The organism is Mesorhizobium sp. CNPSo 4688, assembly GCF_057784295.1.
Genome location: NZ_JBWLUY010000005.1, coordinates 281,948 through 337,950, shown reverse-complemented (window position 1 = coordinate 337,950; position 56,003 = coordinate 281,948). Strand labels below are relative to the sequence as shown.

The following is a 56,003-nucleotide window of genomic DNA, read 5'->3' as shown; positions in this document are numbered from 1 at the left end:
CGCTGGCGAACACGATCGCCTCGGCCATGCGCACGGCTTCCGCCATATGTAGCCGCTCGCCGGGGTTCATGGGCGCGTTCTGGGGCGAATTGTGGGTCTCGGTCGGGTCCTGGGCGATAATGCCCTCCTCCGTCTCTTCTTCGACCTTGAACGGAATGACCGAAGCGTTGGCGCGTTCGCTCATGATGCCACCTCAACTGCCTTGATTGCCGATGCCCGGTGATCGCGCAGATAGATCGGCGCAAACGCCTGGTCCTGCCGCACATCGATCTGGCGCTCGCGCACCAGTTCGAGTGTCGCGGCGAACGAACTGGCGATCGCCGTGCGCCGCTCTTCCGGGCTCGTCATATATTCTATCAGGAAACTGTCGAGCGTCGTCCAGTCACGCATCGAACCGATCAGCCGGGCCAGAATGTCGCGCGCATCCTTGAGCGACCAGACGCCGCGCCGGGCGATCGTCACATTGGTGATCGCCTGTTTCTGCCGCTGCTGGGCATAGGCGGTGAGCAGGTCGTAGAGCGAAGCCGAATAGGCGTTGCGCTTCTCGACGATGACCATTTCGGGCATGCCGCGCGCGAACACGTCGCGGCCGAGCCGGTTGCGGTTGACCAGCCGCGCCGAGGCGTCGCGCATGGCCTCCAGCCGTTTCAGCCGGAATTGCAGCACCGCCGCCAGTTCCTCGCCGCTCTCGCCTTCCTCGCCGGGCTGCTTGGGGATCAAAAGCTTCGACTTGAGGAAGGCCAGCCACGCCGCCATCACCAGATAGTCGGCGGCAAGCTCGAGCCGGAGCGCCCTCGCCGTCTCGACGAAGGTCAGATATTGCTCGACCAGCGCCAGGATCGAAATGCGCGCCAGATCGACCTTCTGGGTGCGGGCAAGGTGCAGCAGAAGGTCGAGCGGACCTTCGAAACCGGCGACATCGACGACGAGCGACGGATCGCCGGTGACGCGTGAATCGTCGTTCTCGGCCCACAGACGGTCCATCGGTGCGGCCTTCGCAGCCTTGCTGTCCAATGTTTCCGCCACTTAGCCCTGCTTCCTTTTGGTCTAGGCCACCGCGTCGAAATAGGTGGCAAACTCGGCGCGTATCTCGGTTTCGTCGGCCCGGTCACGATCCCTTATATAGGTCAGCGCCCGCTTGGCGCGTTCCAGCGACGTCCCTTCAAGTCCTGTGGTTCGCGATGCGATGCCCGCCATCTCCTCGAAAACGCCATTGCAGTGAAGGACCAGATCGCAGCCCGCCGCAAGGATCGAGGCCGCCTTTGTCGGGAAATCCCCAGAAAGTGCCTTCATCGAAGTGTCGTCGCTCATCAGAAGCCCGTCGAAGCCGATCTCGCGGCGGATGATCTCGTCAATGACCTTGCCCGACGTGGTCGCCGGGTTGTTTGGATCGATGGCGCTGTAGACAACATGCGCCGTCATCGCCATCGGCAGATGGCTAAGCTCCCGGAACGGGGCGAAATCATGCCGTTGCAAGTCGCTCAGCGAGGCGTCGACCACAGGCAGTTCGAAATGCGTGTCGGCAAAGGCGCGTCCATGGCCCGGAATATGCTTCATCACCGGCAGCACGCCGCCCGACATCAGCCCTTCCGCCGCCGCGCGGCCGAGCTCTATGACTGGGCGCGGCTCCTTGCCATAGGCACGCGCGCCGATAACGTCGCTGGCGCCCTCGATCGGCACATCCAGCACAGGAAGGCAATCGGCCGAGATGCCGTAGCGCAAGAGATCGAAGGCGTGCAGCCGTGCCATCAGCCAGGCGGCGCGGGTGCCGGCGTCATGGTCCTTGCGCCACAATGCGCCGAGCGCGCCGCCGGCCGGATAGTTCGGCGCCAAAGGCGGCCGCAGCCGCTGCACCCTTCCACCTTCCTGGTCGATGAACACCAGCGCATCGGGACGCCCGATGCAGTCGCGCATTTCGGCGACCAGATCGCGGATCTGCTCGGTCTCGCCGATGTTGCGCGCAAACAGGATGAAGCCCCACGGGCATTCATTGCGATAGAAGCGGATTTCGTCGCGAGTGAGCGATTTCCCGGCACAGCCGAGGATCATGGATTTTGATTCGGTCATCCCAAGAGTTTAGGGCTTCGCGCCGTCAAAGGGAATCACCCCGGGCCGTAAGCCTCTGAACCCCACGCCCATCCACATGAAAAAGCCGGCGCGACCCTTTGGGAACGCGCCGGCTTTGATGATTGGTCAGGTCTTAGCGCGACACGAAGCAGTTGCCGCCGGCTGCCTTGTAGCTGGTGCACAGATTGATCGCATCGTTGCGCGACTGCGCCGGGACCCGAACACGGTAGAAGGTGCCTTTGCCGGCGATCTCCGCCTTGACGATGTTGGCGGTGCGGCCGGCCAGCACATTGCCATAGCGGCGCTGCAGGTCGGCATAGTTGGCCTGGGCGCTTTCGACCGTCGGCTGAGAAGCAATCTGCATCGACCACGAACCGCCTGACGTCGAAGCCGTCGCCGGAATGGAGGCAACCTGGTCTGGCTTGACCTCGCCGACCACGTCGACCGGCTGGTCGGACGGGCGCTGCGGCGCCACGGCAACCGTCTCCGGCGTGTTCGCGGACTGGGTCTCAACCTTTGCTGTAGCCGCCGGCTTCACCGGCTTGACCGGCTTGGCGGTCTCGGCACTTGCCTGGTCGCTGTTTGCCTGATCGCTGGCAGGCGCCACGGTGCCGGTCTGCTCGGCATCGGCTGAAGGGGCGACGTGCTGCGGCGCCGGGTCAAGCGGCTCGGTCGCCGCAACCTGCGGCGCGGCGGGCGCCGGATCCTCGCGTGCCACCAGCGAGCCGTCAGGCTTGACCACCATGGTCCGCACCTTGCGCGGGGCAACGGCGACCGTATCGGGGTTCTTGTCGGCTTCCTGCAGCACCTGCGCGATGCGATCCTCGGACTTGGGTGCCGGTGCGACGGCCGCTTCCGGATTGCCGGCGGCGTCGGGGTTGCCGGCGGCACCAGTGCCAGGGGCAGCGTCGGTCTCGTCGGGCGACAGATCGACAACGCGGCTTTCCGGCTCCTGTGCCTTCACATCGACCGGCTCTTCGGTTGATGTGACCAGCTTCTCCTGCACCGGCTCGGCCGGTTTGGTGCCCTTGGCGACCGCGTCATAAACCTTATTGTCCTGGTTCGGCACGACAGCGCCGCCCGGATTTTCCGGCTTGACCTTGATCGGGGTGTTGTCGGCCTTGACGATCACCGGGGCGTCGCTGCCGCCCTTGCCGCCAAAGGACAGGGCAAAGGCACCGAGGCCACCGATAACAGCCACCGCGCCGACGACCCCGGCGATAAACAGGCCGCTCCGGCGCGGCTTTGCGGCTTCCTGTTCAGCCAAGCCCGGCACCGCCATCGCTTCGTCCAGGTCCGGATCGTAGTCGAGTTCGTCGACCGCGAAATCGTCGGCCTGCGAAACCGGCTGGCTGCCGGGCAAATCGCCCAGGTCGAAGCCACCGGCTGCACCGGCGTAGGCATTCTGCGTCGCCGCAAGTACTTCGGCCGGCCGCGCAGCATAGGCGCGCTGGTCGAGCTCATGGCCAGAATTGAAGCCGGAGCTGTAGGATTCGTCGTCATAGGCGGCGCTGCGCGTGGCCGCAGGCGGCTGCGCCACTTCCACCGCGTTCATGTCGGTAAGCAGGCCGGCGAATTCGGCGTCGATATCGTCATAGGCCGCCGGCTCGTCTTCCTGGAAGCTGAGCTCGGGAATATCGAGGTCATCGGCGATCGCCACCACGCGCTCCGGCACATCGACCGTCTCGACATCCGGCATTTCGTCATAAGCCGGAGGCGGCGCTTCGCGCGTCGGCGCCGGCGCCACATAGGCGGCCGCCGCGACCGGCTGGTCGCGATAGGTTGGTGCGGCTGCCGCAGGCATGGAAGGCTTTTCTGCAATAGAAGCCTGGGGCTGCGCTGCAAAAGAAGGTTGCGGCTGCGCTGCAAAGGAAGGCTGGGCGGGGGTCGGGGTCACGCGGCTCCACGAACGCGCCGGCTCCGGCGGCGTCGAGCGCCAATCGCCAGCGACCGGCGCGGCTGTGTCGTCATCACCGAGATCGATGCCCTTGGCCAGGGCCGCGTCGAAGGCATGATCGTCGAACTCGATCTCGGGCTCATGGCCCTCGAGTTCACCGGCAAGCAGATCGTCGAATTCGGCATCGTTCTGGGTCGCGGCGACTTGAGGAGCCTGCGCAGGCGCGTGTTCGTCCAGGTCCCAGTCGAGATTGTCGGCAGGAGCCGCCGGCGCCGCGGCGGACCGCTGCACCGGGACGACAGGCTCATAGGCCCTTGTGGGCTCGATGACTGGCGCCGGTCGTGGTGTGGTCATCGCGCCAAGCAGCGCGTTGAGTTCATCTTCCAAAGTCCGTTCGTCAGCGGCCGGCGCGGCCGGGGTCGCCACAACGGCGGGCGCCACATAGGCATGGGCGACCGGAGCTTCCTGAACCGGCGCTGGCTGGACCGGGGCGGCGGCGACCTCGGCAGCCGACTCGTGGTCGGCAACCGCGTCGTCGATGCTCAGATCGAAATCGTCGAACGCCTCGTGCGCGGCCTCATGGGAGGGGCTTGCCTCCGCAGTCCAGGCAGGCATCTCATCGGCTTCCGGCGCATCGATCTCAACCGGGGCGCTAGCCTCCAGATTGCTGACGTCCAGATCGCGCTCTTCCGGAGCCTCGGCTTCAACAGGCTGAGCTTCGAAAGCCTGAGGCTCGAAATCCTGGCCAGCGAAATCCCGGGCAGCGAAATCCATGTCGACATCGGCCATCGCGTCGTCGAAATGGCCGGAAAAATCCTCGTCGGCAATAGCGTGGTCGCCGGCATCGACGACCGGCGCCTCGGTTGCCGGAGCGGCATACTGGTGCTGCGCCGGCACATTTGCGTCCAGCGTCAGTTCGTCTTCCAGCGACAGCGAGACGGCATTGTCGAAATCATCGTCGAATGCGACATCGTCAGCAGGCGCAGCAGCAACCTCGGCGACACCAGCGCTGTGGGCGACGTCATCCGTCGGATCGCCATCGACCAGCAATCCCTGCTCGAGCGAAGCGGCAAGCTCGTCGTCCATCGGCAGGTCGTCTTCGAGCGGCGACACGTTTTCCAGCGAACTGGCGACAGCCATGTCGAAATCGTCGTCGAATGCAGGTTCGTCGAGTGCAGGCTCGGCAAACGAAGGCTCGGCGGCTGGCGCCACGGCCTGCGGGCGAGCACCAAAAAAATCGTGATCGGCGGCGTCGTCGAACACGAAATCATGGTCCAGCGAAGCGGCAAGCGCATCGTCCATCGCGGCATCGGCGGTTTCGAAAGCCGGCTCGCGACTCTCGGCGGCAGGTTGGTGAACCTCGGGAGTTGGCTGGCTAACCTCCATGGAGACGAGGTCGTCGCCGAGTTCGCCCATCAACTCCTTCTCGAGGTCGATGTCGAAATCGCCCTCGTCCGCAACCTTCTGGACGACCGGCGCCTGTGGCTTGACCGGCTGGCGTGGATCGAAACCCATGATCCTGGTCAGTTCCGCGAACGGATCATCCTCGGCGATGTCGTTGTTGTCGGCTGCTCTCAGCTGGGTTCTGTCTGCCATTATTGTTCCCGAACTCGCACTCATTCGGACGCCATGGACGTCGCGTAGGGTTGGCCCTTACCAGCGCAATGTGGGCAAATGGTGACAGGTTTTTTAGTCAAACCTAACGCATTTCGGTGGGCGCATCAGCCCCGATCAGCGTCAGGCCGGAGGTCAAAACATCCGAAACAGCCTGCACCAGCCCTAGTCTGGCATGCGTCAATTGTCGGTCGTTAACCTTAACAAAACGTAAGTCCGGATTATCGGTGCCCCGGTTCCAGTGTCCGTGGAAGCTGGAGGCCAGATCGTAGAGGTAGAATGCCAGCCGATGCGGCTCCAGCGCAAGGGCTGCGGATTCGATCAGCCGGGGATATTCAGCCAGCTTCCGGATAAGCCCGATCTCGCCCTCGTCGGTGAGCGACGCCGAGGCGGCCGCCAGGCTGTTGCGGTCGAAATTCGCCTCGCCCAACTGCTCGCTCGCCTGCCGGAACACCGAATGGCAGCGCGCCGAGGCGTACTGCACGTAGAACACCGGGTTGTCCTTCGACTGCTCGGTCACCTTGGCAAAGTCGAAGTCGAGCGGCGCATCGCTCTTGCGATAGAGCATCATGAAGCGGATCGCATCGCGACCCACCTCCTCCACCACTTCGCGCAGTGTCACGAAGTCACCCGACCGCTTCGACATCCGAACCGGTTCGCCGTCGCGAAACAGCTTCACCAGATTGCACAGCAGCACGGTCAGCTGGAGCTTCAGATCATCGCCGGAAATCGCCCGAGCCAGCGCTTCCAGCCGTTTGACATAGCCGCCATGGTCGGCGCCCAGCACATAGATCAGGTCGACAAAGCCACGATCGACCTTGTCCTTGAGATAGGCGACGTCAGCGGCGAAATAGGTGAACGAGCCATCGGACTTGACCAGCGCCCGGTCCATATCGTCGCCAACCGCGGTCGAGCGGAACAGCGTCTGCTCGCGGTCTTCCCAGTCGTCCGGCTTCTCGCCCTTGGGCGGCGGCAGCTTGCCCTTGTAGATATGGCCCTTCAGCGTCAGATCGTTGATCGCCGAGCGGATCTTCTTGGCGTTGTCGGCATGCAGCGTGCGCTCGGAGAAGAACACGTCGTGATGGACGTTGAGCAGCGCCAGATCGGCGCGGATCATCGCCATCATCGCATCGATGGTGCGGTCCTTGACGATGGCCAGCGCCTCGTCATCAGGCATCTGCAACAGCTTGCGGCCAAATTCCGCGACCAGCGCCTGACCGACCGGCACCAGGTAATCACCGGGGTAGAGACCGGACGGTATCTCGCCAATGTCGTCGCCCAGCGCTTCGCGGTAGCGCAGAAAGGCCGAACGCCCGAGCACGTCGATCTGCGAGCCGGCGTCGTTGATTATGTATTCCTTGGTCACGTCATAGCCGGCGAAGGCCATCAGATTGGCCAGCGTGTCGCCGACCACCGCGCCCCGGCAATGACCGACATGCATCGGCCCGGTCGGGTTGGCCGAGACATATTCGACATTGGTCTTGCGGCCACCACCGATGGTCGAGCGGCCATAGTTGCGGCCCTGGCCGAGCAGCGCGGTCAGATGCGCCTGCCAGAAAGCGTCCTTGAGCCTGAGATTAACGAAGCCCGGGCCGGCAACATCGGCGCCAGCGACGTCGGCGTCAGCGCGCAGCACTTCCACCAGCCGTTCGGCCAGCGCGCGCGGGTTCTGTCCGGTCGGCTTGGCCAGCACCATCGCCGCGTTGGTGGCGAGATCGCCATGGCTGGCGTCGCGCGGCGGCTCCACGGCGATGCGCGACAGGTCAGGCGAAACGCCATTACTGTCTTTCAAATCAAGCGCTTCGACGGCTTTTGTGATTCGCGCGCTGAAATCGGCGAAGATGTTCATGGGTCTTGCTCTGGCGGACTGTGCAGGAGAACCGGCTCATTGGCCGGCAAATCGCGCCCGCCCTAGCTTAAATCGGGCGTATGGTCAAACAGACGGCGGTGTTCCTTCAAGGCGTAGGTATCCGTCATCCCCGCCAGGAAATCGGCGACGCTGCGCGCCTTGATGCGATCCTCGGCCCGATCGAGCCCTTCGCGCCAGCCATCCGGCATGGCGCGCGGATCGGCGAAATAGACATCGAACAGGTCGCGCACGATCTGCTCGGCGTCGCCACGCACGCGCATCACCTCATCGTGCCGGTAGAGGTGCTTGTAGAGAAACGCCTTCAATTCCTTCTCGGTCGCCGCCATCCCGGCCGAAAACGTCACCATCGTCTCGCCCGCCGCCCGTACCGCTTCGGCACTGTCAGGCTTGATGCGCTCCAGGTTGGCGGTGGTCGAAACGATGACATCCTCGACCATCATGGTGATCTGCCGGCGCATCAGTTCATGGCCGGTGCGCACGTCGTCGAGGCCGGGATAGCGTGCGCGCACGCTTTCGAGGATCGATCCCGGCAGCGCAACCGTCTCCAGCATGTCCAACGTCAGGAAGCCGGAGCGCAGGCCGTCATCTATGTCGTGGGTGTTGTAGGCGATGTCGTCGGCGATCGCCGCGCATTGCGCTTCGATCCCGGCAAAACGGTCGAGTTCGAGGTCGTGCAGTTCGGAATAGTCGCGGATCGCCTGCGGCACCGGACCCTTGAGGCCTTTTCCCTTGGCATCGGTCAGCGGGCCATTGTGCTTGACCAGGCCTTCCAGCGTCTCCCACGTCAGGTTCAGCCCGTCGAACTCGGCATAGCGCCGCTCCAGCCGCGTCACCACGCGCAGCGACTGCGCATTGTGGTCGAAGCCGCCCCATGCGGACATCCGCTCGTTCAGCGCGTCCTCGCCGGTATGACCGAACGGCGTGTGGCCGAAATCGTGCACCAGGGCGACCGCCTCGGCCAGATCCTCGTCGCCGCGCAGCGCCCGCGCCAAAGCGCGCGCGATCTGCGCCACCTCGATCGAATGCGTCAGCCTTGTGCGATAATGATCGCCCTCGTGCGCGACGAATACCTGCGTCTTGTGCTTCAGCCGGCGGAACGCGGTGGAGTGGATAATGCGGTCGCGGTCGCGCTGGAACGGCGTGCGGGTCGGGCTTTCGACCTCGTCATAGAGCCGCCCACGCGACTTGGCGGGATCACTGGCATAGGCCGCGCGCGGTCGATAGCCGAAGCCGATGTCGCCAAGCTCATTTGTCATGTTTGATGCCGCCGCAGTTGACTTGCCCCTTCCCGCTTCATACCTATCATGTGAAACCGAAAGCAAGGTGACGCCCATGGGCGCTGATGCCAAGACTGCCATGAAAGTCGAGATGACCGACTCCGCCGCCAGGCGGATCGCCAAAATCGTCTCTGGCGAAGCCGGCAAGACGGCGCTGCGCGTCTCCGTCGAAGGCGGCGGTTGCTCCGGCTTTTCCTACAAGTTCGACCTGGTCGATACCCGCAACGACGACGACGTCGCCATCGAAAAGGACGGTGCCACCGTGCTGATCGACGACCTCTCGCTGGTCTATATGGGCGGCTCGGTGATCGACTTCGTCGACGATCTGATGGGTCAGTCGTTCCAGATCCGCAACCCGAATGCAGTCGCCTCCTGCGGCTGCGGCACCAGTTTCTCCATCTAATCAGATGCCTGCGATCGGCGCGGTCCGTCAGGTCGCGCTGTCGGCCGGGCGCGATCTCGACGTCACGCTGGCCTTCTGGCGCGACGTGCTCGGCCTGGATGTTCACGCCCGTTACGATCCGCCCGGCATGGCCTTCATCATGGCCGGCCCTGTGCGGCTGCTGTTCACCGACGGCGTGCCGGCCGGCACCGTCTATCTCGACATAGCCGGGCTCGAAGCCTTCCATACCGGGGCGAAAGCATCCGGCGTCCCCTTCACCGCGCCGCCCGCACTTGTCCATCGCGATACCGAAGGCACGTTCGGTCCAGCGGGGGAAAGCGAGTGGATGGCCTTTCTAAAGGACCCCGCAGGCAATACGATCGGGCTTGTCGAACGTCTCCCGCCAGAACATCCCTGAGGCCGCCCATGAAAATCGTCACCTGGAACATCAACGGCGTTCGCGCCCGTATGGGCAACCTCACCCATTGGCTGACCGAAAGCCAGCCCGACATTGTCTGCCTGCAGGAGATCAAGACCGTCGACGAACAGTTCCCGCGCGCCGAGATCGAGGCGCTGGGCTACAATGTCGAAACCCATGGCCAGAAGGGTTTCAACGGCGTCGCCTTGCTGTCGAAGCTACCCTTCGACGGGGTCATCAGGGGCCTGCCGGGCGACGACACGGATGAGCAGGCGCGCTTTATTGAGGGCGTGTTCTCCACCAACGAGGGCGCGCTGCGCGTCGCCTCGCTCTATTTGCCCAACGGCAACCCGATCGATGACGAGAAGAAGTTCCCCTACAAGCTGTCCTGGATGGAGCGGCTGCAGCGCTGGGCCGAGCAGCGGCTGCTTCTGGAAGAGGCGCTGGTGCTGGCCGGTGACTACAATGTCATCCCCGAGCCGATCGACGCGCGCTTCCCCGAGAACTGGCTTGGCGATGCGCTGTTCCAGCCGCAGACGCGGCAGGCCTTCCGGCGGCTGAAGAATCTCGGCTTCACCGAGGCGGTGCGCGCCGTCACCGACGCTGCCGACGTCTACACGTTCTGGGATTACCAGGCCGGCGCCTGGCAGAAGAACAACGGCATTCGCATCGACCATCTGCTGTTGTCGCCCGAAGCCGCCAACCGCTTTTCCTCAGCCTCGATCGAAAAGCACGTGCGCGCCTGGGAAAAGCCCTCCGACCATGTGCCGGTGGCGATCGATCTGGCCTTGCTGCCGGCCTGATAGCTGCCGAACCCCTGATATCGCCACAATCACGAAGTTGATTGAAAGTCAGCATGGCGGCTGGGGTTCCATGACCATACGATTCCTTCTTTGTCCGATCGGCCTGGCATTTGCCATGGCTGCACCCGCAGCGGCGCTCGCCGATCAGGAATGCCTGGCCAATGGCAAGTCGTACCAGGTCGGCCAGGTCGCTTGCCTGACGGTTTCCGACCAGAGCCACATGGCCCGCTGCGACCTCGTGCTCAACAACACCTCATGGACGAAGATCGGCGACACCTGCCCCGATAACACGATGAAACCGCACCTGAAGGTCACGCCGATCTCGATGCCGACGCCCAGCATGGTGCCGACGGAACCGATCGCGAACTGATTTTCGATTAATCGAGGCGGGCGACCTTACTGGTCGCCGCCGCCCTTGGTGAGAATATCATCCGCCAGCGATATGGCGGTGCGGCGGTCGGCTTCGCCGGCGGCGGCAAACGCTTCTTCCTGCATGCCGCGGATCCACGGCTGATCGGCCGGCGAGGCGCGTTCGAGCGCCGCCGTCATCATTGCCAGCCCGCGCACGATCTTGCCGCTCTGGAACAGAAGATTGCCCAGCGTCGCCTGGGCGCCGGCATGGCCCTTTTCGGCAGCAAGCTGGAACCAGCGGCCGGCCTGCTTGACGCTGGCCTTCACGCCGCCCTCGCCCTTCAGGAACATCTGGCCCATCTCGAACTGGGCGTTCGGATTACGGTAATTGGCGGCTGCGCGCATGTAGTATTCCTGCGCCGCGACCTCGTTTTCCTCGACCGGGCTGCCGGGAATGCCGGTCCTGAGATAGTCGCCCAGCGCCACCAGCGCGTCGGAGACATAGCTTTCCTCCGGCGATCCCGGCTCGACATCCTGATCGACGATCTCGGAGAAGAATTTGAAGGCCGCATAGTCGTCGCGGGTCACGCCGTCGCCTTCGGCATACATGCGCGCGAGCTTCCAGGTGGCGCCGATCTGGCCGTTTTCGGCGGCGTATTTATAGGCCTCGACCGCCTGTTCCTTGTGGCCGCTCTTGTAGGCGGAGAAGCCGAACTGGAACACGGCCCACGGGCTCGATTGCGGCTTCACGCCGGTCTTGTCGTCGAACACCTTGTCGTCGAAGGCCATGGCCTGGCCGACGGCGCCAAAGATCGCAACAGCGACCAGTGCCGGCAGGACAGATGACCTCAATAACTCAGATATCCGCATAGCAATGTGTTTCTTTGGCACCGCCGGGATGGGTGACCGCGCCGTCGCGGGCAGGCCCTACCGTCTGTGCATATTTCCAGATCGCGCCCGATTGATAGTCGGTCGTGCGCGCCTTCCAGGCCTTCGCCCTCGTCGCCAGTTCAGCCTCGGACAGGTCGACCTCGATCGTGCCTTTGGTTGCGTCGATCGAGATCACATCGCCGTCCTTCAGCAATCCGATCGGTCCGCCAACCGCAGCTTCGGGCCCGACATGGCCGATGCAGAAACCGCGCGTCGCGCCCGAAAAACGGCCGTCGGTGATGAGGGCCACCTTGCCGCCCATGCCCTGGCCGTAGAGAGCCGCCGTCGTCGACAGCATCTCGCGCATGCCCGGACCGCCGCGCGGACCTTCGTAGCGGATGACGAGAACCTCGCCTTCCCTATAGTTGCGGTGCGTGACCGCCTCGAAACATTCCTCTTCCGAATCGAAACAGCGTGCCGGGCCAGAGAATTTCAGCTCCGTCATGCCCGCGACCTTCACGATCGCGCCTTCGGGGGCAAGGTTGCCCTTCAAGCCCACGACACCGCCGGTTTGGGTGATTGGTCGGTTGGCGGGACGGACCACATCCTGGCTATCATTCCAGGCAACGTGCTCCATGTTTTCGGCCAAAGTACGGCCAGTCACGGTCAGGCAGTCGCCATGCAGGTAGCCGTGGTCGAGCAGCGTCTTCATCAGCAGCGGAATGCCGCCGGCCTCGAACATGTCCTTGGCGACATATTTGCCGCCCGGCTTGAGGTCGGCGATGTAGGGGGTCTTTTCGAAAATCGCGGCGACGTCGAACAGGTCGAATTTGATTCCGGCCTCATGCGCGATCGCCGGCAGGTGCAAAGCCGCATTGGTCGAGCCGCCGGTGGCCGACACCACGGTCGCTGCATTCTCCAGCGCCTTCAGCGTGACGATGTCGCGCGGCCGGATGTTCTTGGCGATCAGCTCCATGATCTTTTCGCCGGAGGCGAAGTTGAAGCGGTCGCGCATCTCGTAAGGCGCCGGCGCACCGCAGGAATAGGGCAGCGCCAGGCCGATCGCCTCGGCGACGGTGGCCATGGTATTGGCGGTGAACTGGGCGCCGCAGGAGCCGGCTGACGGACACGCCGACTGCTCGATCTCGAGCAACTCGGCGTCGCTGACCGTTCCGACCGAATGCTGGCCGACCGCCTCGAACACATCCTGCACGGTGATCTGCCGACCGCGATAGCTGCCGGGCAGGATCGAGCCGCCATAGATGAAGATCGACGGCACGTTGAGCCGCACCATGGCCATCATCATGCCGGGCAGCGACTTGTCGCAGCCGGCGAGGCCGACCAGCGCATCGTAGCAATGGCCGCGCATGGTGAGTTCGACCGAATCGGCGATCACGTCGCGTGACACCAGCGACGACTTCATGCCCTGGTGGCCCATGGCGATGCCGTCGGTGACGGTGATGGTGCAAAATTCGCGCGGCGTGCCGTTGGCGGCCGCGACGCCCTTCTTGACCACCTGCGCCTGACGCATCAGCGAGATGTTGCAAGGTGCCGCTTCGTTCCAGCAGGAGGCGACGCCGACCAGCGGCTGCGCGATCTCGGCCGCCGACAGGCCCATGGCATAGAGATACGAACGGTGCGGCGCACGCGCCGGACCAACGGTCACATGGCGGCTAGGCAGCTTGGCCTTGGAAATAACTCTGGCGTCCATACTCTTCCTTGCCGCGGGCGGTGCGGCCTGCCTCATCGCCGAGCCTTCTGGCGCGTGTCCCGAGACAAATTCGAGGTGCGCCGGGTTTATGGCGGGAAATGGGCAATTTGGTCGGGCGGAACTCTAGCGCGGGGGTTGTTCAGAAACTGTTGCCAAAACGTCACAATCGCGAGAGGCGGCGCAGGTGCGGCGTATCTGCAACGCAAGCCTTCGCCGGCATGGCTCGACGCCGTGCCCGCAAACGAAAAAGGCCGGGCATTGCCAGACCTTTTTCTCTTCAATTTCTAAGGCTTAGAACTTGATCTTGATGCCGCCCGAAACGGCGGTGACCAAATCGTTGCCAAAATCATAACTGACGTCCGTGCCAGCCACATAGCCGTTTTCGTCGGTAAGGGTTCCGGAATGGCCGCTGGTCAGCACACCGACCGCACCGGCCAGACGCACTTCAATATTGGCCGTGGGCGTATAGGCGACGCCGCCACCTAGCGTCCAGGTATCGGTCTGTGAACCGTAACCGTGCGAGGTGCCGCGATCCCAGGAAAGCTGGGCCGCGCCGCTCCACTGCTCGTTGAACTTATGGCCAATGCCGCCGGTGACCGTCCAGCCGTCGCGATACATCAGGTCAAGAGACGTCGGCCTAACAGCCGGATTCGTCACCCCGCTGTTGCAGTCGGCAAGCCCCTTGCTCGCTTGTGTACAAATCGGCACAATCTGCAGCGTGCTCCAGTTAACCCACTTCAGTGAGCCGAAAGCCAGCCAACCGGGCGCAATGCCCGACTGCAATTTCAATTCCACCACGTCCGGCATGTATTGCGTTGAACCGTAGATCGGGATGAGGCCCTGGCCAACACTGGTCAAATCCAGCGTGCCCTCGATGTTGTCGAGCTTGACCTTAGAATTGTACACAAGGCTCGCGCGCAACGCGATTTCCGGAATTTCGTAGGCGAGGCCAGCACGCCAGCCCCAGCCAGTGGTCGACAGGTCGACCCGGCCGGTGAGATCGAAGTTGGGCGTGGGAAACAAAAGGCTTTCCTTGAAGCCGTAGACCTTCTGATAGAAAACACCGCCGATGAAGCGAAGCTGACCCTTGCCCGCATCCATTTTGTACGAGCAGGTACCTGCGTAATTATCGCTCTTAATATCGGTTTCCATGTTGGACTGGGCGCCTGCCCAGAGACCGGGATTGGTGTGCGCGCCCCATGGCTGAGAATAGTCGAACATGCAGTCGACGCCCTTGACGACCTCGGCCTTGACGCCGATGCGTGGAACCCAGTAGCTCTCGCTCTCTTTCGCGGTACTACCGAGAAATGTAACGTCGAGATCCGTCGGATCGGTGTCCACCGCATTCTTGAGCTTACGCTCGGGCATCACGTAGGTCGCCTCTGCCTCCGTGGCAAAGCGAGCCGGATCGAACAGCAGGTCGATATCATAGCCGCCGCGCTCCAGGCCGCCAGCATGAACGGATCCGATCAAGCCCAGCGAAAAACACCCCGCCCCCAGCAGTGTTTTCAAACGCAAATTGCTCATGGATGTCCTCCCCGAAATACTAGTGCGTGAAGCTAGAACCAATTCAGGTTAACGGTGCAACAATGAAATCACATAGCGTACACGTACACTCTTGCGGACCGCATTTCGAACACAGTGGCGGCCTAGCCAGCAGGTCCGAAAATGGCCATTTGGGAGGCACATTAGGAAAAAAATCAGAAAGAAACGCTTAAAACGGCACGAAATCCGGCTGTTTTGCCGGCATTCCGCCAGATTGTTACATTATGGCAACAATGGGGCTGAAACTTTCCGTTTACGTCAATATTAACGCAACGGAATGCCTGTTTTTTGGGCAAAAGAGCTGTCGAGAAGCGCTTGTCGGCGCCTCGCGAATCCGGTGTTCAACCGGCGTCGCGCACCCTGGCCAACGCCACCGAAAGCTTCTCCTGCTGATCGCGGTATTCGTCGAGTTTTTCGCGCTCGGCTGCAACGATCTCTTCCGGCGCGCTGGCGACGAATCTTTCGTTAGACAGCTTCTTGTGCAGCCGTGCGATTTCCTCGGTCACCTTGGCCAGTTCCTTCTGCAGCCGCGCCGCCTCGGCGGAGAGATCGATCAGGCTGCCGAGCGGCAGGCAGATGGTCGCTTCGTTGAGCACGATCTGGGCCGAGCCCTTGGGCGCTGCGTCCTGCAGCGAGATGTCGCCGACCCGCGCCAGCCGCTTGATGGCGGAAGCATGGCGTTCCAGCCTCTGGTGGGTCTCGGCGCTGGCGCCGACCACCACCAGCGGCGCGATTGCTGCCGGCGGCACGTTCATCTCCGAGCGCACGGAGCGTATGCCGGAGACCAGATCGACCAGCCAGTTGATGTCGGCGGCCGCATCCGCGTCCTCGAAGTCTGGTGATGGCCATGCGGCGTGGCAAAGCAGCGTTGCACGCGTCCTGCCCTCGCCTGCCGTCTGCGCCCACAATTCCTCGGTCATGAACGGCATCATCGGGTGAAGCAGCTTGTAGATCTCGTCGAGCACGAAGGCGACGCAGGCGCGGCTTTCCGCCTTGGCCGCCTCGTCAGTGCCCATGAACACCGGCTTCAGAAGTTCCAGATACCAGTCGCAGAACAGGTTCCAGACAAAGCGGTAGGCAGCGCCCGCCGCCTCGTTGAAGCGGTATGAGGTGATGCCCTCGGTGATCGCGTGCGACGCCCTGGTCAGCTCGGTCAGGATCCAGCGGTTGACCGGCAGCTTGGCGTCGTTCAGCCAGAAATCGTCATTGCGCGCGACCTCGTTCATCTCGGCAAAGCGCGTCGCGTTCCACAGCTTGGTACCGAAATTGCGGTAGCCGGCGATGCGCGCCGGATCGAGCTTCACATCGCGTCCCTGCGCCGCCATCACCGTCAGTGTGAAGCGCAGCGCGTCGGCGCCAAACTCGTCGATCAGGTCGAGCGGATCGATGACGTTGCCCTTCGACTTCGACATCTTCTGCCCGTTCTTGTCGCGCACCAGCGCATGCACATAGACGGTGTGGAACGGCTCCTCGTGCATGAAGTGCAGGCCCATCATCATCATCCGGGCGACCCAGAAGAAGATGATGTCGAAGCCGGTCACCAGCACGTCGGTCTGGTAGTAAGTCTTCAGCTCCGGCGTGTGATCGGGCCAGCCAAGCGTCGAGAACGGCCACAGTGCGGAGGAGAACCAGGTGTCGAGCACATCTTCGTCGCGGGTCAGGATCTCGCCCGGCTTGTAGTTCTCAAGCTTGTCCTCAACCCAGGCTTTCCACGGCCCTTCCAGAGCCAGGTAATATTCGATGGCAGCGGCCAACGCCTCTTCCTCGGTCTTCTCGACGAAGACGCGTCCGTCCGGCCCGTACCAGGCCGGGATCTGGTGGCCCCACCACAGCTGACGCGAAATGCACCAGGGCTGGATGTTCTCCATCCAGTCGAAATAGGTTTTTTCCCAGTTCTTCGGCACGAAGTTGGTACGGCCTTCGCGCACCGATGCGATCGCCGGTTTGGCGAGTTCCGCGGCATTGGCATACCACTGCTCGGTCAGGAACGGCTCGATTGGCACGCCGCCACGGTCGCCATGCGGCACCGCGTGGCGGTGCGGCTCGACCTTGTCGAGGAAGCCGCCGGCCTCCATCAGCTCGACGATCTTCTTGCGCGCGACGAAACGGTCGAGACCGTCGAGCTCGTCCCAGACGGCCTGGCGTTCCGGCGTGATCTCAAGGCCGGCGAGGAAGTCCTCGTTATCCTTGAGTTTTATGGCGGCCTCGATGGTCAGGATGTTGATCGCCGGCAGCTTGTGGCGCTTGCCGACCTCGAAGTCGTTGAAGTCGTGCGCCGGCGTGATCTTGACCGCACCGGATCCTTTTTCCGGATCGGAATACTCGTCAGCCACAACAGGGATTTTCCGGCCGACGATCGGCAGCACGACATTCTTGCCGACCAGATGTCGGTAACGCTCGTCGTCCGGGTGCACGGCGACCGCCGTATCGCCCAGCATCGTCTCCGGACGAGTGGTCGCCACGGTGATGAATGTCCGAGGATTTTCCGGATCGAAAACCTCGCCCTCGATCGGATAGCGGAAGTGCCACAGATTGCCGTTGACCTCCTGCGGCTCGACCTCGAGGTCGGAGATCGCCGTCAACAGCTTCGGGTCCCAGTTCACAAGGCGATTGTCCTTGTAGATCAGCCCCTCCTTGTACAGGCTGACGAAGACTTCGAGCACGGCCTTGGACAGGCCTTCATCCATGGTGAAGCGCTCGCGCGACCAGTCGGCCGAGGCGCCGAGCCGCTTCAGCTGGTTGAAGATGGCGCCGCCGGATTCGGCCTTCCACTCCCAGACCTTCTCGATGAATTGTTCGCGGGTGAGGTCGCGGCGATGGATCTGTTTTTCCATCAGCTGGCGTTCGACCACCATCTGCGTGGCGATGCCGGCATGGTCCATGCCTGGCTGCCACAGCACATTCTTGCCGCGCATGCGCTCGAAGCGCACGAGAATGTCCTGCAGTGTGTTGTTGAGCGCGTGGCCCATATGCAGCGAGCCGGTGACGTTGGGCGGCGGGATGACGATGGTGAAGGCCTCGGCCCCCTCCTCTGCCCCGGCGCCGGCGCGGAAGGCGTCCGCCTCTTCCCAGATTTTGGCGATCTTCGGCTCGACGGTCTTGGCGTCGTAGGTCTTTTCAAGCATGGGAAAATGGTCCGCGCTGTCGGGAGTTTTCTGGTCCGGTGTAAATCGGAAGGTTTTGGCCAAGTCAACCGCAGGGCGGCCTGGTCCTTCACCGGCAAATAGGCGTCGCCCCGGTCATTTCAACGGGAAGGCCATGCCCATGTTTTCATTGCCACGGATATCGACGGCAACCTGATCGCTTTTGCCACAGCAGCCAAGGGAAGCTGAAGCTCAGAAAAAGCTCAAAGCCGCGCTTTCCTCTTCGGGATCGGCGGAATTACTGCGCGCCGCGCGCGACGCGCTCGATTTCCTCGCGCACCAGGCGCTCGACCAGCGTCGGCAGATTGTTGTCCAGCCAGTCCTGTAGCATCGGCCGCAGCATTTCCTCGGCCATCTCGTCGAAGGTCTTCTTGCTGCGGCTGGCAAAGGCGTCGGAGAGCTCGCCGAAGGCCGCGGCGACCTGCCGTCCGGTGTGTTCCGAAACGATCGCCGGCCGAACCGGTGTTGCATCGGCCTGGCGCGCCTGCTCGCCGCGCGACGGGCCAGGCTCGAAAGCCGGCTCGGCCGCGAAATCGTCCTCGAAAGCCTCGATCTCCGCGGCAGCAACCTGCCGCTTCTCGGTCTCTTGCTGCCTGACCTCTTGCTGCCTGATCTCTGGCGGCCTGACTTCTAGCGGCTTGGCCACATCGGCGGGCTTTGACTGACTGCCCACGGCTGCAATTTCGCGCCGCCAATCGGTGACGATGGAATCGGTGGTCTCCGCCTTTGGCCGGGCTGGCGCTTCTGTCCTGGCTGCCGGAGCAGACTCGCTGGCTATTCTGGCGCTCACTTCCGCCAGGGTCATCGGCGCATGCGCGGGGGGCGCGACGGTTGTAGCAGCAGGATTTGCCGGCGTGGCCGGCTTCACCGAAGCCAGCTCGGAGCGCGGCTCCAGCCGCGCCACGACAGGTTCGGCCAGTTGCGCCTGCACCTCGGCCAGCGTCACCGGCTTCTTGCTTTCGGCCGCGCTGTGCAGCTCGCTGCGGAAGGCCTCGACATCCGAGGCCGGCCCGGCGGCAGGTACAAGGTCCTGACGCAACTCATCGGCGTCACCCGGCTGCTTGCGGCCGGTGTCGCTGTCTTCAATGATCCTTCTGATGGAAGCCAGTATTTCTTCCATGGAAGGTTCGCGCTGCGCGCTGCTTGCCGTCGCCATCGTCACATCCGCCGCCCTTGTGACCCGTTCTAAGATTCTCTGTCCGTCAAAGCCGGACACGAATCATGGCGACAGCGTAGCCGACGGATCGCCATCGGAGAATCCCCAATCTCGGGAGACGCGGGATTTCAACAATTTAGACATGGCCGCGAACCGAAAACATTCTTTCAGAAAAGATCCTGTCGGTACAAAAGGATAGCGCCGCGCATCCCTGGGATGCGCGGCGCTCCAACACTCCAATCCTAGCGGGACTTGAAACCGCCTGGGCGCGATCAGCGGCCGTCCGGTGTGCGCAGACCGATCCACTTGTCCTTGACGGCTCTGTAGTGCTCTTCAGGCTTGTACTTCACCACATTCAACGCCAGGCGCTCGACCGACAGGCGGCCCATGGCCGAGAGGATGGCATAGCTCGCCACCACCACATCGCGCTCGGAGGTGGCAAGGTTGATCTTGGCGCTGATGACATCGTTCTGGGCGTTCAGCACATCGAGCGTGGTGCGCTGGCCGACATTGCGCTCTTCGATAACGCCGTTCAAAGCCAACTGCGCGGCTGCGATCACCTGCCGGTTGGCCGCGACGCTCTCCTGTGCAGAGGTGTATTGCGTCCATGCCGATGTCACCGCCTGACGCACCTGGTCTCGGCTGACATCGACCTCGATGCGAGCCTGGCTGAGCGATTCCTTCGACTGGCGGACAAGGGCCGAGGTGCGGCCACCCGAATAGATCGGAATGGTCAGTGTCGCACCGATGTTGGCGGAACGGGTGGTGCCATTCTGCGACGTCAAGGTTTCCGGCGAGTTTTTGGAGTAGTCGTCCGAAACGCCGGCGGAAGCGGAAAGCTGCGGCAGCAGCGCACCTTCGTGCGACTTCACTTGAAATGCGGCCGCATCGACCAGATGCTCGGTAGAAAGAATGGCCGGATGTTCGGTCGCCGCGATGTCGATCGCCGCATCGAGGCTCCTCGGCAAAAGCTTTGCCAAGGGCGACGCCGCCTTGAGCTTGCCCGGCTCGTCACCGACGATCTGGCGATAGGTTGCGGCACTGGCCAGCGCCTGCGCGCGGGCCGCACTCAACTGCGCCACCGCCTCCGAGCGCGAGGCATCGGCCTGCGCCACGTCGGTGCGCGTGCCTTCGCCGACCTCAAAGCGCGAGCGCGCCGCGCGCGCCTGCTCGGTCAGGAACTGCAAATTCTGTTCGGTCAGCACCGCCACTTGACGGTCATGGATGACATCCATGTAGGCGCTTGCCGCGTTGAACAGCGTATTCTCTTCGGTGTTGCGCAGGCTCTCGACCGACGCCTTGACCTGCGCCTCGGCTGCCGCGACGTTGTTCTTGGTCTGAAACCCGTCAAACAGCATCTGATTGATGGCGACGCCGAAGCTCCCGGTTGTCAGACGAGTGCCGGCGTTTGAACCGTTGAGGTGCCGGCTGGCGTAGCCGACGTCCGCACTCCCGGTAATGACCGGCCTGTATCCCGACTTGGCGATGGCGACGCCCTCATCGGTGACGCGCACGCCCGCACGCGCCGAATTCAGCGACGAATTGTTCTGGTAGGCCTTGGAAAGCGCGCCGAGAATGGTTTCCGCCGAGGCGGCTATCGGCGAAAGCGCTGTCGCGGAAATAAGGACGGTAGCAAACAAGCTCTTGGCTAAGGACGGCACTTTAAATCCCTCATTCGTTTTGCACGGGAACCGCGCCACGCCAGCCCATCCCGAGGGATCAGCCAGCGCCGCGTCGATTATCGTTCCCCCGCTGACGGCCTCCCGAAACACCGGTTAACCAAATCAGCAACGATTGTCCAATCGCAAGCCAACATGACAGCGCCTTTGCTGCAAGGCAAAATCACTTAGAATTCGAACGCATGAATACGTTCAAATCCCGGTAGTGGCTTAATTGCCGCATTAAATGCCCGTCTTCCGGTTACAACCCCCCCTGCTTTGAAAAACAAACGGGCCACGCCCGCATTGCCCTGCCCTTCGACGGCGACCAGACGGCCGCCTTCGGCGAGTTGGCCAAGCAGCGGCGCCGGCACTTCCTCGACGCTGCCGCCGATCAGAATCACATTGTAGGGCGCCTTGGCGGTATGGCCCTGCGGCAGCGGCCCGGTGACCACGGTGACATTGTCGCAGCCCTGCGCCGAGAGTGCGGCCTTGGCCGTCTCTGCCAGCGCGGCATCGCTTTCCAGCGCAATGACGGATTTTGCCAGCCTGGACAGGAGTGCTGCGCAATAGCCGGTGCCGCAGCCGACATCGAGTACCGAATCGCCGGCGTCGATCTCGGCCAGCTGCAAAAGCTTGGCCAGCGGCGATGGCTCCATGAGGTAGCGCGCACCGCTGCCGTCGGCGCCGTCGGAAATGCGGATATCCTCGTCAATATAGGCAAGAGCCTGTTGGCCGGCCCCGACAAAGGCCTCGCGCGGTACGGCAAGCATGGCATCGAGCAATGCTGCGTCTGTCACGTCGGTGGTGCGGACCTGACCGTCGACCATCTTGACGCGAAGTTCGGAGAAATCAGCGCTCATGTCCCAACCAATCCGTCAAAAACCAATGCGCCGAAATGCGCTTGCCGCGCCAACACTGCGGCGCATTCGACCGGAACTCAAGCCCCCGCCGCGCGGGAGCTGAAGCAACTGGAGGCCTCGCCCGGAATCGAACCGGGGTGCAAGGATTTGCAGTCCTCTGCGTAACCACTCCGCCACGAGGCCTCGTCGCTCCCGGCGAGCGAACTCAATATGGTGGCGACGAAAGGTCGTCAAGCGTCCGCGCAGCATTCCGGCGCGCTTTCCGCGTCAGCCTCCGCAACATGGTTCCCGAGCGGCTTAATCGCTTGGCACGCCAGCATATTAGCCAGTCATTAGGCATGACCGAGCGGCAGACGAAACTCGAACCCATGGCTCTACGGAGCGGAAGACGGAGGTAATCCATGCGTCGGCCCGCGGCAGACCGGGAATCCAGAACATCAGGCAGATTGTCGCTGCTGCGCTGCGAACAGCTTGTGCGCTACGCGATCGACCGCCTTGCCATCGAGGGCGCAAGCCGGCTCTCGCCGCACGATCGCGCGGCTGGCTTCAGCGGCTGCCGTCCTCAAGGAAATCTGCGAGGGGCTGGAAAAGCGCAGCGACCGCTGAGCCGAAACCGCACGCACATCGCTTTCAACTCGGCCGCCGGCGTCGTTCCCACCAGACGACGAACCGCCGCCGCTGGCGGCGCACCGCGGCAAATTCGTAGGAAAGCACCAAAAGGCCGAGCGGAATCATCCAGAAGCCGAGAATCGGCAGGAAGCCGAGAATGCCGAAAAACACCAGCACGGCGCCGATCGCGATCCTGAGGCCGCGTGAGCGCGGCATGGTGAACTCGCGGCCGAACACCGAAATTTTCCGCGCCGGTGCCTGGTTTTCGCCTGCTGCAGTCATGTCGCACGTCGATCCGGTTGCCACCAGTTAAAGCCATATATGGTAAAGGCTGCAATCGCCCTTTCGGTTCCGCCGACCAGGGCCGGACGGCGTCCAAGACCGCTCATATGTGGTGTCATCGGGCGATTGCCAGAAACCATTGCATGAAAAAGCGCTAAAAAAATGCGAAATGCTTCTTTGCAAAGCCGAAACGGGTTTGCTATAGGCTGCGCCACTCACATGAGAGCCTCTGTTCCCCGGTAGCTCAGTGGTAGAGCAACCGGCTGTTAACCGGTTGGTCGCTGGTTCGAATCCGGCCCGGGGAGCCAACATTTCCATAGGTTCAGAGTTTCAGGAACAGCCGAAAATTGGCTGATCTACAGCATATCTACACAACTCGACTTCGCTAGGCGCCGATCTGCATGAGATCGCTCGAAGGAGAGAAAATGGCCATGGAACACGTTTTTGACGATTTGATCGGCCTGCAACGGACACGGCCGAGACGGAATTGGCGCGCCTTTGCTGCAGCATTGGCGATTCGCCTCGCCCTCGCCGCCCTGATGCTCGCCAGCCCGGGTCAGCCTGAGATAATTTCGTAGCTAAGGATCTGAGCGTCGCTGAGGGACGACCTCCGCCCAGGCGAGATGACGCCGGAGCCGAACAGGAGAACGGCTTCACGGCGAACGAACACTTCATGGTCGGGCCCAGTCGACACAAATGTGCCCGACGAGCTTCGCTCAACAAGCCCTGCCCTGCCGTTCGAAATGGTGAAGGTCGCATGGTGCCTTGAGACCCAGGGCCGCGGGACGACGATATTGCATTCAGGAGATCGGCCGATGGTCACGAATTCGTTGTTGCGGCAAGATCGCAACTGATCTCCATAGCGGATGACCAGATTGATGTGCCTTGGCGGGGCGAACCGCCTATCGATAATGGTGCCCCGGCTGGCGATCTGCGTAGTGAGCGCCGCATCATCGCTACCCAGGGTATAGACGTCGAAGGGTTCTTCCTTCCCCTTGAATGGCATTTTGTCGATAAGCCGCAAGGAACTGCGGTCCTCTGACAAAAGGGCTTCGAAGAAGCTCTGGCTGATCAGCACCTCGCCCGGGTTGGCCGTAGTGGACAACCTTGCGGTGACATTGACAACGTCGCCGAATACTTCGCCCCGCGTGCGAATAACCGCCCCGAAGTGCAATCCGATCCGGGTGGTCAGCGACCCTCTCGTCAGCTGGCTGACAATTTGACGGACGGCCCTCAGCGCCCCCTCTGGCCTCTCGAACAGGCTAAGCACGTCATCGCCCTTCGAGTGAATGAAATCACCGCCGTTCCGGGAGGCGATCTCGCGTATCGCGTCTAGGCAATCCGAGACCTGCTGCAGAGCGGCATCGTCGCCGATGCGCTCATAGAGCGGCGTGCTGCCCACCACATCGGCTAAGAGGACTGCGGCTAGAACTCTTTCCTGATCCATCGTCCTAAAGCTCCGGCACCGGCCTATGCTTGCGCTGTAGAATGCACCGGAGCGCAGTGTGGCGCTACCGTCAGCCGATATGGTGGCCATGGCCCGCCCGCCTCTGATAGCCGTTCGGGCGGTTGCGGTGCTGATGCTACCGGCCAGGGCCGGCGCAGCCGCCAAGCTAGGGGTCGAAAGGTGTCCCGTCGCCTTTTCGAACGAACGAAGGGCGGCGGGACAAAAACCGGCGATAAGGGATGTTAATCGTCGGTCGAAGCGTTCTATCTCCGCAACGAAACAGCACCATGTCTCCTCGCGGAAATCCTGTAACGAGGCGTGCCGCAAGTCCTCCTCGCCGCGAAGATGCACCCGCCCAACCGGCTATTCAATTAGCATGAGCTTTATTAGTTCCGGAAAATTTTAACGAATCATTGACCGCGCTGTCCCAAAATAGGACGGCGCGGTCAAATCCCAACCGACTGCGCAGGCGGCTCCGGCAAACGCGCCTACCCAGCCCAGTGTGTCGGAGCCGCTCCCACACCCGTTTCAGTACCAGCAATGGTTGAATCAACGGTTACGACAAGGCCCAAGCACAGCCAGAAATACCATAGCGCGGCGAGGTTGAGGCCCTGACACGCATCGCTAGACCGCCTTTAGGCCCAGTGTATTAGGACCTTCGCCTTAATTGCGCGACTGCTAATATCTTCGTATTTTTCCTCGAGCGTGGGGACGCCCGATGGAGATAACTATGTCCGGCAAGCCAGCAATCTTTCCAGCGCTCGATCACCTGCCGATCCAAGCTCAGGACCATGCCCCACCTGCCTCGTTCGATATCAATACCCTGTTCCTGGCCGCTCCCGATCATCCCAAAGGCCCAGGCGAGCATTTTGCTCCCCATGCAACCGTTGACCTACCTGATGCCGGCCTTGCTGGCATCGAGCACGCGAGCCTGCCAACTCACATTTCGGATTGGTTGTTGATCTAGCAGGCGGCTAGGCGCGCGCCCACCAGCGAGCGTTCACCCTTGCCCGCTGTTCAGGCGCCGTGTGCGGCCCATGCGTCTCCAGGCGGCTCGCTGTGGCCTGAAGGTAGCGTTTCTGAACTCGCTCCCGAAATAGGTCTCGCGCTGCTTCTCTGCCTCTCGGGCCAACCTGTAATTTTGGCGACGGGCACTATAGGCACGGCAGACCTGATTGCTTGGCGGAATCGCTTGCCGCCGTCGGTTGGCGGCCCAGTTTTGATCTCCCCTGCTCAAACGCATGACGAAGGTGCGGCGAAAGTCGGCTAGGTCCTACAGCGGTGGGTCAACTCCGCCCGGCCGGCGCTTAGGTAGGTAAAGCCCCAAACCCGACTGCCTAAGCGCCGGTTTGATTTCGTGCACCTTGTGCTTGCAACCAAAGTCGCCGAGCCCATGCTCGCTTAGCTGAGCCGGGACATGATCGTCGAAGGTCAGGTCTCGTGTTTGGGTAGCTATCTCCCATTGTGAACCGGAGCTCGCCGGATGTTGGCCCCAACCCCAACTCCCGACGAGCCCATCCCGATTTGTCACACAAATCAGGGCCGGGATTAGCCGGCAATTCCAGACTTGCACAAAAGGTGCCAAGTCTTCCCCCGATCAAATCAGAGGCCGTTCTGCCAATCTGTTAACCAATTCACTTTGAAGACCCTCACTTGTCGACGATGTCGGACATCGAACCGCAAAATTGTCACGTCGGGCGGGAAGGCTTTACCAGATTGCTTTCAATGCCAGCGATTCTGCCCATCACGGGACGGCATGACGTTACGTCAAGAATCAGCTACCGCTGCAAGCTGCGGCGGAGCTGATACCCGCTTGGCCGGCGCTGATCAGGCAACCTCCATTGCGGCGCCGGCCCTTTACATCATCGACCAACTTAAAGATGGCATTGCGTTGCCAAGAAGCGCTTGGCTGAACTGCCGCCGGCCGAAATCATTGCCCCCAGGATGTCACGCCCAGCGTCGCGCAATCGCGATGCGCAGTGCCCCTGCCGCCAACCGACACTCAATTAGTATGCACTTAATTAGACCCGGAGAATTTTAACGAATCATTGACCGCGCTGTCCCAGAATAGGACGGCGCGGTCAAATCCCAACCGGCTGCGCAGGCGGCTCCGGCAACCCAACCCCCGCCGCACTGTCGGAGCCGCTCCCACACAACCCATTAGTACCAGCAATGGTTGAATCAACGGTTACGACAAGTGCTTTCCGGTGCGTTTTGCCAGTCGTTAGACTTTGATGGAAAAGAGGGAAATAGTGGTGCTGGGATCCCGCAGCCGGTGATGGCCCACGCTGGATTCGGGCCGTGGGCGTTTAGTTTCCCGCGCCAGTACGGCGACAAGGACCGAGCAGTCGATTTCCTCGTTGAATGAAACGCACGGATCCGCCTCCAGCAAAATTTGCGCCATGCGAAGCGATTTCAATCTGGCCGTCTTGGCTACACGTTCAGCACATTCGACCTCGATGACCGCTTTCGCGGACCGCGCACCTGGGCGATCTCCCAGCCAACACATTCCTGCGACCTCGAACTCCCGATGCTGTTCCATCCATGGATTCCATACATTCGTGAACCATGTCGCCGTTCATTTTGATGAAGCCTTGCCCACGCTTAGCAGGGGCTTCACATCGAATTCAGTTCGATCTGGGATCGGCCTATGGAAACGATCCTTTGAGATGCGCGACATGCCATCCGTGCGGAAGAAACTAGCTCTGTGCAAAACCCCGAAGCGGTGTCCAGAGGTGCGGCGATAGGACGGCAGGGACAACATCTGGACTCCAAATGGCATGAACCGCATTGTACTCGCGGGAGAAGGCAAATGGACGAACTGAACATAGGGGCTGCTCAGGCCAAACGCTGGAGGGACCAGGCCGTGCGCGGTCGCCGGAGGCGCCTTTCGCGTAACGTCGGCGCGTGGGTGCTGATCCTGATGGCGATAATCGTCTTCTCTGGTCTGATTGCCTTCAAGGCGTACAGATAGCCAAGGCTCGCCAGCTCGCGTTCATCCCTGCCGCGGAACGGTGTAGGCAAAACCTGGAGGAACCATGCGACAGATTTTGGCATCGGCACTGCTGCTCGCGGCAGCGCTATCTGCAAACCCTGCTGCGGCACTGGACAGTTCCACCTCACCGGTCGTCGTGACGCCGCTGGCCGATCGCACGCAGACTGCATCCGGCCAGCCGATCGTGCTGCCGCAGAAGAATGTCCAGGTGCTGGTCTCGACCTACGATATTGCGGTCGGCGCAACGCTGCCGGTGCACAAGCACCCGTTTGCCCGCTACGCCTATGTCGAGGCCGGAACGCTCAAGGTGACGAATGTCGAGACCGGCAACAGCAACACCTACAAGGCAGGCGATTTCATCGTCGAGATGATAGGCCAGTGGCACCAGGCCACCAACACCGGCGACGGTCCGGTCAAGCTGCTAGTCATCGACCAGGTCGAACAAGGCGCCAAGAACACGATCCTGCGCCAGTAGCTCCGGCTCGGCCGGCTTCCCGGCTGGCCCAAGCAGCGATTTGGTTGTTCCGCTTCCCCGGCAACCGAGCCGATGCTAGGGCTGGCCGTCTTTAAATCACGAAGGATCGCCCCTTGGCCGGAAATGCTCGTCCCCTGATCGAAATCTGCGTCGAAGGCATCGACGGATTGCTGGCCGCGCAAGCCGCCGGCGCCGACCGGGTCGAGCTCTGCGCCAGCCTGGTCGAGGGCGGCATCACGCCCAGCCTCGGCACGGTGCGCGCCTCACTCGAGAGCGCGACCATTCCCTTCCATGTCATCGTGCGCCCGCGCGGCGGCGATTTCCTCTACAGCGAAGCCGAATACCGCTCGATGCTCGCCGATGTCGCATCGCTTCGCGATCTCGGCGTTGCCGGCGTCGTCGTCGGCTGCCTGAATGCCGATGGCACCATCGACGAAACCCGCATGGGCGCCCTGGTCGAGGCGGCCGGTCCGCTCAACGTCACCTGCCACCGCGCTTTCGACATGACCCGCGACCCGGCCGAGGCACTGGAAGCGCTGATCCGCTGCAAGGTCGGCCGCGTGCTGACCAGCGGCCAGAGGGACACGGCAGTGGAAGGCGCCGGCCTGTTGGCGGATCTCGTTCGCCAGGCCGGCAGCCGCATCATCATCCTCGGTTGCGGCGCGCTCGACCCTGACAACATCGCCGGGGTGCTGGCAGCCACCGGGCTGGCGGAAATGCATTTCGCCGCGCTCAAGGACGTGCCGAGCGCAATGGCCTACCGCAACCCGCAAGTCGGCATGGGCGGCACCGATCTCGACCGCGAGTACCGCACCACCGTCACCGACGGAGTGCTCGTGGCGGCAATGATCGCGGCGGCCAGAGCTTGATGACCGCGCCCTCGCCGATCAGCCGTGTATCGGCAGCGGACGAAGCTGCCATCCTCGCGCTTAACAATGAGCATGCGGCCGAGCTGTCATGGCTTGAGCCCGAAGGGCTGTCCTTCCTGCTCGGCGAAGCGTTTTATGCCCGGCGCATCGGTTCCCTCGAAGCCTTCATCATGACCTTCGACCAGAATGCGCGCTACGACAGCCCGAATTTCCTCTGGTTCCGCGAACGCTATCCACGCTTCGTCTATGTCGACCGCGTCGTCGTTGCGGCGCAAGCGCGCGGCCGCGGCCATGCCCGCCGGCTTTATGACGAACTGTTTGTGGAGGCCGCCCGCGCGGGCCAAAGCATCGTCACCTGCGAGGTCAATGCCGACCCGCCCAACCCGGCTTCCGACGCTTTCCACGCCGCGCTCGGCTTTGCCGAGGTCGGCGACGCGGTGATCCATGGCGGCAAGAAGGCGGTGCGCTACTACCTCAGGCAGATCCAGAGCAATTCAGGAAAAGCGTGAGCGGTTTCCCGGGAACGGGAGTGAAACGTGACACTGGCGGCGCAAAGCGTTGGCAGCCGACCTCCGATCCTTATTTCCGGCCCTGGCGGCGAAGTTCTTCTTGCCTGTGCCCTAGGCGGTCACGAATGCCTTGCGATGTGTTCGACAAGGCGAGGTGCTTCCTCGGCAATGGCCAATATGATTCCGGACTTGCGGGTGGAGGCGAAATCCAGGCCGGCGAAGTAGAGGCCCGGCAGGACACCCACGCCATCCGTATGAACGGGCTGTCCCGCAGCGTCGAGCGCATCAGCAAGTCTCACATAGCTGAAATCGCCCTTGAAGCCTGTGCACCACACCACGCTCGTGATGCCGGACCCGGAAAGATCGAGCGAACTGATGAAGGAGTCCGGTCGACGCCATGCGACCGTCTCCGCGGGGTCGGGGTCCGATATGGGTGCGTCGATCCGGGCCTGGCTTATGTACTCATCGATATGACGTTTGACATTGTCCGAGGCCTGGTCCCCAAAGCGGACATTTGCTTCGAGATCGTCGGCGAGCGTAAGACGGCCGCCATTCGCAGTGCCGGTCAACCGCCCGAGAAGCACAACACCTTGGGCGCTGAGCGACTGAAGGCTTATCGTATGCTCCGACCCGAGCACGCCACGCGCGGGTATGCGTCCCGCAAGCCGAATGACCTCCTCTCGCCGTACGTCGAGAAATCCGCTTTCCTCGAGCCAGATCATGACGTCGCGTCCACGATAGCGCCGTGGGAGCCGCCCGACGCGACTGGTCGCAAGGAAGACGGTCCGCCCCGCTTGCGCCAGTTCCTCCGCGATCTGAGCGCCTGATTGACCGCTTCCGACCACCAACACCGCTCCACCGGGTAGATCGGCAGCGCTGCGGTAGCCGGAGGCGTCGATCTGGTAGATGTAAGGTGGCAACCCATCTGATGGGAATGGGCGCACGGGGCAATTCAGGTTGCCGCTTGCGACAACCACGTTGCGCGCCCGAAGCATTCCGTTCGAGGTGGTCAGCCGATAGACGCCATCGTCTCGCGTGAGTTCGCTCACCGCAGTATCGGCTTGGATAGGCAGCCCATTTCTGCCGGCGAAATCCTCAAGCAGAGCGATGAACTGGTCGCGCGTGAGGACCCCATACGGATCCGGACCCTCGTAGCGGTCGCCCGGCATGACGGTCTGCACGTTGGGGCTATTCATATGAAAGGAAGCCCACCGCTGCGTGCGCCAGGTCTCTCCTATGCGACCCCGCTCCAACACGGTATGGCGCAGGCCTTTTCGTGCCAGCCAATAGCTTACACCGAGCCCCGCCCAACCGGCCCCGACAACCACAGCGTCGAGAACATCGGCACTATCATTCATTGCCGGGTGATCTCATGATCGGCATCCCCCATCGCCGCGACAATTAAGCCTTGTTCATCGCCATGAGTCCAGCGTCGGCGAGCGGCTCTGGCGCCGTGAAAAAGTCGGAACTAATGTAGCGGCTTCCGCCAGCCGGGGGCGAAACACCATGCCGAGCAACGTCTTCCGTTTCGATGAGAGCTGGGACATTCCCGAGGCGACGCCGCAACAGGTCTGGGACGTGCTTTCGGACGCCGAATTGCTGCCGCTGTGGTGGGGCGACGTCTACAAGGAGGTCGTGCCGCTCGACCGCAAGGGCAAGGGCGTCGTCGGCTCGCGCGCCAAGGCCCGGGCGCGCGGCGCCCTGCCCTATGAATTGAACTTCATCGTCGAGGCGGCCGAGCTCGAGCCCGGCCGGCTGGTGGTGGTCAAGACATTCGGCGATTTCGACGGCCTGTGGCGGGCGGAACTGTCGCCTTCGGGAACCGGTACCCACGTCGATCTCGTTTGGCAGGTGACGGTCGAGAGGCCGATCCTCAAATTCCTGGCGCCGTTGCTCAGGCCGGCCTTTGCCTGGAACCATCGCTGGACGACGCCACGCGGCGAAGCCGGCCTGCGCCGCTATCTCGCGACGCAGAAGAAGGGCGAAGTGGCCTGATGCCGCCTCGCTGAGCGCTACTGGAACAGCGCCGTGGCGCTGTTGACGGTCATCCAGAACCCCCACAGCAACGGAAAGCCGACCAGGAGCCAGGCGAACGTAAGCTTGAGCGTAAAAAAGGGGCCACGAAGGCCCCTTTCCAGTCACTCATGTCAGAAAAATTCAGGCGTTGGCGGCCACCACCGCGCGTTTTGCCATCACTGCGATCAGGCTGGCGCGGTATTCGGCCGAAGCGTGGAGGTCGGTCATCAAATTCTTCACCGACACTTTCACGCCATCGAGCGCCGATGCGGCAAAGTTCTTCGCCAGCGCGGCCTCGATCTCCTTCGAGCGGAACACGCCGTCGTCGCCGGCGCCGGTGACGGCAACGCTGACCCCGTCCTTGCCCTTGGCCACGAAGACGCCGACGATCGCATAGCGCGAGGCCGGATTGCGGAATTTTTCGTAAGCCGCCTTGGCCGGCGCGGTGAAGCTTACCGCGGTGATGATCTCGCCGTCCTTCAGCGCCGTCTCGAACAGGCCGGTGAAGAATTTGGCCGCCGCAATCTCGCGCTTGTTGGTGACGATGGTGGCGCCGAGCGCCAGCAGTGCCGCCGGATAATCGGCGGCCGGATCGTTGTTGGCGACCGAGCCGCCGATCGTGCCCTTGTAGCGCACCGCCGGGTCGCCGATCAGCGACGCCAGGTGCGCCAGCGCCGGGCAGGCCTTCCGCAGCTTCTCGTCATTGGCGACGTCGTAATGTGTGGTGGCGGCGCCGATGGTGACCGTCTTGCCCGACACCTTGACGCCCTGCAGCTCCTTGATCCGCGACAGGTCGACCAGGTCAGAAGGGGCGGCAAGCCGCGTTTTCATCGCCGGGATCAGCGTCATGCCGCCCGACAAAAGCTTGGCGTCGCCGCTTTTCACCAGCTTGGCGGCGTCGGCGACCGAGGCGGCGCGGTGGTAATTGACTGCGTACATAGGATCCTCCCCTGAAGTGAATGGTGAAGCGGTGAATAGTGAATGGTCAAAGCCGGCTTGGCGGACCTCTTTCCATTCACCATTCATCATTCACTGCTGTTTCAATGTTTCGCCGCCCTAATCGCCGCCCACACCGTCGACGGCGATGCCGGCATGGCGATGTCGGTAATGCCGATGGCGTCGGTGATGGCGTTGATGACCGCCGGCGGCGAGCCGATGGCGCCGGCCTCGCCACAGCCCTTGATGCCGAGCGGATTGCTCGGGCACGGCGTATTGGAGGTCGAAACCTTGAACGACGGCAGGTCGTCGGCGCGCGGCATCGTATAATCCATGTAGCTCGCCGTCAGCAGTTGCCCGCTGGCGTCATAGTGGGCGCCTTCCAGCAAAGCCTGGCCGATGCCCTGGGCGATACCGCCATGCACCTGGCCCTCGACGATCATCGGGTTGATGATGTTGCCGAAATCGTCCGCCGCGACGAACTGGACGATCTCGGTCGTGCCGGTCTCCGGATCGATCTCGACCTCGCAGATGTAGCAGCCGGCCGGGAAGGTGAAGTTCGCCGGATCGTAGAAGGCTGTTTCCTTCAAGCCGGGCTCCATGCCTGCCGGCAGATTGTGGGCGGTGTAGGCGGCGAGCGCCACCTGGAACCAGGGCAGGCTCTTGTCGGTGCCGGCAACCTTGACCTCGCCATTCTCGATGACAATGTCGCCCTCGTCGGCCTCGAGCAGATGCGCTGCGATCTTTTTGGCCTTGGCTTCGACCTTGTCGAGCGCCTTTGATATGGCCGACATGCCGACGGCGCCCGAGCGCGAACCGTAGGTGCCCATGCCCATCTGCACCTTGTCGGTGTCGCCATGGACGATCGAGACCGAGTCGATCGGCACGCCAAAACGCTGGTTGACCAGTTGCGCAAAGGTCGTCTCATGGCCCTGGCCATGACTGTGCGAGCCGGTCAGCACTTCGATCGTGCCGACGGCATTGACCCGCACTTCGGCCGATTCCCAGAGGCCGACGCCGGCGCCGAGCGAGCCGACCGCCGCCGACGGCGCGATGCCGCAGGCCTCGATGTAGCAGCTCATGCCGATGCCGCGCAGCTTGCCTTGCTTGGCGGCAGCCGCCTTGCGTTTGGCAAAGCCGGCATAGTCGGACGCCTTTGTCGCCGCATCGAGCGAAGCGCCATAGTCGCCGGCGTCATAATTCATGATCACCGGCGTCTGATGCGGGAAGGTGGTGATGAAGTTGGTGCGCCGAAGTTCGGCCGGCGACACGCCGAGTTCGCGCGCCGCCGTCTCCATGGTGCGTTCCAGCAGATAGGTCGCCTCCGGCCGCCCTGCCCCACGATAGGCATCGACGGGTGCGGTGTTGGTGTAGACGGTGCGCACATTGGCGTGGATCGTCGGGATGTTGTACTGGCCCGACAGCAGCGTCGCGTAGAGATAGGTCGGGACGCAGGACGAGAACAGCGACATGTAGGCGCCGAGATTGGCGATGGTGTCGACCTTGAAGCCGGTGATCTTGTTGTTCTTGTCGAACGCCATTTCGACCGTCGAGACATGGTCGCGGCCATGCGCGTCGGTGAGGAAGCTTTCGGTGCGGTCGGCGACCCATTTGACCGGCACGCCGGTTTTCTTCGACGCCCACAGGCAGACGATCTCTTCGGGGTAAATGTAGATCTTCGAGCCGAAGCCGCCGCCGACATCGGGCGCAATGACGCGCAGTTTGTTCTCCGGCGCGACATTGTAGAAGGCGCTCATCACCAGCCGCGCGACATGCGGGTTCTGCGAGGTCGTCCAGCAGGTGTAATGGTCCTCGGCCTTGTCGTAATGGCCGAGCGCGGCACGCGGCTCCATGGCGTTGGGAACCAGCCGGTTGTTGACGATCTTCATGCGGGTGACATGGGCGGCAGCCTTGATCGCCGCGTCGGTCGCCTTGGCGTCGCCGATCTCCCAGTCGAAGATAAGGTTGTCCTCGGCCTCGGCATGGACCTGCGGCGCGCCTTTTTGCAGCGCCTTGGTGGCATCGACCACCGCCTTCAATTCCTTGTAGGTGATCTCGACGGCCTCGGCCGCATCACGCGCCTGGCCCTTGGTTTCCGCCACGACGATGACGATGGCGTCGCCGACATAGCGCACCTTGTCGACGGCGAGCGGCGACCAGGCTCCCATCTTCATTGGCGAACCGTCCTTGGAATGGATCATCCAGCCGCAGATGAGGTTGCCGATGCCGTCGGCCTTGAGCTCCTTGCCGGTCAAGACGCCGATGACGCCGGGCATGGCCTGCGCCTTTTTGACGTCGATCTTCTTGATCTGCGCGTGCGCGTGCGGGCTGCGCACGAAAGCGGCATGCTTCATGCCGGGCACCACCATGTCATCGACGTAGCGGCCGGCGCCGGTGATGAACCTTCTGTCTTCCTTGCGCGCGACCCGAGCGCCAATACCTTCAATGCCCATGGGAATTCCTCCGGAATTTAGGGGAGTAGGTGAGTAGGGCAGTACAGCAGTAGGGAAATTAGCTCGTGTCCCCCTACTGCCTTATTTCCCTACTGCCCTATTGCCCTATTGCCTTAGTCATGCCGCCTGTTTCGCCCTGCCCTTCGACGCCTTCGCCATCGTCTTCGATGCGGCGAGGATCGCCTTGACGATGTTGTGGTAGCCGGTGCAGCGGCAGATGTTGCCTTCGAGCTCGGTGCGAACCGTCGCCTCGTCGAGGCCTTCGGGATGGCGCGCGATCATGTCGGTCGCCGTCATGATCATGCCCGGCGTGCAGAAGCCGCATTGCAGACCGTGATGTTCCTTGAAGGCGGCCTGCACCGGATGCAGATCGGCGCCGTTGGCGAGCCCTTCGATCGTCACCACGGTCGACCCGGAGGCCTGCACGGCCAGCATCGAACAGGACTTCACCGCTTTGCCGTCGACATGGACGACGCAGGCGCCGCATTGCGAGGTGTCGCAGCCGACATGCGTTCCGGTGAGACCAAGATTTTCGCGCAGGAAATGAACCAGAAGCGTTCGGTCCTCGGCAACGCCGCTGACCCGTTTTCCGTTCACGACAAACGAAACGTCCGACATGCATCCTCCCTGGGTATAACCTCGGTAATCATGCTGCCGATGCGGCTTTGGCGCTCGGCCAGGCGCTATTCGTACACCGCACAACGCGCAAAAAACACACGGTGCTCATTGTACTTTCGGTCATGGAGAACCGAAAATCATGGGCTCGTCCGCCCCATTGCCAAAGTGCGGATTGAAGGCAACAATGTCATCGACGCTGGCGCCAAAAGACATAAAAACAGGCGCACACAAAAATGCGTCGGAGGAATGCGGAGAAAGCTGCTGGCCAGTTCACGGACGAGCTATGCATCCGGTCTGTCGGCGCTCACCACAGACGAGCCTGACATGGATGCATTCGCCCGGGCGGTCGCCACCGAGGCCGCGGCCATCAACGCAGGCTTTGCGCTGCTGTTCTTCTCGCAGAGCCTGGTCGACGCCACCGCCCTGTCGCAAGCGCTGAAGACCCATGCGCCGACGCTGGCCTATGCCGCCTGTTCGACTGCCGGCGAGATCACCCCGCAGGGCCTGGAGGATGGCCATGTGCTGGCTCTTCTGCTTCCTTCGGCCTCATTCTGCGCGGTCAGCGCCATGGTCGACAATCTCTCCTCGTCGGGCATGGACAGGATCACCGGTGAAGTCGAGGCCTTGCGGCGCCTGCTGCGCGGGCGCATCGGCAGTTGCCATTCCAACAGCACCTTTGCGCTCTGCTTCATCGACGGCCTGTCCTTTGCCGAGGAAGCGGTGACCTCGGCCATCCATTGGGGGCTGGACGATATCCCGCTGATCGGCGGTTCGGCGGGCGACGATTTGAAATTCGAAACCACCAGGCTGATCTCGAACGGCAAGGTGGCTTCCGACAGCGCCATTATTGTGCTGATCGCCACCGAGATTCCTTTCCATGTCTTCAAGACCGACAATTTCGTTCCCACCGACGAGAAGCTGGTGGTGACGGCATCCGATCCCGACCACCGCACCGTGCGCGAGTTCAACGCCACCAATGCGGCCGAGGAATATGCCGCTTCGGTCGGCATCGTCGCGCAGACCCTGACGCCGATGAGCTTCGCCTCGCATCCGGTGGTGGTAAAGGTGGGTGGCGAGTATTACTGCCGCTCGATTCAGAAGATGCATCCCGACGGCTCGTTGTCATTCTTTTGCGCCATCGACGACGGCGTCGTGCTGTCCATCGCCCAACCCAAGGATATGGTGGAATCGACGCGCGCCGCACTGCGCGACGTCGAGGAGCGGCTGGGTGGCATCGACATGATCCTCGGTTTCGATTGCGTGCTGCGCCGGCTCGATGCGCGCAACCGCCAGGTTTTCCGCGACATTTCGGAGCTTTACCGGGTCAACAACGTCATCGGCTTCGGCACCTATGGCGAACAGTACCGCTCGATGCACCTCAACCAGACGTTCACCGGCATCGCTTTCGGCGAGCGCCAGGCGGCGGAATAGGCCTATGCCGCTCAGGGACATCGACGACGTCGACAGGCTGAAAAAGATCAACGCCGCCCTGGTCAGCCGCGTCGAGCGCTCGATGGACCAGCAGGGCAATGCCTTCTCGCTGTTCCAGACCGCGATTTCGCTGGAAAACCGGGTGCGCATCCGCACCGAGGAACTGCATTCGACGCTGCGCCGGCTGGAGCAATCGAACATCGATCTCAGCGCCGCCAAGGAAAACGCCGAACTGGCGAACCTGTCGAAGACCAGGTTCCTGGCTGCCGCCAGCCATGACGTGCTGCAGCCGCTGAACGCCGCCCACCTCTCCGTCTCGGCACTGGCCGAAGTGCAGACCAGTGACGAGGGCAAGAAACTCGTCCGCCAGGTCGAGCGCTCGCTGGAGACGATGGAAGACCTGTTGCGCACGCTGCTCGACATTTCCAAGCTCGATGCCGGCGTGGTCCAGCCCGACATTGGCGACGTCAATCTGGAGACGCTGTTTTCCTCGCTGCGCTCGGATTTCCTGCCGGTGGCCGAGATGAAAGGCCTGGCGCTGAAGTTCCGCCCGGTCAGCGCGGTGGTGCGGTCGGACCGCACCCTGTTGCGCCGCATCCTGCAGAACATCCTGTCCAATGCATTGCGCTATACCCGTTCGGGCGGCGTGCTGGTCGGCACCAGGCATCGCGGCGACACCATCCGCATCGATGTCGCCGACACCGGCTGCGGCATTCCCGACGACCAGCGCGAGGCGGTGTTCGAGGAATTCCATCGCGGCTCCGCCATTCCGGCCGATGCCGGGATCTCCGGCGGCGGGCTGGGGCTGGGGCTTGCCATCGTGCGGCGCATGGCGGCCGCGCTCGGCCATCCCGTGACGTTCTCCTCGAAGGTCGGACGCGGCACGATCTTCCACATCGACGTGCCGGTCGGCCTCGGCGCCAGCGCCGATGCCATCGCCAGCCTTGCCGAGATGGAGCGGCCGCGCGGCTACGGCCTGTTCGGCACCAAGGTGCTTTTGATCGAGAACGACGCCGACGTGCTGCAGGCGATGACATCCCTGCTCGAGCGCTGGCAATGCCTGGTGCGCGCCGCGACCTCGACCGAGGATGCACTCAGCCTGCTCGGCGACACCGACTGGGTGCCCGACATCGTCATTGCCGACCAGCATCTCGACGACGGTGACCTCGGCACCGCCACAATAGCCGAAGTGCGCGACTATCTCGGCCGCGCCGTGCCGGCGCTGATCGTCACCGCCGACGCCTCCGAAGCCGTCGCCAAAGCCGCCCGCGCCGCCGGCATCGAACTGATGCGCAAGCCGCTGAAACCGGCGCAATTAAGGGCGCTGCTGGCGCATCTGCTGGCTTGATAGTGCAACGCCGGAAACGGGTGGCGACGCTCGACCCGATCTGCGAACCTCGACACTTGGCCTGTGTATCGCAGGCAGGAAGGATTTCGCCATGAGGCCGGAACATCAGAAAAGCAAAGCAGCCCAGCCAGATAGCGCCGTACGCAATCCGTTTGACGTCATGGACGTTCCAAACCCTGGAGATCAGGAGGTGATGGACTTTGCCTCCGGCGCAACACTCTCCGGATCCGCGGATGACGAGAATGCCGAGGTCTGGAGCGAAAACGGTGGTCAGAACGATACAATTGAAGGCAACTGGTCCAGCCGCTGGAATGGCGGTGCCGACCCCACGATCACCGGCGATGCGAAGGACAAATGGAAACAGGGACAAGCCGAAGTGAAATCAGTGGGAGAGCAGGTCTATCTGCATTTCACTTGGGACCACGCAGCCCGCCACGGCCTCATCGAGGCGCGGCGCGAGGGCAGCAGGATGGTCGGAAAATACATCAACCTGAGCGATCCCTCAGTCACGCGGCCCTGGATCGGTTTGATTGTGAACGCAGAGAGGATCGACGGGCGCTGGCCGGCGGGACGCTTGGATTTTCGCAAATAATCGATCTCAAAACCCCGCCTGATCCCTGAACAGCTCCGCATTGTCGAGCTTCGACACCTCGATCACCGCTTGGGTGCGGCTGTAGACGTTGAGCTTGCGTAGGATTTCCGAGACATGCGCCTTCACCGTGGTCTCGCCGACCTGCAGCTCGTAGGCGATCTGTTTGTTGAGCAGGCCCTGGCGCAGCATCTGCAGCACGCGCAGCTGCTGCGGCGTCAGCTTGGCCAGCCGCTGCACCATGTCGGCGCGGTCGGTACTGTCGGCGTCCGGCGGCTGTCCCTCATAGTTTTCCGGCACATAGATCGCGCCCTCCATCACCGAGCGGATGGCGGCGGCGAGATCGCTTTTGCGCGCCGATTTCGGGATGAAGCCGGCCGCACCGTAGGACAGCGCCTCGGAAATGATCTTCGGCTCCTCATAGCCCGACACGACGACCACCGGCAGCCGCGGATGGCGGGTTCTGAGCTGCAGCAGCCCGTCGAAGCCATGCACATCGGGCATGTTGAGATCGAGCAGCGCCAGATCGAACGGTTTTATCCCACCCAAGAGATCGAGTGCTTCGGCGATCGAGCGCGCCTCCACCGTGTCGACTTCCGGGTAGGCCATCTGCACGGCGCTGTGCAACGCCTCGCGAAACAGCGGATGGTCGTCGATGATCAGGAAGCGGGCGCGATCGTTGATTGCGGTCATGGGGTTCGTTTCAGTCCTTCCTGGACAGGATACTCCGGTGACCATGGCCAGCTTATTGGCAAATAGTCTATCGCCATCTTAACCAGGAGGCGAAGCCGACTTCTTCCAACAATCAAGGCGGAGCCGACGCTTTTGCGGACGCTGATGCCTTGCCCGGCCGTCCAAATCGGTCAAATGTGCCGGCAGCTGAAGCAGAAAGACCTGGCATGACAGACTTCGTCCTCCCCTTGCCCGCAATCCCATCGGTCGCCATCGCCGGCTCGGCCGAACGTTTTGCGGTGCGCCGCATCTTCTGCGTTGGCCGCAACTACGCCGCGCACGCCCGCGAACTCGGCAATGACGAGCGCGACCCGCCCTTCTTCTTCACCAAGCCGGCCGATGCAGTGGTCGATTCGGGAACGACGATCCCCTACCCCCCGCTGACCAAGAACCTCCACCACGAGATTGAGCTGGTCGCGGCGATCGGCAAGGCCGGCTTTCGCATTCCGCGCGCGCAAGCGCTCGACCATGTCTGGGGTTATGGCGTCGGCATCGACCTCACCCGCCGCGACCTGCAGGACGAGGCCAAGAAAGCGGCGCGTCCCTGGGACTGGTCGAAGGCCTTCGACCGCTCGGCGCCCTGCGGCTCGCTGGTGCCGGCGCAGAAATCCGGCCACCCGCAAAAGGGCCGCATCTGGCTCGCCGTCGATGGCGCGGTGAAACAGGATGGCGATCTCGCCGAACTGATCTGGCCGATATCAGACATCGTTTCGATCTGCAGTGAGTCGGTTGCCCTACAACCGGGCGACCTGATCTTCACCGGCACGCCGGCCGGCGTCGGCGCGGTGGCGCCGGGCCAGACGATGACCGGCGGCGTCGACGGCATCGGCACGATCGAGATCACCATCGGCCAAGATCCCATTAGCCAGCCGTGATCCGATGAGCGACCTCGTCCTCCACAACTATTACCGCTCCTCCACCTCCTACCGCGCGCGCATCGCGCTGGAGATGAAGGGGCTGACCTACGAATACGTGCCGCATCATCTGCGCCATGGCGACCATCTGGAGCCGGCTTACCTAGCGGTCAATCCGCAGGGGCTGGTGCCGGCGCTGATCCTGGGCGACGGCACGCTTTTGACGCAGTCGCTGGCAATCATCGAATATCTCGACGAGACCAATCCCGAACCGCCGCTGCTGCCCAAGGACGCGCTCGGTCGGGCGCGTGTGCGAATGCTGGCGCAGATGATCGCTTGCGACATCCACCCGGTGAACAATCTGCGCGTGCTGACCTCGCTGCGCACTTTGTTCGGCGCCGGCGACCAGGATGTCGTCAACTGGTTCCGCCACTGGGTGAACGAAGGTTTTCAGCCGCTTGAAAAGATTCTGGCTTCGTCGCCAGAGACCGGCACCTTCTGCCACGGTGACGCGCCCGGCCTGGCCGACATCTGCCTGGTTGCCCAGATCGCCAGCAATGCCCGCTTCGGCGTCGACCTGACGCCCTACCCGACGATCTCGCGCATCCACGCCGCCTGCATGGCGCTGCCGGCCTTTCAGAAGGCGGCGCCGGAGAATCAGATAGATGCGGAATAGAAGCGCAATGTTGCTGGCGCACAGCATGAGGACCACCCGATGAAAGCCGTCGTCTTCGAAAAATTCGGCGAGGCGCCGAGAATTCAGACCGTGCCGGATCCCAAACCGGCCGCCGATGGCGTCGTCATCAAGGTCGAGGCGACGGGGCTCTGCCGCAGCGACTGGCATGGCTGGATGGGTCATGATGACGGCATTACCTTGCCGCATGTCCCCGGCCATGAACTGGCCGGCATCGTCGTCGCCGCCGGCAAGCGGGTGACCCGCTGGAAGGCCGGTGAGCGCGTCACCGTGCCGTTCTGCGTCGGCTGCGGCCGCTGCTTCGAATGCACCTCAGGCAATCATCAGGTCTGCGAACATCAATCCCAGCCCGGTTTCACCGCCTGGGGCTCGTTTGCCGAATATGTCGCCATCGACCATGCCGACACCAATCTCGTGCGCCTGCCCGAGGAGATGGAATTTGCCACCGCCGCCAGCCTCGGCTGCCGCTTCGTCACCTCATTTCGCGCCATTGTCGACCAGGGCCGGGTGACGCCGGGCGAATGGGTGGCGGTGCATGGCTGCGGCGGCGTCGGCCTGTCGGCGATCATGATCGCCAGTTCCATGGGCGCCAATGTCATTGCCATCGACCTCACCGACGAGAAACTGGACTTCGCCAAAAAGATCGGCGCGGTCGCAACCATCAACGCCTCGACGACGCCGAACGTGGTCAAGGCGGTCAAGCAGATCACCAATGGCGGCGTGCATATGTCGATGGACGCGCTCGGCCACCCCACGACATCGTTCAACTCGATTTCCAATCTGCGCCGGCGCGGCCGCCACGTGCAGGTCGGCCTGATGCTGGGCGAACACGCCCGCCCGCAAGTGCCGATGGACAAGGTGATCGCCTTCGAGCTCGAAATCCTCGGCAGCCACGGCATGCAGGCCTACCGCTACCCCGCGATGATGGAGATGATCCGCACCGGCAAGCTCAAGCCGGAACTGCTGGTCGGCAAGAAGATCAGTCTTGAGGAAGCGCCTGCAGCCTTGATGGCGATGGGCGGGTTTGAGGGCATCGGCATCGGGGTTGTGACGAAGTTTTAGGGGCGGAGCCGCCCTCCGCACCCAAACTACCGCGCGAATTTCTTCGCCCCGAACACACAGGCGACCACGCCAAGTGTAACCACGACCATCAGCGGGCTGACCTGCTCGTGCAGCAGTGTCGCTGCCAGCGCCAGGCCGAAAAAGGGTTGCAGCAACTGCAACTGCCCGACGGCGGCGATGCCGCCTTGCGCCAGCCCGCGGTACCAGAACACGAAGCCGATCAGCATGCTGAACAGCGAGACATAGGCGAGACCTGCCCAGGCGCCGGGGCCGACGGCGGCAAAGGATTGCGGCAGCGTCGCGAACGTCAGCACCAGCATGATCGGCAGCGAGATCGCCAACGCCCAGCAAATGACCTGCCAGCCGCCGAGCCGGCGCGACAGCGCGGCTCCTTCCGCGTAGCCCAGTCCGCAGACGATGATGGCGGCCAGCATCAGGCCATCACCGACCGGTGACGCCGTCACGCCTTGCATCAGGGCAAAGCCCGCAACCAGCGCGCTGCCGATGCACGAGAACAGCCAGAAGGCAGGCCGAGGACGCTCACCACCGCGCAGCACGCCGAAGATCGCGGTGGCCAGCGGCAGCAGACCGACGAAGATGATGGAATGGGCAGAGGTAACGTGCTTGAGCGCCAGCGCGGTGAGCAAGGGAAAGCCGACAACCACGCCAAGGGCCACGACCACCAGCGACAGAAAATCGCTACGCTCCGGGCGCTTCTGCCGAAACAGAAGCAGCATTGCCAGCCCGAGTAGTCCGGCAATCGCCGCGCGCGCCGAAGTCAGGAAGGTCGGATCGAAATCCGCCACTGCCACACGCGTCGCTGGCAGCGAGCCGCTAAAGATCAGCGCGCCCACGAATCCGTTCACCCAGCCGCTCGCGCTCTTGTCCATTCCAGGCTCCATTACTTTCACCCTCTATCGGACCGGAGGGTATGGAACTGCCAGAGACAATGCGGTACAATTTCGCAAAACTGTAATGGTCGATTGAGCAATACAGATGACCGAACTCGCTCTCAAAACCAACCCTGCAGACGCCCTTGCCGCGACCACGCCCATCTCCCACACGCTGGTCGAAACTGTCATGGCGACCATTCGTCAGCGGATTGCCGCGCGCAGCCTGACGCCGGGCGCGCGGCTGCCCTCGATCCGCGCCTTCGCCAAAGCCATGCAGGTGTCCAAGTCGACCGTGGTCGAGGCCTATGAGCGGCTTGCCGCCGAAGGCGCGATCCGGTCGCGGCCGGGCTCAGGCTTCTATGCCGCCGGATCGCTGGCGCCGCTGTCGCTGGCCGAGATCGGTCCGCGGCTCGACCGCGCCATCGATCCGCTGTGGGTCTCGCGCCAGTCGCTGGACGCCGGCAGCGAGATGCTGAAACCCGGCTGCGGCTGGATGCCCGCTTCGTGGATGCCGCAGTCGGCCTTGCGCCGGGCGTTGCGCACTGTGGCGCGAGCCGACGACGTCGCGCTTGCCGATTACGGCACGCCGCTCGGCCTGCCGCCGCTCAGGCAATTGCTGGCGCGGCGCATGGAAGGGCACGGCATCGACGTTTCCCCCGAACAGATCATGCTGACGGAGTCGGGCACGCAGGCCATCGATCTCCTCTGCCGGTTCCTGATCGAGCCCGGCGATACCGTGCTGGTCGACGACCCCTGCTATTTCAATTTTCACGCGCTGCTGCGCGCCCACCGCGCCAAGGTCGTCAGCGTCCCCTACACGCAAACGGGGCCTGATATCGAGCTGTTCGCGCAGGCGCTCGCCGAGCACCGGCCGCGCCTCTACATCACCAACTCCGCCATCCACAACCCGACCGGCGCGATCCTGTCGCCGGTCACGGCGCATCGGTTGCTGAAACTCGCCGACCAGTCGGACCTGACCATCGTCGAGGACGATATTTTCGCCGATTTCGAGCACAGCCCCGCGCCCCGGCTGGCGGCGTTCGATGGCCTCAACCGCGTCGTCCATATCGGCAGTTTTTCCAAGACGCTGTCGGCTTCTGTGCGCTGCGGCTTCATCGCCGCACCGCGCGACTGGATCGAGCAGCTTACCGATCTCAAGATCGCCACCACTTTCGGCGGCGGCCGGCTGGCGGCCGAGCTTGTGCTGACGCTGTTGAAGGACGGCAGCTATCGCAAGCACATGGATCTGCTGCGGGCGCGCCTTTCCCGCGCCATGGGCGAGACGGGCGCGCGCCTGAAGGCGATCGGCATCACGCCATGGATCGACCAACCCGCCGGCTTGTTTTTGTGGTGTAGCCTGCCCGATGGCGTGGATGCCGCCGACATCGCCCGCCGTGCTTTGGCCGACAACATCGTGCTGGCGCCCGGCAACGCATTCAGCCTGTCGGGAACCGCCAGCCGCTTCCTGCGCTTCAACGTTGCCCAGTGCGGAGACGAACGGATTTTCCGGGTGCTCGAGACGGCCATGGCGCGCTGATCGCTCACCGAGAGGCCGCGCAGACCTCCCGTACGCACTCACGCAGCCAGCGTTGTGCCGGATCGGCATCGAGCCGCGGATGCCACAGCATCGAGATGGTCACCTCGACCGTGGCGACCGGTAGCGGAAAGCTGACCATGCCGGCGCGTGCGCCTTGCGTATGCCGTTCGGGGATGCTGGCGATCAGATCGGAAGCGCGCGCCATGGCGAGTGCTGCCGAGAAGCCGGAGACCATACACACGACAGTCCGCTGCAGGCCAAGCAGCGCCAGCGCCTCATCGATCGGTCCCCTCTCCCGGCCACGCCTTGAAACGCTGATGTGGCGGCCGGCGGCGTAACGCTCGGGCGTCACCGCACCTTCGCTCAAGGGATGGCCCGCTCGCACGGCGCCGACGAAGCGGTCGCGGAACAACGCCTGGATGCGAACCTCCGGTCCCGTCTCGCCTGCAACGCCGATTTCCAGATCGATGTCCGCGTCGCGCAGAGAGGCAACATCCTTGTCGGCTTTGGGCGCAAAGCGCAGCCGCACGCCGGGCGCCTCCGCCTGGATGCGGGCGACAAGACGCGGCCCAAACTCCTCGACGAACCCTTCATTTGTGCGCAGCGTGAAGATCTGGTCCAAGCCAGCGAGATCGAGCAGCCTGGCAGGGCGCAGCAACGCCTCGGCATCCCCAACGACGCGGCCAGCCTGCTGGCGCAATTCCTCCGCCCGTGGGGTCGGAACCAGGCCTCGGCCGGCCCGAACCAGCAGCGGATCGCCGGTCGCCTCGCGCAGCCGCGCCAGCGTGCGGCTCATCGCCGAAGGGCTGAGCCGCAGCCGGCTCGCGGCGCGCGCCACACTGCCTTCGGCCAAAAGGACGTCGAGCGCGAACAGCAGATTGAGATCGGGCGATGTCATCAGCGGATTGTAACACATGACATGGCGTTTGATGCACGAATAAAATGCAAATGCTGCGCCTTTCGCCATGCTGCCGAAGAAATTAGATCTCCAACAGGTCCGTTTCCCGGACCGGAAAGAAGGAGATCGCCATGGCAATTGCTGAGCAGAACAAGCGCGCATCGGTGCCGCGACAAACGCAGTCCGCTGTCCTGGCCCAGTCTCCTCTCTTGGCATTGGCCAGCCTGTCGCTGGCCACGCTGCTGTCGTCGCTCGGAACCAGCATTGCCAGCGTCGGGCTGCCGTCGCTGATGCAGGCCTTCGGCGCGTCGTTCCAGTCGGTGCAATGGGTGGTACTCGCCTATCTGGTGGCCATCACCGCCCTGATCGTCAGCGCCGGACGGCTGGCCGACATGTTCGGCCGCCGGCCGTTGCTGCTCGGCGGCATCGCGCTGTTCACCTTGGCCTCGGTGCTCTGCGGCCTGGCGCCGACGCTGTGGCTGCTGATCGCCGCGCGCGCCGTGCAAGGGCTTGGCGCGGCGCTGATGATGGCGCTGACGCTGGCCTTTGTCGCGGAGACCGTAACCAAGGAACGAACTGGCAGCGCCATGGGTCTGCTCGGCGCCATGTCGGCGATCGGCACGACGCTCGGCCCCTCGCTCGGCGGCTTGCTGATCGCCGGCTTCGGCTGGCGGGCGATCTTCCTCGTCAATGTCCCGCTCGGCGTCGCGGCCTTCGCGCTCGCCTGGCTGGCCCTGGCTGCCCGCGGCACGCCTGCCGAAGCCGATCGAGGCAGCTTCGATGCGGTGGGCACTGCCCTGCTCGCGTTGACGCTCGCCGCCTACGCGCTGGCCATGACGCTCGGTCGCGGCAATTTCGGCACCCTCAACATCGGCCTGCTGGTCGCGGCCGGTATCGGCGTCCTTCCGTTCGGCGTTACGCAGACGAGGGCGAAGAATCCCTTGATCCGGCTTGCCCGGTTGTACGACATCCGGCTCAGTGCCAGCCTCGCCATGAACCTCATCGTCGCCACCGTGATGATGGCGACCCTGGTGGTCGCGCCGTTCTATTTGTCGCGCGGGCTCGGGCTCAACGCCGCGATGGTCGGCGTGGTGCTGTCGACCGGTCCGCTGGTCTCGGCGCTCTCGGCGCTCATCGCCGGCCGCCTCACCGATCGCTTCGGTGCCAACAGGATGATGATCGCCGGGCTGCTCGCCTTCGCCATCGGCACCTCGCTTTTGTCGCTCGCCATGACAAACCTCGGCGTCGCCAGCTATGTCATGCCGATCGCCGTCACCTGCTTCGGCTACGCCCTGTTCCAGACATCCAACAATGCGGCCGTCATGAGCGGTGTCGCCGCCGGTGAGCGCGGCGTCGTGTCGGGCCTGCTCAATTTGTCGCGCAATCTCGGCCTGATCACCGGCGCATCGCTGATGGGCGCCATCTTTGCGGCCGCATCGACGGGAGGGCGGCAAGGCCAGGAGGTGTCGGCCTCAGCGGCAGCCGCGCACGGAATGCACGTCACCTTTCAGGCAGCAACGGCTATGGCAGTGGCTGCACTGTTGCTGGCGCTGCTATCGGCCCGATCAGCCGGCAGGTCATCGTCGCGGCAACAGCCATCGTGATCGAAGGTAGGGTGCTTAAGTTGCGGCCCGCTTGCGGCGCTCATAGAGCATGACCAGCGTTTCGGCAGTCAGGGCCGGCCTCTGCTCGCCCTCGATCTCGACGGTGTTGGCGGCCTTCATCAGATACTGGCCCGGCCCCCTGTCCTCCACCGACAACAGCGTCGAGCGCAGCCTGATTCGTGCGCCGACCCTGACTGGCGCCAGGAATCGCACCTTGTCGAAGCCGTAGTTGAAGGCGGCTTGCGTGTTTTCGGGCACGACGCCCAGATCGAGCGCCAGTGCGCCGATGATCGACAGCGTTAGATAGCCATGCGCGATCGTTGTGCGAAACGGGCTTTGCCGCTTGGCCCGCTCCGGATCGACGTGAATCCACTGATGGTCGCCGGTGCATTCGGCGAACTGGTTGATGCGGCTCTGGTCGATCGTCGTCCATTCCGACACGCCGAGCTCCTGCCCGGCCATCGCCCTTAGCTGCTCAAAGGTCGGCGGCGTTTTCGGCCGTATTTCCGTCATTCCTGCTTTCCCGATGGCTCCAAATGCCTCGGACCACGAACCGACCGCCCCTGTCAATTCGCCTGTTGCGATTCCGTTCCGTCATTTTCCGCCGAACGGCACGCCTCATCCATGGCCATGCGCCGCAAACGGCCGTCTGTGCAGAGGCGGCGGGCGCCGGGTCAGGCCGTGCCTAAGATCACTTCTTGTTCTCGTAGCCGGAGCGGATTTCCTCCATCGCTTCCTTGATGCGCTCGCGCAGGATTTCGACGGATTCGGTGCCGGACCTCTTGACCAGCTCGGCCACGTCGCTGGCATTTTTCAGGGCGGCTTCGAAGGATTTCTTGGCGAACTCCGCCTGTTTGGTCATCAGCTCCTGCGGATTGCCCGGCGCCTTGTAGTTCTGCGCCATGTCGCTGATTTCGCGCAGCGTGTCCTGCAGCATCTCGCGCTGCCGGGACAGAAGCGAGGTCGCGCCGGCAGCCCCCGCCCGCACCGATTTCTCCAGCGCCTCGAGGTTCTTGCGGTGATGCGCGAGGATCGCCTCGACATTCGGCACCTTCAGGTCGCGGCCGAACCGGCTGAACATGTCCAGGAAAGAATCGGATTCGGGTTGTTTGGCCATTGGTCGCTTGCTCCCCAGTTTGCGCAAATGCTGAACCCTGTTGTGGACAATAGCACTCGCGCGCCGCGTGTCCATTCGCCCGCGCAACGCAATTTGGCGGTGCAAAGGCGAAGCGCCCGCTTCAGCCGGCGAGGAACAACAGCTCCGCCGTGTAAAGCACCAGGCCGGCAAGGCCGCCGATGATCATGCCGTTGAAGCGGATATATTGCAGGTCCCTGCCGATGTTCATCTCGATCAGCCTGGTCAGCTGGGCAAGGTCCCAACGCTTGACCTGGTCGGCGATGAATGTCGACACGCCGCTTTTCTGGCTCTCCACGAACGAGGCCAGCGCCACGACAAAGCCCTGGTTCATGTCGGCCCTGATCTGCGGATCGCCGGCAAGATGGCGGCCGACTTCGACGAACATGTTGGCGAGATGCTCGCGGACAATCGAATTCTCCGCCTTGGCGTCCTGTTCGATGAACAGGCGCAGACTCTCCCACGTGTCGCCGGCCAGGGCCTTGACCTCCGGCCGCGCCAGAAAATCGCGCTTCAGTTTCTCGGCCCGCTTGGCGTATTGCTTCGAGGTCCTGAGCCGCTCGATGAAGCTATGTGCGAAACGGTCGAATTCGGCGCGCATCGGGTGATCGGGATCGGCTCGCACCTCGTCGAGCAGCGAACCGGCGGACGCTACGATTTTCTTCAGCAGATACGCGTCGGCGCGGAACAGGTTGAACAGCGATGGCAGTTCCTCACGGATTTTTTCGCGCATGGTCGCCAGCGCTTCCTCGTCGTTCAGGAATCGGCCGATCACACGAGTGAACTCATCGAACAGTTTCTGGTGGCGGCGATCGTCGGTCAGCGCCGACAGCAGCTCGGCGGCCAGCGGCGCCAGCGGCACCTTGTCGATCTGCTCCAGCATGCGGCTGGTGACGAAGCCGCGCAGGCCGGATTGCTCGATTGCCGCAAGCGTTTGCGGCACCAGCCGCACGACAAAGCGCGACAGGCCGGCAGAGCGTTCGGCGTCAGTCAGCCAGTCGGCGACAAGCACCGCAAAATCGACCTCGGCGAGTTTTTTGCGCACCGGCTCGGGCGCCAGAAAATTGACCTCGATAAAGCGGCCGAGATTGTCGGCGATGCGGTTCTGGTTCGCCGGGATGATGGCGGTGTGCGGGATCGGCAGGCCGAGCGGCCGCTTGAACAGCGCCACCACCGCATACCAGTCTGCCAGGCCGCCGATGGTCGCCGCCTCCGCGAAGGCCGCGACAAAGCCCAGCCACGGATACGTGCGCTCGAACGACTTGGCCACGGCAAAGACAACGACGCAAAGCGCCAGCGCGGCCGTGGCGAGGAACTTTGTCCACCGCAGAGCGGAAAGCTTGGCGCCCGCCTCGGTGTCGAAACCGCCGGACGCCAGGGACGGAGCCGATTGAGACATTGTGGGCCGCTCCTCGTCGATCTCAGGGGTATTTAGGGACTGTTTCGGCCCGTGACATGACCGGACGGCCGATTTCGCCTCAAGACATGCCTATTGCGCACACAAAGTTGACAGGAATATTCATCTATCACGCAATCCCAGTCTGGAATTGTTCCAAGGTATAGGCCATATTCCCAAGAGGCCAGTGTGGGCGAATCCGAAACTCCGGGTGAGAAAGCCGCACCAGCACAAATCTAAAATCTGGCGCAGTTCCAATGCGCCAGCACTTGGGTGAGGAATGAAATGCGGTTAACGCGCCAGACCAACTACGCCATGCGCATCCTGATGTATTGCGCGGCAAACACCGAACGGCTGAGCCGCATTCCGGAGATCGCGGCCGCTTATTCTGTGTCGGAGCTTTTCCTGTTCAAGATCCTACAGCCGCTGGTCGAGCATGGTCTGGTCGAGACGGTGCGCGGCCGCAATGGCGGCGTCAGGCTCGGCCGTCCCGCCGAGCAGATCAACCTGTTCGACGTCGTGCGGGTGACCGAAGAGAGCTTCGCCATGGCCGAGTGCTTCGAGAACGATGCTGCCGAATGCCCGCTGGTCGACAGCTGTGCGCTGAACTCCGCGTTGCGCGAAGCGCTCAACGCCTTCTTTGCCGTACTCTCCCGCTACACGATCGCCGATATGGTGGCAGCGCGGCCGAATGTGCGCCATCTGCTCGGCATCGACATGCTGGTGCAGCGCGCTCCGGCCGCCTGACCTTCCTAGGCAGCCGACTGCGGCAAAACAAACGGCATATTGGTGGCCGGCAACACGCCGACACGTAGCCGGCAATCGAAAACCTTCTCGATCAGGTCGTCGCTCAGCACCTCTTGCGGCGAACCGTCAACGGCGAGCCTGCCGCGATGCATGACGAAAACCCGGTCCGCATACATGGCCGTCAGATTGAGGTCGTGCAGGATGGCGATCACGCCGCCGCCGCGCCGGGCGAAATCGCGAGCAATGTTCATGATGATCAGCTGGTGCTTGATGTCGAGGCTGGAAACCGGCTCGTCGAGGAAGAGATAACGCGGCTTGCCGTCGAGCACCGGCGCCCAGACCTGGCACAGCACGCGTGCCAGTTGCACACGCTGCTGCTCGCCGCCCGAAAGCTCCTGGTAGAACCGGCCGGCAAAGCCGTCGAGATCCACACGAGCCAGCGCCCGCTCCGGCAGTCGTTCGTTTTCGCCCGGCAGCACGCCGGAGCGGCCGCCGACAAGGCCGAGCCTGACCACTTCGCGCACCGTGAATGGAAAGGACAGCGTCGTCGCCTGCGGCAGCACGGCACGCACTATAGCGGCCTCCACCGGCTTCATCGCGGCGAGGTCGAGGCCGTTGACGGCAACCATTCCGGTAAACGCCAGATCGCCCGACAAGGCCTTCAGAAAGGTGGTCTTGCCCGAACCGTTGGGCCCGACGATGGCCGCGATCTCACCCGGCCGCGCGACAAAATCGACATCGGTGACAATGCGCTTGCCGCCGATCGCCACCGAGACATTGCGTGCTTCGATCATGCCCGCCTCACAGGTTTCAAGTCTCACAAGTCGATTACGCCGCGCTTGCGCAGCAGGATCCAAAGGAAGAACGGCGCGCCGGCGGTCGCGGTGACGATGCCGATCGGCAATTCGGCCGGCGCCACGATGACGCGGGCGACGGCATCGGCCAGAAGCAGTATCGAGGCGCCGAGCAGCGCCGAGGCCGGCAAGAGATAGCGATTGTCCGGACCGATCAGCAGCCGCAGCAGATGCGGCACGACGATGCCGACGAAACCGATGCCGCCGCTGACAGCGACCGAAGCGCCGACTGCCGCCGAGACGCCGACGATCGCGGTGTATTTCAGTCGCTGCACCGGGATGCCGAGATGGCCGGCGGTCGCCTCGCCAAGTGCCAGCGCATTGAGCCCGCGGGCCAAAAACGGCATTGCCGCCAGCGCCAGAACGATGATCGGGCCGACGGAGGCGATCTTCGGCCAGGTGGCGCCGCCAAGCGAACCCAGTTGCCAGAAGGTCAGGTCGCGCAGTTGCCGGTCGTCGGCCATGAAGATGAGGATGCCGGTCAGCGCCATGGCAAGGGCGGCGAGCGCAATGCCGGCAAGCAGCATGGTGGCGACCGACGTGCGCCCCTGCCGCGTGGCGACGCGGTAGAGCACCAGCGTCACCGCGAGGCCGCCGCAAAAGGCGGCGAGCGGCAAGGCCATGCTGCCCAGCGCCAAAGTCAGCGGCGCCAGCCAGGTCGTCCCAAGCACGATGACGGCGACGGCGCCCAGGCTCGATCCGGCGGAAACGCCGATCAGGCCGGGATCGGCAAGCGGATTGCGAAACAGGCCCTGCATCACCGCGCCCGACACAGCCAGTGCCGCCCCGATGAGCACGCCGAGCAGCACGCGCGGCATGCGGATGTCGTAGACTATCAGCCGGTCGCGAGCGGCGAGTGCAGCATCGGCTGGGACAGCGCCGATCAGCCAGTCACGAATGACGCCGACGGCCGACGCATCGGAGGCGCCCGATGTCAGCGACAGGAACATGGAAAGCGCAAGCACCAGGCACAGGAGCAAAATAACCAGGCGCGCGCGCCCCGAACGATCGCCTTCGGCCACCACCTTGCTCGCCGCGCCGGCGATCGACTGATCCACCATCGGCTCAGTCCGTGACCTGACTGCCATAGAGCGAGACGGCCAAATCGTGGATGGCGTTGGCCGTGCGCGGCCCGAAGCCGAGGAGATAGCTGCCGTCCATCAGGATCAGTTTGCGGCCTTCACCCGCCGGAGTCGAGGTGATCGACGGGATGGCGAACAGGTCAGCCTCCGCAATCGGCGGTCCGGCATTCTTCATCGCCAGGATCACGTCGGGCCTGGCGGTGACGATGGCCTCGTCGGACATCGCCTTGTAGCCGGAAAAGCCTTCGACCGCATTGACCGCGCCGGCGAGCTTGATGATGCCGTCGCCGGCAGTGTCGCTGCCGGCGGCGAGGATCTTGCCGCCCCGGATCGACAGCACGAACAGGATGCGCTTGCGCTCCTTGATCGACGCCGTTTGTTTTTCGGCCGCCTTCAGCTTGGCATCGGTCTCGGCAGCAAGCGTCTCGGCCTTGGCGTCGACGCCGAGCGCCTTGCCGACGATGCGGATCTTTTCCAGGATGCCGTCATGGCTATAGTGCTCGGGCACGTCGATGAACGGTACGCTCGACTTTTTCAGCACATCGACCGCTTCCTTCGGCCCGCTGCCATGCAGCGCCAGGATGCCGGACGGATTGACCGACAAAACACCCTCCGCCGACAGCTGGCGCATGTAGCCGACGTCGGGCAGCGCCATCGCGGCGGCGGGGTAGCGGCTGGTCGAATCGCGGGCGACGAGATGGCCCTCTTCGCCAAGCGCGTAGACGATCTCGGTGATGGAGCCGCCGATCGCCGCGATCCGCGACGTGTCGGCAAACACGGCAACGCCTTCAGCGGCGCGTGCTGGCAAGGCGGCAATCAGCAGCGAAAGGCCGATCGCCGGAGCAAGCCGCAAGCTGAACAGCTTGGGAGAAGAAAACATGGTCATGGGTCCTCAGGCTGCGTCGGGCTTGGAATGCGCGGCAGGTTTTCGGCCAGGAACCGCCAGTCGTCGCGCTCGCCCTCGCCTTCATGGCGCTTGCCGAAGAACTGGATGATCATCTTGCCGTCGGCGCCATAGGCTTCGAGCGAGGTGACATGACCGTCCTTGGTCGGCTTGCGCACGGCCCAGACCTCCTGGATGTGATCGGTGCGCAAATGCAGGTGGAAGGTCTCGTCCAGGACGTTGATCCAGGGCCCCATCGGTTTGATCGACTTGACCGGGCCTGAATGGATCTGGATGCAGCCGCGGTTGCCGACGAAGCACATGATCGGCATGCCGCCGGCGGCGGCATGATGGAACATGGCGCTGACGGCGTCATTGTCGAGCAGCCAGGCATAATCCTGGCCGACCATGCGCACGGCCTGGCGGCGGCTGAGTTTCAGCGCCTTCAGCATGCCGAAGAACTGGTGCACATCAGTCAGCCGGCTCCAGCGGTCACGCAGATCATCGATGTTTGCGGCGACGCCTGGCGTTTCGGCGTCGTCCTCGGCCAAGCCTGCGACAGAAACGGTCGGCTCCTGGTTCGACGATTCGAGCGCCGCCACCAGCTTCTGGTAGGCATAGAGATTGGACGCCGGCCGCAGATGCACCTTGTGCACGGCATCGCCTGCCGCGTCGAAGAATTGCAGGCTGCGGCGGATGTCGCCGCCGTCGCGCTTTTCCACGGCAAAACCATGCGCCCAGACTTTCGGAAAGACGCGCAGGTCGATGTTTTCGCCGAGCACCATGGCATTGTGCGTGCCCGGCACGACCTTGTCATAGACGCCGATCTTCTCGTGCACCGCGCTTTCGTTGCGGGTCAGCGCCATCACTTCGCCGACGGCGTCGAGGCCGGTCAGCAGATCATTGACGCGCGGCTCGACGCGCACGACGCCGTCGCCGCAATGCGCAGCGACCAGTTCTGCCTCGGAAATACCGAGCTCGGCGGCAAGGTCGCGCTCGCGCGCTTTCGGATTGTCTGCCCGCGCCCGTCGGATTTCATGCGGAGCGGGTTTTACGCGCTGGTCCATGTCCTGCTTACCTGTCTGCCCTGTCTGGTTCGTTACTTGTTGAGGATGAGCTTGCCCTGACGGGTGATCTTGAGCCGATAGAGCGCGCCATGGTGCTCGATGCCGATCTCGTGCTCGCCCTGGAACAGCGTGTTGGACGACAAGGTCCTCACCGCCAGCGGCACCCGGTCGAAGCGGGTCGGCGTCTCCTCGGAACGGCGGACGCGGTAACGGAAGTCGTTGGGATTGTGGGTGTTCATTTCTGTCTATCCCTTTCCTGTGCCGGGCGTCTGGCTAGGCGTTGCAAAAATGCCGATTAATTTCTTGACTCGAATAATCATGTTTACTAGTCAGTGCATTACAGGACTAAATGAGTCAAGATTTAAGACGCCGGACGAAATGAAAAATGCCAGCGAGCGCCGCCGCCAGCCAGCATCGAACCTGGAGTTGGGGCAATGGGGTTGGCAAATCGTGGACGACTGGATCTGGCAAACGCCGATCCGGCGCATCGGCCTATGGCAAAGACAGTGGCAGTTCTGCTTGCGGGAGTGGCAGTGATCGTGCTGCTGACGCCGCCAGCCGGCGCTCAACAAACCGCTCACCCAGACGCTGACCAGCAACAGGCCGACCAGACCAAGAAAACCGAGGACACCAAGCCCGCGCCTACCGGCGTGACACTGCTCGACAAGATCCTCGTCATCAGCCGCACCGGCGAAACGGCAATCGAATCGCTGGCCTCGGCCAGCCATGTCGACCAGGAACAGCTGGACCGCCGCATGGCGACGACACCCAATGAAATGCTGCTCGGCGTGCCGGGCGTCACCGCGCAGGCCGACGCACGGCGCGTCAGCTCCAGCATCAACATCCGCGGCCTGCAGGATTTCGGCCGCGTCGCGGTCATCGTCGACGGCGCCAGGCAGAATTTCCAGCGCTCCGACCACGGCACGCAGTCGACCTTCTATGTCGATCCCGAACTCATCAAATCCGTCGATGTAATCCGCGGACCGGTCGCCAACACCTATGGCTCCGGCGCCATTGGCGGCGTCGTCTTCTTCGACACCAAGGATGCGGAGGATTTCCTCAGGCCGGGCGAAACCTGGGGCGCATCGGTCACCGGGCGCTATGAAAGCAACGGCAAGGGCTGGACCACCAGCGCCAGCGGCGCTTACAAGTTCAACGACAACTGGGACGTCCTGGGCAATATCGTCTACCGCGACTACGACGACTACAAGAATGGCAGCGGCGACACCGTCGCCGGCACCGGCTTCGACGTGCTGAGCGGCCTGCTCAAGACCACCATCCGCCCGAGTGAAAACAGCGAATTGAAGCTCGGCTGGGTCGGCTCGAACGATGGCTGGACGGAAACCAGCGGCAGCGTGCCGGCGAATGACGTCGACCTGAAGTCGAACACCTTCACCGCCCGCTACAATATCACCGACGACGCCAAGAGCTGGCTCGATCTCCACATCAACGCCTCCTACAACAAGACCAATCTCGACCTGACCACGCTTGTTCCGCAAAACCGGTTCGATCCGGTCACCGGCCTCCCCGTCGTGCTTCCGGCAGGCTCGACGTCGACCTTCGATGTCGGCACCACCGGCATCGACATCTGGAACACGTCGCGCTTCGAGACCGCTGGCATCGCGCACGAGCTGACCTATGGCGGCGACTGGGTCGGCGACGATGTCGAGACCGGCGGCACGTCGGGCGGCGACAGCTTCTACACGCCGTCGGGCAAGCGCAACGTTTCGGGCGCCTATATCCAGGACAAGCTGAGCTGGAACTGGCTCGAAGTCATCACCGGTCTGCGTTACGACAATTACAGCCTGAAGGATTCGGACAACGAAACCTCAGGCGACAGGCTGTCGCCGCGCATCACCCTTGGCCTCTCGCCCTTCGAAAGCGCCAGCCTGGCTGGCCTGCAATTCTATGGCACCTACGCCGAAGGCTACCGCTCGCCGTCGCTGACGGAGACGCTGATCAGCGGCAATCATCCGGCCGGCGTCACCTTCCCGTTCCTGCCCAACCCGAACCTGCGGCCTGAAACCGGCAAGACCACCGAATTCGGCGTCAACTACAAGCTGAACGATATCATCGAAGCCGGCGACGCATTTCGGCTTAAGGCCGCCTACTTCCACAATGATGTCGACGACTACATCGAGGGCGTCACGCTGTCGCCGTTCGACCCGACCAGCGGCTGCCCGTTCGGCCCCGGCATCCCGATCTGCTTCCAGTACCAGAACTTCGCCCAGGCCAAGATCAACGGCTTCGAACTGGAAAGCGTCTACGATGCCGCCTGGGGCTATGCCGGGCTCTCGGCCTCGATCATCAACGGCCACACCATCTCCTATGAAGGTGAGCGGGCCGACCTTGCCACCATCCCG

Annotated in this window: 53 protein-coding genes and 2 tRNA genes (2 of these 55 running past the window's edge); 22 read left to right on the top strand and 33 right to left on the bottom strand. The window is 63.1% G+C overall.

Going from position 1 to position 56,003, the window contains the following annotated elements; all coding sequences use genetic code 11:
* The 6 genes from scpB to AC04SH_RS11820 form a co-directional block, all read right to left on the bottom strand.
* On the bottom strand, positions 1 to 184 hold the 5' end (the start) of the coding sequence (scpB, locus tag AC04SH_RS11845) for an SMC-Scp complex subunit ScpB (RefSeq protein ID WP_488575131.1). It extends 602 nt beyond the left edge of the window; the window shows 184 of its 786 coding nt (coding positions 1–184); it begins with the start codon at positions 182 to 184; the stop codon falls past the left edge of the window.
* The gene (locus AC04SH_RS11840; RefSeq protein WP_352588928.1) at positions 181 to 984 is read right to left on the bottom strand and encodes a segregation and condensation protein A; all 804 of its coding nucleotides are present in this window, start codon (positions 982 to 984) and stop codon (positions 181 to 183) included. The genes scpB and AC04SH_RS11840 overlap by 4 nt, the downstream gene beginning before the upstream one ends.
* 63 nt (positions 985 to 1,047) lie before the next feature.
* On the bottom strand, positions 1,048 to 2,067 hold the full coding sequence (gene nagZ, locus AC04SH_RS11835) for a beta-N-acetylhexosaminidase (RefSeq protein WP_455858973.1): 1,020 nt from the start codon (positions 2,065 to 2,067) through the stop codon (positions 1,048 to 1,050).
* Positions 2,068 to 2,200: 133 nt separating this feature from the next.
* Positions 2,201 to 5,560: an SPOR domain-containing protein gene (locus AC04SH_RS11830; RefSeq protein ID WP_488575130.1), complete on the bottom strand. Its 3,360-nt coding sequence runs from the start codon at positions 5,558 to 5,560 to the stop codon at positions 2,201 to 2,203.
* A gap of 103 nt (positions 5,561 to 5,663) precedes the next feature.
* Positions 5,664 to 7,427 (bottom strand): arginine--tRNA ligase, encoded by a 1,764-nt coding sequence (gene argS, locus AC04SH_RS11825; protein WP_488575129.1) that lies wholly within the window; start codon positions 7,425 to 7,427, stop codon positions 5,664 to 5,666.
* A gap of 62 nt (positions 7,428 to 7,489) precedes the next feature.
* Positions 7,490 to 8,704, bottom strand: a complete 1,215-nt coding sequence (locus AC04SH_RS11820) for a deoxyguanosinetriphosphate triphosphohydrolase (RefSeq protein ID WP_488575128.1) — start codon at positions 8,702 to 8,704, stop codon at positions 7,490 to 7,492.
* Positions 8,705 to 8,780: 76 nt separating this feature from the next.
* On the opposite strand from AC04SH_RS11820, the gene erpA reads away from it, so the two are divergent.
* The 4 genes from erpA (at position 8,781) to AC04SH_RS11800 (ending at position 10,698) form a co-directional block, all read left to right on the top strand.
* Positions 8,781 to 9,128, top strand: coding sequence for an iron-sulfur cluster insertion protein ErpA (gene erpA, locus AC04SH_RS11815; RefSeq protein ID WP_142865088.1), 348 nt, complete (start codon positions 8,781 to 8,783; stop codon positions 9,126 to 9,128).
* Between the two features lie 4 nt (positions 9,129 to 9,132).
* Positions 9,133 to 9,525: a VOC family protein gene (locus AC04SH_RS11810; protein WP_488575127.1), complete on the top strand. Its 393-nt coding sequence runs from the start codon at positions 9,133 to 9,135 to the stop codon at positions 9,523 to 9,525.
* A gap of 8 nt (positions 9,526 to 9,533) precedes the next feature.
* A complete protein-coding gene (xth, locus tag AC04SH_RS11805; RefSeq protein ID WP_488575126.1) occupies positions 9,534 to 10,328 on the top strand; it encodes an exodeoxyribonuclease III in 795 nt (264 codons plus the stop codon).
* Between the two features lie 115 nt (positions 10,329 to 10,443).
* Positions 10,444 to 10,698, top strand: coding sequence for a hypothetical protein (locus AC04SH_RS11800; RefSeq protein ID WP_477231253.1), 255 nt, complete (start codon positions 10,444 to 10,446; stop codon positions 10,696 to 10,698).
* A gap of 26 nt (positions 10,699 to 10,724) precedes the next feature.
* Here AC04SH_RS11800 and AC04SH_RS11795 read toward each other — a convergent pair whose 3' ends face one another.
* The 9 genes from AC04SH_RS11795 to AC04SH_RS11755 form a co-directional block, all read right to left on the bottom strand.
* Positions 10,725 to 11,549, bottom strand: coding sequence for a tetratricopeptide repeat protein (locus AC04SH_RS11795; RefSeq protein WP_112564806.1), 825 nt, complete (start codon positions 11,547 to 11,549; stop codon positions 10,725 to 10,727).
* Positions 11,536 to 13,260, bottom strand: a complete 1,725-nt coding sequence (gene ilvD, locus AC04SH_RS11790; protein WP_488575125.1) for a dihydroxy-acid dehydratase — start codon at positions 13,258 to 13,260, stop codon at positions 11,536 to 11,538. Before ilvD ends, AC04SH_RS11795 begins: the two co-directional genes overlap by 14 nt.
* A 291-nt stretch (positions 13,261 to 13,551) precedes the next feature.
* The gene (locus AC04SH_RS11785) at positions 13,552 to 14,787 is read right to left on the bottom strand and encodes an outer membrane protein transport protein (protein ID WP_477231255.1); all 1,236 of its coding nucleotides are present in this window, start codon (positions 14,785 to 14,787) and stop codon (positions 13,552 to 13,554) included.
* A 359-nt stretch (positions 14,788 to 15,146) separates the two neighbouring features.
* Complete coding sequence (locus AC04SH_RS11780) at positions 15,147 to 17,930, bottom strand: valine--tRNA ligase (RefSeq protein ID WP_488575124.1); 2,784 nt, start codon at positions 17,928 to 17,930, stop codon at positions 15,147 to 15,149.
* 256 nt (positions 17,931 to 18,186) lie between these two features.
* A complete protein-coding gene (locus tag AC04SH_RS11775) occupies positions 18,187 to 19,104 on the bottom strand; it encodes a PopZ family protein (protein ID WP_477231257.1) in 918 nt (305 codons plus the stop codon).
* Positions 19,105 to 19,376: 272 nt separating this feature from the next.
* Positions 19,377 to 20,765, bottom strand: a complete 1,389-nt coding sequence (locus tag AC04SH_RS11770) for a TolC family outer membrane protein (protein ID WP_477231258.1) — start codon at positions 20,763 to 20,765, stop codon at positions 19,377 to 19,379.
* A 185-nt stretch (positions 20,766 to 20,950) separates the two neighbouring features.
* Positions 20,951 to 21,625 carry a protein-L-isoaspartate O-methyltransferase family protein gene (locus AC04SH_RS11765; protein ID WP_488575123.1) on the bottom strand — a complete coding sequence of 225 codons (675 nt, stop codon included), beginning with the start codon at positions 21,623 to 21,625 and terminating at the stop codon, positions 20,951 to 20,953.
* Between the two features lie 109 nt (positions 21,626 to 21,734).
* Positions 21,735 to 21,808, bottom strand: a tRNA-Cys gene (locus AC04SH_RS11760).
* Between the two features lie 447 nt (positions 21,809 to 22,255).
* Complete coding sequence (locus AC04SH_RS11755; protein WP_477231260.1) at positions 22,256 to 22,516, bottom strand: PGPGW domain-containing protein; 261 nt, start codon at positions 22,514 to 22,516, stop codon at positions 22,256 to 22,258.
* Positions 22,517 to 22,749: 233 nt separating this feature from the next.
* Between AC04SH_RS11755 and AC04SH_RS11750 the strand changes: the two genes are divergently transcribed.
* A tRNA-Asn gene (locus AC04SH_RS11750) sits at positions 22,750 to 22,824 on the top strand.
* 248 nt (positions 22,825 to 23,072) lie between these two features.
* On the opposite strand, the gene AC04SH_RS11745 is transcribed toward AC04SH_RS11750, so the two are convergent.
* Positions 23,073 to 23,963, bottom strand: a complete 891-nt coding sequence (locus AC04SH_RS11745) for an adenylate/guanylate cyclase domain-containing protein (RefSeq protein ID WP_488575122.1) — start codon at positions 23,961 to 23,963, stop codon at positions 23,073 to 23,075.
* Between the two features lie 730 nt (positions 23,964 to 24,693).
* On the opposite strand from AC04SH_RS11745, the gene AC04SH_RS11740 reads away from it, so the two are divergent.
* Complete coding sequence (locus AC04SH_RS11740) at positions 24,694 to 24,930, top strand: hypothetical protein (protein WP_162712363.1); 237 nt, start codon at positions 24,694 to 24,696, stop codon at positions 24,928 to 24,930.
* Between the two features lie 1,257 nt (positions 24,931 to 26,187).
* Here AC04SH_RS11740 and AC04SH_RS11735 read toward each other — a convergent pair.
* A complete protein-coding gene (locus AC04SH_RS11735) occupies positions 26,188 to 26,505 on the bottom strand; it encodes a hypothetical protein (RefSeq protein ID WP_488575121.1) in 318 nt (105 codons plus the stop codon).
* A 270-nt stretch (positions 26,506 to 26,775) separates the two neighbouring features.
* On the opposite strand from AC04SH_RS11735, the gene AC04SH_RS11730 reads away from it, so the two are divergent.
* The 4 genes from AC04SH_RS11730 (at position 26,776) to AC04SH_RS11715 (ending at position 28,811) form a co-directional block, all read left to right on the top strand.
* Positions 26,776 to 26,937: a hypothetical protein gene (locus AC04SH_RS11730; protein WP_488575120.1), complete on the top strand. Its 162-nt coding sequence runs from the start codon at positions 26,776 to 26,778 to the stop codon at positions 26,935 to 26,937.
* A 64-nt stretch (positions 26,938 to 27,001) separates the two neighbouring features.
* A complete protein-coding gene (locus tag AC04SH_RS11725; protein WP_488575119.1) occupies positions 27,002 to 27,433 on the top strand; it encodes a cupin domain-containing protein in 432 nt (143 codons plus the stop codon).
* 113 nt (positions 27,434 to 27,546) lie between these two features.
* Positions 27,547 to 28,302, top strand: a complete 756-nt coding sequence (locus AC04SH_RS11720; RefSeq protein ID WP_488575118.1) for a copper homeostasis protein CutC — start codon at positions 27,547 to 27,549, stop codon at positions 28,300 to 28,302.
* Positions 28,302 to 28,811, top strand: a complete 510-nt coding sequence (locus tag AC04SH_RS11715; RefSeq protein ID WP_488575117.1) for a GNAT family N-acetyltransferase — start codon at positions 28,302 to 28,304, stop codon at positions 28,809 to 28,811. The genes AC04SH_RS11720 and AC04SH_RS11715 overlap by 1 nt, the downstream gene beginning before the upstream one ends.
* Positions 28,812 to 28,930: 119 nt before the next feature.
* Here AC04SH_RS11715 and AC04SH_RS11710 read toward each other — a convergent pair whose 3' ends face one another.
* Positions 28,931 to 30,169 carry a flavin-containing monooxygenase gene (locus AC04SH_RS11710; RefSeq protein WP_488575116.1) on the bottom strand — a complete coding sequence of 413 codons (1,239 nt, stop codon included), beginning with the start codon at positions 30,167 to 30,169 and terminating at the stop codon, positions 28,931 to 28,933.
* Positions 30,170 to 30,317: 148 nt separating this feature from the next.
* Between AC04SH_RS11710 and AC04SH_RS11705 the strand changes: the two genes are divergently transcribed.
* On the top strand, positions 30,318 to 30,806 hold the full coding sequence (locus AC04SH_RS11705) for an SRPBCC family protein (RefSeq protein ID WP_488575115.1): 489 nt from the start codon (positions 30,318 to 30,320) through the stop codon (positions 30,804 to 30,806).
* Between the two features lie 17 nt (positions 30,807 to 30,823).
* Here AC04SH_RS11705 and AC04SH_RS11700 read toward each other — a convergent pair whose 3' ends face one another.
* The 4 genes from AC04SH_RS11700 to AC04SH_RS11685 form a co-directional block, all read right to left on the bottom strand.
* Positions 30,824 to 30,949 carry an MFS transporter small subunit gene (locus tag AC04SH_RS11700; RefSeq protein ID WP_488575199.1) on the bottom strand — a complete coding sequence of 42 codons (126 nt, stop codon included), beginning with the start codon at positions 30,947 to 30,949 and terminating at the stop codon, positions 30,824 to 30,826.
* Positions 30,950 to 30,968: 19 nt separating this feature from the next.
* On the bottom strand, positions 30,969 to 31,766 hold the full coding sequence (locus AC04SH_RS11695; RefSeq protein WP_488575114.1) for an FAD binding domain-containing protein: 798 nt from the start codon (positions 31,764 to 31,766) through the stop codon (positions 30,969 to 30,971).
* A 101-nt stretch (positions 31,767 to 31,867) separates the two neighbouring features.
* The gene (locus tag AC04SH_RS11690; protein ID WP_488575113.1) at positions 31,868 to 34,216 is read right to left on the bottom strand and encodes a xanthine dehydrogenase family protein molybdopterin-binding subunit; all 2,349 of its coding nucleotides are present in this window, start codon (positions 34,214 to 34,216) and stop codon (positions 31,868 to 31,870) included.
* A gap of 117 nt (positions 34,217 to 34,333) precedes the next feature.
* Positions 34,334 to 34,834, bottom strand: a complete 501-nt coding sequence (locus AC04SH_RS11685) for a (2Fe-2S)-binding protein (protein ID WP_488575112.1) — start codon at positions 34,832 to 34,834, stop codon at positions 34,334 to 34,336.
* A gap of 324 nt (positions 34,835 to 35,158) precedes the next feature.
* Here AC04SH_RS11685 and AC04SH_RS11680 point away from each other — a divergent pair, with 324 nt between their 5' ends.
* The 3 genes from AC04SH_RS11680 (at position 35,159) to AC04SH_RS11670 (ending at position 38,205) form a co-directional block, all read left to right on the top strand.
* Positions 35,159 to 36,265 carry an FIST N-terminal domain-containing protein gene (locus AC04SH_RS11680; RefSeq protein WP_488575111.1) on the top strand — a complete coding sequence of 369 codons (1,107 nt, stop codon included), beginning with the start codon at positions 35,159 to 35,161 and terminating at the stop codon, positions 36,263 to 36,265.
* A gap of 4 nt (positions 36,266 to 36,269) precedes the next feature.
* A complete protein-coding gene (locus AC04SH_RS11675) occupies positions 36,270 to 37,613 on the top strand; it encodes a hybrid sensor histidine kinase/response regulator (protein WP_477231280.1) in 1,344 nt (447 codons plus the stop codon).
* A gap of 91 nt (positions 37,614 to 37,704) precedes the next feature.
* Positions 37,705 to 38,205, top strand: coding sequence for a hypothetical protein (locus AC04SH_RS11670; protein WP_477231281.1), 501 nt, complete (start codon positions 37,705 to 37,707; stop codon positions 38,203 to 38,205).
* Between the two features lie 6 nt (positions 38,206 to 38,211).
* On the opposite strand, the gene AC04SH_RS11665 is transcribed toward AC04SH_RS11670, so the two are convergent.
* Positions 38,212 to 38,895: a response regulator gene (locus AC04SH_RS11665; protein WP_023681717.1), complete on the bottom strand. Its 684-nt coding sequence runs from the start codon at positions 38,893 to 38,895 to the stop codon at positions 38,212 to 38,214.
* Positions 38,896 to 39,101: 206 nt separating this feature from the next.
* On the opposite strand from AC04SH_RS11665, the gene AC04SH_RS11660 reads away from it, so the two are divergent.
* From AC04SH_RS11660 to AC04SH_RS11650, 3 genes are read left to right on the top strand one after another with little or no spacing between them, the layout of a single operon-like run.
* A complete protein-coding gene (locus tag AC04SH_RS11660; RefSeq protein WP_488575110.1) occupies positions 39,102 to 39,809 on the top strand; it encodes a fumarylacetoacetate hydrolase family protein in 708 nt (235 codons plus the stop codon).
* A gap of 4 nt (positions 39,810 to 39,813) precedes the next feature.
* Positions 39,814 to 40,464 carry a maleylacetoacetate isomerase gene (gene maiA / locus AC04SH_RS11655; protein WP_352588140.1) on the top strand — a complete coding sequence of 217 codons (651 nt, stop codon included), beginning with the start codon at positions 39,814 to 39,816 and terminating at the stop codon, positions 40,462 to 40,464.
* Between the two features lie 39 nt (positions 40,465 to 40,503).
* Positions 40,504 to 41,544 carry a zinc-dependent alcohol dehydrogenase family protein gene (locus AC04SH_RS11650; RefSeq protein ID WP_477231283.1) on the top strand — a complete coding sequence of 347 codons (1,041 nt, stop codon included), beginning with the start codon at positions 40,504 to 40,506 and terminating at the stop codon, positions 41,542 to 41,544.
* 26 nt (positions 41,545 to 41,570) lie between these two features.
* Here AC04SH_RS11650 and AC04SH_RS11645 read toward each other — a convergent pair whose 3' ends face one another.
* Positions 41,571 to 42,434 carry a DMT family transporter gene (locus AC04SH_RS11645; protein ID WP_477231284.1) on the bottom strand — a complete coding sequence of 288 codons (864 nt, stop codon included), beginning with the start codon at positions 42,432 to 42,434 and terminating at the stop codon, positions 41,571 to 41,573.
* Between the two features lie 106 nt (positions 42,435 to 42,540).
* On the opposite strand from AC04SH_RS11645, the gene AC04SH_RS11640 reads away from it, so the two are divergent.
* Entirely contained in the window at positions 42,541 to 43,974 is a 1,434-nt protein-coding gene (locus AC04SH_RS11640; protein WP_477231285.1) for an aminotransferase-like domain-containing protein, read from the top strand.
* A gap of 4 nt (positions 43,975 to 43,978) precedes the next feature.
* On the opposite strand, the gene AC04SH_RS11635 is transcribed toward AC04SH_RS11640, so the two are convergent.
* Positions 43,979 to 44,872, bottom strand: coding sequence for a LysR family transcriptional regulator (locus tag AC04SH_RS11635; protein ID WP_477231286.1), 894 nt, complete (start codon positions 44,870 to 44,872; stop codon positions 43,979 to 43,981).
* Between the two features lie 131 nt (positions 44,873 to 45,003).
* Between AC04SH_RS11635 and AC04SH_RS11630 the strand changes: the two genes are divergently transcribed.
* Positions 45,004 to 46,476: an MFS transporter gene (locus AC04SH_RS11630; protein ID WP_488575109.1), complete on the top strand. Its 1,473-nt coding sequence runs from the start codon at positions 45,004 to 45,006 to the stop codon at positions 46,474 to 46,476.
* Between the two features lie 15 nt (positions 46,477 to 46,491).
* Here AC04SH_RS11630 and AC04SH_RS11625 read toward each other — a convergent pair whose 3' ends face one another.
* The 3 genes from AC04SH_RS11625 to AC04SH_RS11615 form a co-directional block, all read right to left on the bottom strand.
* The gene (locus AC04SH_RS11625) at positions 46,492 to 46,989 is read right to left on the bottom strand and encodes a MaoC family dehydratase (protein WP_112565372.1); all 498 of its coding nucleotides are present in this window, start codon (positions 46,987 to 46,989) and stop codon (positions 46,492 to 46,494) included.
* 178 nt (positions 46,990 to 47,167) lie between these two features.
* Positions 47,168 to 47,593 carry a phasin family protein gene (locus AC04SH_RS11620; protein WP_488575108.1) on the bottom strand — a complete coding sequence of 142 codons (426 nt, stop codon included), beginning with the start codon at positions 47,591 to 47,593 and terminating at the stop codon, positions 47,168 to 47,170.
* Positions 47,594 to 47,714: 121 nt separating this feature from the next.
* Positions 47,715 to 49,010, bottom strand: coding sequence for a DUF445 domain-containing protein (locus tag AC04SH_RS11615; protein WP_477231289.1), 1,296 nt, complete (start codon positions 49,008 to 49,010; stop codon positions 47,715 to 47,717).
* 282 nt (positions 49,011 to 49,292) lie between these two features.
* On the opposite strand from AC04SH_RS11615, the gene rirA reads away from it, so the two are divergent.
* Complete coding sequence (gene rirA, locus AC04SH_RS11610) at positions 49,293 to 49,754, top strand: iron-responsive transcriptional regulator RirA (RefSeq protein WP_112565484.1); 462 nt, start codon at positions 49,293 to 49,295, stop codon at positions 49,752 to 49,754.
* 5 nt (positions 49,755 to 49,759) lie between these two features.
* Here rirA and AC04SH_RS11605 read toward each other — a convergent pair whose 3' ends face one another.
* Genes AC04SH_RS11605 through hemP form a run of 5 tightly spaced genes read right to left on the bottom strand, consistent with a single transcriptional unit; the run spans position 49,760 to position 53,879 of the window.
* On the bottom strand, positions 49,760 to 50,548 hold the full coding sequence (locus tag AC04SH_RS11605; RefSeq protein ID WP_477231290.1) for a heme ABC transporter ATP-binding protein: 789 nt from the start codon (positions 50,546 to 50,548) through the stop codon (positions 49,760 to 49,762).
* A gap of 23 nt (positions 50,549 to 50,571) precedes the next feature.
* Positions 50,572 to 51,669, bottom strand: coding sequence for a FecCD family ABC transporter permease (locus AC04SH_RS11600; RefSeq protein WP_477231291.1), 1,098 nt, complete (start codon positions 51,667 to 51,669; stop codon positions 50,572 to 50,574).
* 4 nt (positions 51,670 to 51,673) lie between these two features.
* Positions 51,674 to 52,576: a heme/hemin ABC transporter substrate-binding protein gene (locus AC04SH_RS11595; RefSeq protein ID WP_488575107.1), complete on the bottom strand. Its 903-nt coding sequence runs from the start codon at positions 52,574 to 52,576 to the stop codon at positions 51,674 to 51,676.
* Entirely contained in the window at positions 52,573 to 53,640 is a 1,068-nt protein-coding gene (locus AC04SH_RS11590; RefSeq protein ID WP_488575106.1) for a hemin-degrading factor, read from the bottom strand. Before AC04SH_RS11590 ends, AC04SH_RS11595 begins: the two co-directional genes overlap by 4 nt.
* A 32-nt stretch (positions 53,641 to 53,672) precedes the next feature.
* On the bottom strand, positions 53,673 to 53,879 hold the full coding sequence (hemP, locus tag AC04SH_RS11585; RefSeq protein WP_023673860.1) for a hemin uptake protein HemP: 207 nt from the start codon (positions 53,877 to 53,879) through the stop codon (positions 53,673 to 53,675).
* On the opposite strand from hemP, the gene AC04SH_RS11580 reads away from it, so the two are divergent.
* Together AC04SH_RS11580 and AC04SH_RS11575 are read left to right on the top strand one after the other, a co-directional pair.
* A complete protein-coding gene (locus tag AC04SH_RS11580) occupies positions 53,872 to 54,177 on the top strand; it encodes a hypothetical protein (protein ID WP_488575105.1) in 306 nt (101 codons plus the stop codon). The genes hemP and AC04SH_RS11580 overlap by 8 nt on opposite strands.
* Positions 54,135 to 56,003 carry the 5' portion of a TonB-dependent hemoglobin/transferrin/lactoferrin family receptor gene (locus AC04SH_RS11575; RefSeq protein WP_488575104.1) on the top strand. 291 nt of this gene lie beyond the right edge of the window, so the window shows 1,869 of its 2,160 coding nt (coding positions 1–1,869); its start codon is at positions 54,135 to 54,137; the stop codon falls past the right edge of the window. The genes AC04SH_RS11580 and AC04SH_RS11575 overlap by 43 nt, the downstream gene beginning before the upstream one ends.

Coding starts and splice junctions, on each gene's coding strand:
- xth (WP_488575126.1), top strand. CDS start 9,534: ATGAAAATCGTCACCTGGAACATCAACGGCGTTCGCGCCCGTATGGGC.
- AC04SH_RS11605 (WP_477231290.1), bottom strand. CDS start 50,548: ATGATCGAAGCACGCAATGTCTCGGTGGCGATCGGCGGCAAGCGCATT.
- AC04SH_RS11690 (WP_488575113.1), bottom strand. CDS start 34,216: ATGGGCATTGAAGGTATTGGCGCTCGGGTCGCGCGCAAGGAAGACAGA.
- ilvD (WP_488575125.1), bottom strand. CDS start 13,260: ATGGACGCCAGAGTTATTTCCAAGGCCAAGCTGCCTAGCCGCCATGTG.
- AC04SH_RS11725 (WP_488575119.1), top strand. CDS start 27,002: ATGCGACAGATTTTGGCATCGGCACTGCTGCTCGCGGCAGCGCTATCT.
- AC04SH_RS11650 (WP_477231283.1), top strand. CDS start 40,504: ATGAAAGCCGTCGTCTTCGAAAAATTCGGCGAGGCGCCGAGAATTCAG.
- AC04SH_RS11830 (WP_488575130.1), bottom strand. CDS start 5,560: ATGGCAGACAGAACCCAGCTGAGAGCAGCCGACAACAACGACATCGCC.
- AC04SH_RS11740 (WP_162712363.1), top strand. CDS start 24,694: ATGTCCGGCAAGCCAGCAATCTTTCCAGCGCTCGATCACCTGCCGATC.
- erpA (WP_142865088.1), top strand. CDS start 8,781: ATGGGCGCTGATGCCAAGACTGCCATGAAAGTCGAGATGACCGACTCC.
- AC04SH_RS11595 (WP_488575107.1), bottom strand. CDS start 52,576: ATGACCATGTTTTCTTCTCCCAAGCTGTTCAGCTTGCGGCTTGCTCCG.
- AC04SH_RS11795 (WP_112564806.1), bottom strand. CDS start 11,549: ATGCGGATATCTGAGTTATTGAGGTCATCTGTCCTGCCGGCACTGGTC.
- AC04SH_RS11785 (WP_477231255.1), bottom strand. CDS start 14,787: ATGAGCAATTTGCGTTTGAAAACACTGCTGGGGGCGGGGTGTTTTTCG.
- hemP (WP_023673860.1), bottom strand. CDS start 53,879: ATGAACACCCACAATCCCAACGACTTCCGTTACCGCGTCCGCCGTTCC.
- AC04SH_RS11765 (WP_488575123.1), bottom strand. CDS start 21,625: ATGAGCGCTGATTTCTCCGAACTTCGCGTCAAGATGGTCGACGGTCAG.
- nagZ (WP_455858973.1), bottom strand. CDS start 2,067: ATGACCGAATCAAAATCCATGATCCTCGGCTGTGCCGGGAAATCGCTC.
- AC04SH_RS11615 (WP_477231289.1), bottom strand. CDS start 49,010: ATGTCTCAATCGGCTCCGTCCCTGGCGTCCGGCGGTTTCGACACCGAG.
- AC04SH_RS11685 (WP_488575112.1), bottom strand. CDS start 34,834: ATGTCGGACGTTTCGTTTGTCGTGAACGGAAAACGGGTCAGCGGCGTT.
- AC04SH_RS11695 (WP_488575114.1), bottom strand. CDS start 31,766: ATGTACGCAGTCAATTACCACCGCGCCGCCTCGGTCGCCGACGCCGCC.
- AC04SH_RS11840 (WP_352588928.1), bottom strand. CDS start 984: ATGGACCGTCTGTGGGCCGAGAACGACGATTCACGCGTCACCGGCGAT.
- AC04SH_RS11710 (WP_488575116.1), bottom strand. CDS start 30,169: ATGAATGATAGTGCCGATGTTCTCGACGCTGTGGTTGTCGGGGCCGGT.
- AC04SH_RS11635 (WP_477231286.1), bottom strand. CDS start 44,872: ATGACATCGCCCGATCTCAATCTGCTGTTCGCGCTCGACGTCCTTTTG.
- maiA (WP_352588140.1), top strand. CDS start 39,814: ATGAGCGACCTCGTCCTCCACAACTATTACCGCTCCTCCACCTCCTAC.
- AC04SH_RS11640 (WP_477231285.1), top strand. CDS start 42,541: ATGACCGAACTCGCTCTCAAAACCAACCCTGCAGACGCCCTTGCCGCG.
- AC04SH_RS11645 (WP_477231284.1), bottom strand. CDS start 42,434: ATGGACAAGAGCGCGAGCGGCTGGGTGAACGGATTCGTGGGCGCGCTG.
- AC04SH_RS11730 (WP_488575120.1), top strand. CDS start 26,776: ATGGACGAACTGAACATAGGGGCTGCTCAGGCCAAACGCTGGAGGGAC.
- AC04SH_RS11625 (WP_112565372.1), bottom strand. CDS start 46,989: ATGACGGAAATACGGCCGAAAACGCCGCCGACCTTTGAGCAGCTAAGG.
- rirA (WP_112565484.1), top strand. CDS start 49,293: ATGCGGTTAACGCGCCAGACCAACTACGCCATGCGCATCCTGATGTAT.
- AC04SH_RS11820 (WP_488575128.1), bottom strand. CDS start 8,704: ATGACAAATGAGCTTGGCGACATCGGCTTCGGCTATCGACCGCGCGCG.
- AC04SH_RS11735 (WP_488575121.1), bottom strand. CDS start 26,505: ATGGAACAGCATCGGGAGTTCGAGGTCGCAGGAATGTGTTGGCTGGGA.
- AC04SH_RS11670 (WP_477231281.1), top strand. CDS start 37,705: ATGAGGCCGGAACATCAGAAAAGCAAAGCAGCCCAGCCAGATAGCGCC.
- AC04SH_RS11590 (WP_488575106.1), bottom strand. CDS start 53,640: ATGGACCAGCGCGTAAAACCCGCTCCGCATGAAATCCGACGGGCGCGG.
- AC04SH_RS11665 (WP_023681717.1), bottom strand. CDS start 38,895: ATGACCGCAATCAACGATCGCGCCCGCTTCCTGATCATCGACGACCAT.
- AC04SH_RS11800 (WP_477231253.1), top strand. CDS start 10,444: ATGGCTGCACCCGCAGCGGCGCTCGCCGATCAGGAATGCCTGGCCAAT.
- AC04SH_RS11780 (WP_488575124.1), bottom strand. CDS start 17,930: ATGCTTGAAAAGACCTACGACGCCAAGACCGTCGAGCCGAAGATCGCC.
- AC04SH_RS11715 (WP_488575117.1), top strand. CDS start 28,302: ATGACCGCGCCCTCGCCGATCAGCCGTGTATCGGCAGCGGACGAAGCT.
- AC04SH_RS11620 (WP_488575108.1), bottom strand. CDS start 47,593: ATGGCCAAACAACCCGAATCCGATTCTTTCCTGGACATGTTCAGCCGG.
- AC04SH_RS11775 (WP_477231257.1), bottom strand. CDS start 19,104: ATGGCGACGGCAAGCAGCGCGCAGCGCGAACCTTCCATGGAAGAAATA.
- AC04SH_RS11745 (WP_488575122.1), bottom strand. CDS start 23,963: ATGGATCAGGAAAGAGTTCTAGCCGCAGTCCTCTTAGCCGATGTGGTG.
- AC04SH_RS11675 (WP_477231280.1), top strand. CDS start 36,270: ATGCCGCTCAGGGACATCGACGACGTCGACAGGCTGAAAAAGATCAAC.
- AC04SH_RS11660 (WP_488575110.1), top strand. CDS start 39,102: ATGACAGACTTCGTCCTCCCCTTGCCCGCAATCCCATCGGTCGCCATC.
- AC04SH_RS11705 (WP_488575115.1), top strand. CDS start 30,318: ATGCCGAGCAACGTCTTCCGTTTCGATGAGAGCTGGGACATTCCCGAG.
- AC04SH_RS11755 (WP_477231260.1), bottom strand. CDS start 22,516: ATGACTGCAGCAGGCGAAAACCAGGCACCGGCGCGGAAAATTTCGGTG.
- AC04SH_RS11680 (WP_488575111.1), top strand. CDS start 35,159: ATGGATGCATTCGCCCGGGCGGTCGCCACCGAGGCCGCGGCCATCAAC.
- AC04SH_RS11810 (WP_488575127.1), top strand. CDS start 9,133: ATGCCTGCGATCGGCGCGGTCCGTCAGGTCGCGCTGTCGGCCGGGCGC.
- argS (WP_488575129.1), bottom strand. CDS start 7,427: ATGAACATCTTCGCCGATTTCAGCGCGCGAATCACAAAAGCCGTCGAA.
- AC04SH_RS11600 (WP_477231291.1), bottom strand. CDS start 51,669: ATGGTGGATCAGTCGATCGCCGGCGCGGCGAGCAAGGTGGTGGCCGAA.
- AC04SH_RS11630 (WP_488575109.1), top strand. CDS start 45,004: ATGGCAATTGCTGAGCAGAACAAGCGCGCATCGGTGCCGCGACAAACG.